General features: G+C 63.2%; 55 protein-coding genes and 2 pseudogenes (2 of these 57 running past the window's edge). 17 read left to right on the top strand and 40 right to left on the bottom strand.

Annotated elements, in window-relative coordinates; genetic code table 11:
* Positions 1 to 143: the start of a TetR/AcrR family transcriptional regulator C-terminal domain-containing protein gene (locus tag FJ951_RS13210; RefSeq protein ID WP_181172231.1), read on the bottom strand. The gene continues 535 nt to the left of window position 1, outside the view; the window shows 143 of its 678 coding nt (coding positions 1-143); the start codon lies at positions 141 to 143; its stop codon lies beyond the left edge, outside the window.
* A 466-nt stretch (positions 144 to 609) separates the two neighbouring features.
* Here FJ951_RS13210 and lexA point away from each other — a divergent pair, with 466 nt between their 5' ends.
* Positions 610 to 1353 carry a transcriptional repressor LexA gene (gene lexA, locus FJ951_RS13205; RefSeq protein WP_140515360.1) on the top strand — a complete coding sequence of 248 codons (744 nt, stop codon included), beginning with the start codon at positions 610 to 612 and terminating at the stop codon, positions 1351 to 1353.
* On the opposite strand, the gene FJ951_RS13200 is transcribed toward lexA, so the two are convergent.
* On the bottom strand, positions 1347 to 3797 hold the full coding sequence (locus FJ951_RS13200) for a ComEC/Rec2 family competence protein (protein ID WP_140515359.1): 2451 nt from the start codon (positions 3795 to 3797) through the stop codon (positions 1347 to 1349). The genes lexA and FJ951_RS13200 overlap by 7 nt on opposite strands.
* 103 nt (positions 3798 to 3900) lie before the next feature.
* Here FJ951_RS13200 and gltX point away from each other — a divergent pair, with 103 nt between their 5' ends.
* Positions 3901 to 5325, top strand: a complete 1425-nt coding sequence (gene gltX, locus FJ951_RS13195; RefSeq protein WP_140515358.1) for a glutamate--tRNA ligase — start codon at positions 3901 to 3903, stop codon at positions 5323 to 5325.
* A gap of 182 nt (positions 5326 to 5507) precedes the next feature.
* The gene (gene gltA / locus FJ951_RS13190) at positions 5508 to 6836 is read left to right on the top strand and encodes a citrate synthase (RefSeq protein WP_140498678.1); all 1329 of its coding nucleotides are present in this window, start codon (positions 5508 to 5510) and stop codon (positions 6834 to 6836) included.
* A gap of 77 nt (positions 6837 to 6913) precedes the next feature.
* Here the strand turns inward: gltA and lpxB are convergent, their stop codons facing one another.
* The 13 genes from lpxB to FJ951_RS13125 form a co-directional block, all read right to left on the bottom strand.
* Positions 6914 to 8092, bottom strand: a complete 1179-nt coding sequence (gene lpxB / locus FJ951_RS13185; RefSeq protein ID WP_140515357.1) for a lipid-A-disaccharide synthase — start codon at positions 8090 to 8092, stop codon at positions 6914 to 6916.
* The gene (locus tag FJ951_RS13180; RefSeq protein WP_140515356.1) at positions 8085 to 8999 is read right to left on the bottom strand and encodes an LpxI family protein; all 915 of its coding nucleotides are present in this window, start codon (positions 8997 to 8999) and stop codon (positions 8085 to 8087) included. The genes lpxB and FJ951_RS13180 overlap by 8 nt, the downstream gene beginning before the upstream one ends.
* Positions 8971 to 9804: an acyl-ACP--UDP-N-acetylglucosamine O-acyltransferase gene (gene lpxA / locus FJ951_RS13175; protein WP_140498684.1), complete on the bottom strand. Its 834-nt coding sequence runs from the start codon at positions 9802 to 9804 to the stop codon at positions 8971 to 8973. Before lpxA ends, FJ951_RS13180 begins: the two co-directional genes overlap by 29 nt.
* 13 nt (positions 9805 to 9817) lie before the next feature.
* Positions 9818 to 10282 (bottom strand): 3-hydroxyacyl-ACP dehydratase FabZ, encoded by a 465-nt coding sequence (fabZ, locus tag FJ951_RS13170; protein ID WP_140498686.1) that lies wholly within the window; start codon positions 10280 to 10282, stop codon positions 9818 to 9820.
* A complete protein-coding gene (gene lpxD / locus FJ951_RS13165) occupies positions 10275 to 11333 on the bottom strand; it encodes a UDP-3-O-(3-hydroxymyristoyl)glucosamine N-acyltransferase (protein WP_140498688.1) in 1059 nt (352 codons plus the stop codon). Before lpxD ends, fabZ begins: the two co-directional genes overlap by 8 nt.
* A gap of 76 nt (positions 11334 to 11409) precedes the next feature.
* A complete protein-coding gene (bamA, locus tag FJ951_RS13160) occupies positions 11410 to 13788 on the bottom strand; it encodes an outer membrane protein assembly factor BamA (RefSeq protein WP_140498690.1) in 2379 nt (792 codons plus the stop codon).
* 217 nt (positions 13789 to 14005) lie between these two features.
* Positions 14006 to 15148: an RIP metalloprotease RseP gene (rseP, locus tag FJ951_RS13155; RefSeq protein WP_140498692.1), complete on the bottom strand. Its 1143-nt coding sequence runs from the start codon at positions 15146 to 15148 to the stop codon at positions 14006 to 14008.
* 100 nt (positions 15149 to 15248) lie between these two features.
* The gene (locus tag FJ951_RS13150; RefSeq protein WP_140498694.1) at positions 15249 to 16064 is read right to left on the bottom strand and encodes a phosphatidate cytidylyltransferase; all 816 of its coding nucleotides are present in this window, start codon (positions 16062 to 16064) and stop codon (positions 15249 to 15251) included.
* Positions 16061 to 16795, bottom strand: a complete 735-nt coding sequence (locus tag FJ951_RS13145; protein ID WP_140515355.1) for an isoprenyl transferase — start codon at positions 16793 to 16795, stop codon at positions 16061 to 16063. The genes FJ951_RS13150 and FJ951_RS13145 overlap by 4 nt, the downstream gene beginning before the upstream one ends.
* A gap of 33 nt (positions 16796 to 16828) precedes the next feature.
* Positions 16829 to 17383 (bottom strand): ribosome recycling factor, encoded by a 555-nt coding sequence (frr, locus tag FJ951_RS13140; protein WP_140498698.1) that lies wholly within the window; start codon positions 17381 to 17383, stop codon positions 16829 to 16831.
* Positions 17384 to 17493: 110 nt separating this feature from the next.
* Positions 17494 to 18216 (bottom strand): UMP kinase, encoded by a 723-nt coding sequence (gene pyrH / locus FJ951_RS13135; protein WP_140498986.1) that lies wholly within the window; start codon positions 18214 to 18216, stop codon positions 17494 to 17496.
* A gap of 147 nt (positions 18217 to 18363) precedes the next feature.
* Positions 18364 to 19473 carry an aldo/keto reductase gene (locus FJ951_RS13130; protein WP_140498700.1) on the bottom strand — a complete coding sequence of 370 codons (1110 nt, stop codon included), beginning with the start codon at positions 19471 to 19473 and terminating at the stop codon, positions 18364 to 18366.
* 29 nt (positions 19474 to 19502) lie between these two features.
* Positions 19503 to 20030, bottom strand: coding sequence for a nuclear transport factor 2 family protein (locus FJ951_RS13125; RefSeq protein ID WP_140515354.1), 528 nt, complete (start codon positions 20028 to 20030; stop codon positions 19503 to 19505).
* Between the two features lie 111 nt (positions 20031 to 20141).
* On the opposite strand from FJ951_RS13125, the gene FJ951_RS13120 reads away from it, so the two are divergent.
* Positions 20142 to 21068, top strand: a complete 927-nt coding sequence (locus FJ951_RS13120) for a LysR family transcriptional regulator (RefSeq protein ID WP_140498704.1) — start codon at positions 20142 to 20144, stop codon at positions 21066 to 21068.
* Between the two features lie 27 nt (positions 21069 to 21095).
* On the opposite strand, the gene tsf is transcribed toward FJ951_RS13120, so the two are convergent.
* The 4 genes from tsf to FJ951_RS13100 all read right to left on the bottom strand — a co-directional run bounded on the left by tsf (position 21096) and on the right by FJ951_RS13100 (position 24381).
* Positions 21096 to 22016, bottom strand: a complete 921-nt coding sequence (tsf, locus tag FJ951_RS13115) for a translation elongation factor Ts (RefSeq protein WP_140498706.1) — start codon at positions 22014 to 22016, stop codon at positions 21096 to 21098.
* A 107-nt stretch (positions 22017 to 22123) separates the two neighbouring features.
* Positions 22124 to 22906, bottom strand: coding sequence for a 30S ribosomal protein S2 (gene rpsB / locus FJ951_RS13110; RefSeq protein WP_140498708.1), 783 nt, complete (start codon positions 22904 to 22906; stop codon positions 22124 to 22126).
* 202 nt (positions 22907 to 23108) lie between these two features.
* A complete protein-coding gene (locus tag FJ951_RS13105) occupies positions 23109 to 23387 on the bottom strand; it encodes a DUF4031 domain-containing protein (RefSeq protein ID WP_140498710.1) in 279 nt (92 codons plus the stop codon).
* A 166-nt stretch (positions 23388 to 23553) separates the two neighbouring features.
* Positions 23554 to 24381, bottom strand: a complete 828-nt coding sequence (locus tag FJ951_RS13100; protein ID WP_140515353.1) for a cell envelope integrity EipB family protein — start codon at positions 24379 to 24381, stop codon at positions 23554 to 23556.
* Between the two features lie 138 nt (positions 24382 to 24519).
* Between FJ951_RS13100 and FJ951_RS13095 the strand changes: the two genes are divergently transcribed.
* From FJ951_RS13095 to FJ951_RS13080, 4 genes are all read left to right on the top strand, one after another.
* A complete protein-coding gene (locus tag FJ951_RS13095) occupies positions 24520 to 24984 on the top strand; it encodes a RidA family protein (RefSeq protein WP_140515352.1) in 465 nt (154 codons plus the stop codon).
* An 11-nt stretch (positions 24985 to 24995) separates the two neighbouring features.
* Positions 24996 to 25724 carry a glycerophosphodiester phosphodiesterase gene (locus tag FJ951_RS13090; RefSeq protein ID WP_140515351.1) on the top strand — a complete coding sequence of 243 codons (729 nt, stop codon included), beginning with the start codon at positions 24996 to 24998 and terminating at the stop codon, positions 25722 to 25724.
* A gap of 55 nt (positions 25725 to 25779) precedes the next feature.
* Positions 25780 to 26994, top strand: coding sequence for a GNAT family N-acetyltransferase (locus FJ951_RS13085; protein ID WP_140515350.1), 1215 nt, complete (start codon positions 25780 to 25782; stop codon positions 26992 to 26994).
* Positions 26995 to 27152: 158 nt separating this feature from the next.
* Entirely contained in the window at positions 27153 to 27587 is a 435-nt protein-coding gene (locus FJ951_RS13080) for an HIT family protein (protein ID WP_140515349.1), read from the top strand.
* Positions 27588 to 27772: 185 nt separating this feature from the next.
* On the opposite strand, the gene FJ951_RS13075 is transcribed toward FJ951_RS13080, so the two are convergent.
* On the bottom strand, positions 27773 to 28414 hold the full coding sequence (locus FJ951_RS13075; RefSeq protein ID WP_140515348.1) for a chloramphenicol phosphotransferase: 642 nt from the start codon (positions 28412 to 28414) through the stop codon (positions 27773 to 27775).
* Positions 28415 to 28529: 115 nt separating this feature from the next.
* Between FJ951_RS13075 and FJ951_RS28435 the strand changes: the two are divergent.
* Together FJ951_RS28435 and FJ951_RS28780 are read left to right on the top strand one after the other, a co-directional pair.
* A pseudogene (locus FJ951_RS28435) lies at positions 28530 to 29160 on the top strand (response regulator transcription factor); the annotation flags it as partial.
* A 3-nt stretch (positions 29161 to 29163) separates the two neighbouring features.
* Positions 29164 to 29750 (top strand): annotated as a pseudogene (locus FJ951_RS28780) (DUF3313 family protein); the annotation flags it as partial.
* Here the strand turns inward: FJ951_RS28780 and clpA are convergent.
* The 3 genes from clpA to FJ951_RS13050 all read right to left on the bottom strand — a co-directional run bounded on the left by clpA (position 29662) and on the right by FJ951_RS13050 (position 33066).
* On the bottom strand, positions 29662 to 32130 hold the full coding sequence (gene clpA, locus FJ951_RS13060) for an ATP-dependent Clp protease ATP-binding subunit ClpA (protein WP_140515345.1): 2469 nt from the start codon (positions 32128 to 32130) through the stop codon (positions 29662 to 29664). The pseudogene FJ951_RS28780 and the gene clpA overlap by 89 nt on opposite strands.
* Positions 32131 to 32136: 6 nt before the next feature.
* The gene (gene clpS, locus FJ951_RS13055; protein WP_027051901.1) at positions 32137 to 32466 is read right to left on the bottom strand and encodes an ATP-dependent Clp protease adapter ClpS; all 330 of its coding nucleotides are present in this window, start codon (positions 32464 to 32466) and stop codon (positions 32137 to 32139) included.
* A 270-nt stretch (positions 32467 to 32736) separates the two neighbouring features.
* Positions 32737 to 33066, bottom strand: a complete 330-nt coding sequence (locus tag FJ951_RS13050; protein ID WP_140498728.1) for a phasin family protein — start codon at positions 33064 to 33066, stop codon at positions 32737 to 32739.
* 283 nt (positions 33067 to 33349) lie between these two features.
* Here FJ951_RS13050 and FJ951_RS13045 point away from each other — a divergent pair, with 283 nt between their 5' ends.
* Positions 33350 to 34783, top strand: a complete 1434-nt coding sequence (locus FJ951_RS13045; protein WP_140515344.1) for a D-alanyl-D-alanine carboxypeptidase family protein — start codon at positions 33350 to 33352, stop codon at positions 34781 to 34783.
* Between the two features lie 47 nt (positions 34784 to 34830).
* Here FJ951_RS13045 and FJ951_RS13040 read toward each other — a convergent pair whose 3' ends face one another.
* The 3 genes from FJ951_RS13040 to FJ951_RS13030 all read right to left on the bottom strand — a co-directional run bounded on the left by FJ951_RS13040 (position 34831) and on the right by FJ951_RS13030 (position 37815).
* Entirely contained in the window at positions 34831 to 35529 is a 699-nt protein-coding gene (locus tag FJ951_RS13040) for a DnaJ domain-containing protein (RefSeq protein ID WP_140515343.1), read from the bottom strand.
* A 375-nt stretch (positions 35530 to 35904) separates the two neighbouring features.
* A complete protein-coding gene (locus FJ951_RS13035) occupies positions 35905 to 36342 on the bottom strand; it encodes a DUF1489 family protein (protein ID WP_140498734.1) in 438 nt (145 codons plus the stop codon).
* A gap of 69 nt (positions 36343 to 36411) precedes the next feature.
* Positions 36412 to 37815, bottom strand: a complete 1404-nt coding sequence (locus tag FJ951_RS13030) for an L-serine ammonia-lyase (protein WP_140515342.1) — start codon at positions 37813 to 37815, stop codon at positions 36412 to 36414.
* A gap of 175 nt (positions 37816 to 37990) precedes the next feature.
* Between FJ951_RS13030 and FJ951_RS13025 the strand changes: the two genes are divergently transcribed.
* A complete protein-coding gene (locus FJ951_RS13025) occupies positions 37991 to 38734 on the top strand; it encodes a DUF599 domain-containing protein (RefSeq protein WP_140498738.1) in 744 nt (247 codons plus the stop codon).
* Here FJ951_RS13025 and FJ951_RS13020 read toward each other — a convergent pair.
* From FJ951_RS13020 to FJ951_RS12995, 6 genes are all read right to left on the bottom strand, one after another.
* Complete coding sequence (locus FJ951_RS13020; RefSeq protein WP_140498740.1) at positions 38683 to 39480, bottom strand: YdcF family protein; 798 nt, start codon at positions 39478 to 39480, stop codon at positions 38683 to 38685. The two genes, FJ951_RS13025 and FJ951_RS13020, sit on opposite strands and share 52 nt — an antisense overlap.
* Before the next feature lie 27 nt (positions 39481 to 39507).
* Complete coding sequence (locus FJ951_RS13015; RefSeq protein ID WP_140515341.1) at positions 39508 to 41073, bottom strand: amidase family protein; 1566 nt, start codon at positions 41071 to 41073, stop codon at positions 39508 to 39510.
* A complete protein-coding gene (locus tag FJ951_RS13010; protein ID WP_140515340.1) occupies positions 41073 to 41531 on the bottom strand; it encodes a GNAT family N-acetyltransferase in 459 nt (152 codons plus the stop codon). Before FJ951_RS13010 ends, FJ951_RS13015 begins: the two co-directional genes overlap by 1 nt.
* Before the next feature lie 7 nt (positions 41532 to 41538).
* Complete coding sequence (gene gatC / locus FJ951_RS13005; RefSeq protein ID WP_140498745.1) at positions 41539 to 41826, bottom strand: Asp-tRNA(Asn)/Glu-tRNA(Gln) amidotransferase subunit GatC; 288 nt, start codon at positions 41824 to 41826, stop codon at positions 41539 to 41541.
* 88 nt (positions 41827 to 41914) lie between these two features.
* Complete coding sequence (locus tag FJ951_RS13000; protein WP_140515339.1) at positions 41915 to 42331, bottom strand: hypothetical protein; 417 nt, start codon at positions 42329 to 42331, stop codon at positions 41915 to 41917.
* 20 nt (positions 42332 to 42351) lie between these two features.
* Complete coding sequence (locus FJ951_RS12995) at positions 42352 to 43047, bottom strand: metal-dependent hydrolase (protein WP_140515338.1); 696 nt, start codon at positions 43045 to 43047, stop codon at positions 42352 to 42354.
* Positions 43048 to 43170: 123 nt separating this feature from the next.
* Here FJ951_RS12995 and ruvX point away from each other — a divergent pair, with 123 nt between their 5' ends.
* Entirely contained in the window at positions 43171 to 43677 is a 507-nt protein-coding gene (ruvX, locus tag FJ951_RS12990) for a Holliday junction resolvase RuvX (RefSeq protein ID WP_140515337.1), read from the top strand.
* On the opposite strand, the gene FJ951_RS12985 is transcribed toward ruvX, so the two are convergent.
* From FJ951_RS12985 to FJ951_RS12975, 3 genes are all read right to left on the bottom strand, one after another.
* Positions 43595 to 43936, bottom strand: a complete 342-nt coding sequence (locus tag FJ951_RS12985; protein WP_140515336.1) for a DUF6105 family protein — start codon at positions 43934 to 43936, stop codon at positions 43595 to 43597. The genes ruvX and FJ951_RS12985 overlap by 83 nt on opposite strands.
* The gene (locus tag FJ951_RS12980; protein ID WP_140515335.1) at positions 43936 to 44484 is read right to left on the bottom strand and encodes a hypothetical protein; all 549 of its coding nucleotides are present in this window, start codon (positions 44482 to 44484) and stop codon (positions 43936 to 43938) included. The genes FJ951_RS12985 and FJ951_RS12980 overlap by 1 nt, the downstream gene beginning before the upstream one ends.
* Positions 44485 to 44602: 118 nt before the next feature.
* Positions 44603 to 46231, bottom strand: a complete 1629-nt coding sequence (locus tag FJ951_RS12975) for a DNA alkylation response protein (RefSeq protein ID WP_140515334.1) — start codon at positions 46229 to 46231, stop codon at positions 44603 to 44605.
* Positions 46232 to 46380: 149 nt separating this feature from the next.
* Here FJ951_RS12975 and FJ951_RS12970 point away from each other — a divergent pair, with 149 nt between their 5' ends.
* The 4 genes from FJ951_RS12970 to dprA are packed head-to-tail and all read left to right on the top strand — an operon-like array spanning position 46381 to position 50408.
* Positions 46381 to 47346, top strand: coding sequence for an aspartate carbamoyltransferase catalytic subunit (locus FJ951_RS12970; RefSeq protein ID WP_140515333.1), 966 nt, complete (start codon positions 46381 to 46383; stop codon positions 47344 to 47346).
* Positions 47343 to 48629 carry a dihydroorotase gene (locus tag FJ951_RS12965; RefSeq protein ID WP_140515332.1) on the top strand — a complete coding sequence of 429 codons (1287 nt, stop codon included), beginning with the start codon at positions 47343 to 47345 and terminating at the stop codon, positions 48627 to 48629. The genes FJ951_RS12970 and FJ951_RS12965 overlap by 4 nt, the downstream gene beginning before the upstream one ends.
* A gap of 58 nt (positions 48630 to 48687) precedes the next feature.
* Positions 48688 to 49275 (top strand): glycerol-3-phosphate 1-O-acyltransferase PlsY, encoded by a 588-nt coding sequence (plsY, locus tag FJ951_RS12960; protein ID WP_140515331.1) that lies wholly within the window; start codon positions 48688 to 48690, stop codon positions 49273 to 49275.
* Positions 49272 to 50408 carry a DNA-processing protein DprA gene (dprA, locus tag FJ951_RS12955; protein ID WP_140515330.1) on the top strand — a complete coding sequence of 379 codons (1137 nt, stop codon included), beginning with the start codon at positions 49272 to 49274 and terminating at the stop codon, positions 50406 to 50408. The genes plsY and dprA overlap by 4 nt, the downstream gene beginning before the upstream one ends.
* A 9-nt stretch (positions 50409 to 50417) precedes the next feature.
* Here dprA and FJ951_RS12950 read toward each other — a convergent pair whose 3' ends face one another.
* From FJ951_RS12950 to FJ951_RS12930, 5 genes are all read right to left on the bottom strand, one after another.
* Positions 50418 to 50630: a hypothetical protein gene (locus tag FJ951_RS12950; protein ID WP_140498769.1), complete on the bottom strand. Its 213-nt coding sequence runs from the start codon at positions 50628 to 50630 to the stop codon at positions 50418 to 50420.
* 52 nt (positions 50631 to 50682) lie between these two features.
* Positions 50683 to 51486 (bottom strand): trehalose-phosphatase, encoded by an 804-nt coding sequence (otsB, locus tag FJ951_RS12945; RefSeq protein WP_140515329.1) that lies wholly within the window; start codon positions 51484 to 51486, stop codon positions 50683 to 50685.
* A complete protein-coding gene (locus FJ951_RS12940; RefSeq protein WP_140515328.1) occupies positions 51486 to 53255 on the bottom strand; it encodes a trehalose-6-phosphate synthase in 1770 nt (589 codons plus the stop codon). Before FJ951_RS12940 ends, otsB begins: the two co-directional genes overlap by 1 nt.
* Positions 53256 to 53337: 82 nt before the next feature.
* Positions 53338 to 55500, bottom strand: coding sequence for an amylo-alpha-1,6-glucosidase (locus FJ951_RS12935; RefSeq protein ID WP_140515465.1), 2163 nt, complete (start codon positions 55498 to 55500; stop codon positions 53338 to 53340).
* Between the two features lie 45 nt (positions 55501 to 55545).
* Positions 55546 to 56111: the 3' portion of a glycosyltransferase family 4 protein gene (locus tag FJ951_RS12930; protein ID WP_140515327.1), read on the bottom strand. Its footprint extends 493 nt past the window's final position; only the last 566 of its 1059 coding nucleotides appear in the window; its start codon lies off the right edge, out of view; the stop codon is at positions 55546 to 55548.

Below are 56111 nucleotides of genomic sequence, written 5' to 3'. Positions count from 1 at the left end.
CAGTTGTAGAGGGTTTCGTTCGAGGCCGATGCCCGCTTGGCGATAGCAAGCAGGGAGGCGCTCTTGTAGCCGGTTTCCCGGAGCACCGCATAGGCGGCCTCCTCTATCCGTTCGCGTCGCGCGGCCTGCTTCGGCGTGATCATTGGTGTTCCTCTTCGAAAACCGTACATTATTATACGGTTTCGTCAAGCGAACGGGAAGCAAGGAGCGAGCGAACGCAGCCCATCGCGACCAGTGGTGGTGTCTGGCCGTTTTCCGGCGGAAGTTGGCATTTTGGTTTCGTTTCGTTCACGAGCCGCAGGGGTTTCTAATCCGCCCAAACGCACCCCGCACCTGCCGGTCACCCAGCTTGCAGGCTTGTGCCAAGAGTGGAGACCGGTCGGGCCACAGGCCATTAACCAAAATAGTTTCAAAGGGCCCGGGAGCGCATTGACGACGGACCGCGCTGGCAGGATGCTGGCTGCGGGAGGGCATTTCGTTTCCGTCGCCTTAAGAAATTCATTAAACTTTAAATGGTTGCGGAACACAACTGGAACAGATAGTGTTTGTTCTGGGTTTGTTTTCTGATTCTGGTTCCAGACCCTTCGTGCAATGCCTTTGGGGGCCGCCATGCTCACGCGCAAGCAACATGAACTCTTGATGTTCATCCATGAACGGCTGAAGGAAAGCGGCATTCCGCCGTCCTTCGACGAGATGAAGGAAGCGCTGGACCTCGCCTCCAAGTCGGGAATTCATCGGCTGATCACGGCGTTGGAGGAGCGCGGCTTCATTCGCCGCCTGCCCAACCGGGCGCGCGCGCTGGAGGTGCTGCGCCTGCCGGACTCGATCGCGCCGGGTCTTAACGCGGCAAAGAAGTTCTCCCCGAGCGTCATCCAGGGCAGCCTCGGACAGGGCAGCAGCCCTAGCCGGCAGATCAAGCCGGCGACGTCTTCGCGTCTGCCCGCTGTCGGCAATGACGACGATGCGGTTTCAGCGGTGTCGATCCCGGTCATGGGTCGCATCGCAGCGGGTGTGCCGATCGACGCCATCCAGCATCAGACGCATTCCATTTCAGTGCCGCCTGACATGATCATGGGCGGCGAACACTATGCGCTGGAGGTCAAGGGCGATTCGATGATCGAGGCCGGCATTTTCGACGGCGACACGGTCATCATCCGCAATGCCGACACCGCAAGTCCCGGCGAGATCATCGTGGCCCTGGTGGACGAGGAGGAAGCAACGCTTAAGCGCTTCCGCCGAAAGGGTGCTTCGATTGCGCTCGAGGCTGCCAATCCGGCCTATGAAACACGTATTTTCGGACCGGACAGGGTCAAGGTGCAGGGCAAGCTGGTCGGCCTGATCAGGCGCTACTGAGCGGGGTCGGCGGTGGGCTTTTCGGGTTTACGGTAAGGCGGCAGTCCCCTTGCCTCGCGTGAGAATTTTCGCTGTTCGTGCCAAGGCCGATATGGCCTGTCGACGGCAAAGCTGACCCGTGCCGGTGCCGTCGCCGATTGCCGGTCGAAGAAGACGGCGGCACTTCCCTTACGAGCGAGCTGCCGCTTGGTGATGACGAGAACCAGCGGATTGTGGCAGGGGTCGTAGCCCGCGGGGTCGTTGATGACGATCAGATCCGCATAGGAGCAGGCCCTCCAGGCGTCCTTGCGATCCTCCACCTGCGCGATGATCGCCCCCGAGGTATGCCGGGCCATGCACAGGCCCGTGAAGCAATAGAAAGGCGCTCCCGCCGGAAGTTGCGCGGGATCGAAGATGTCGAACTGTCGGTCTCCGCTGTCGAACAGTTCCGGCGCAACGATGGTTTCGGACTTCAGCGCGCGTTTCCAATTATCGACGGTGAATTCGTTCGGGCGCGCCCGGTTGATCGCGAGCTCGCCGCCGCCGATCGGCAACGCCACCAGGCGGGCATCCTCCGAAATCAGCACGTCCGGCGTGCGCGTGTCCGAGACGGTCAACAGGCCGGCGAGCGCGAAGGGAAGTGCCGCCAGCCGCAGCCATGTCGTGGCCATCGTCGCGATGACCAGGGCGATCGCCACCAGAAGGACGGATTGCTGCGAAATCAACCCGACCGCGTCGACCGGCGAGCGTTGCGAGATCCATCCTGATATGGCGATCATCGCGGCCAGTCCCTTGCCCATCAGATAAAGGGATGGTCCATCGAACCCGAACGGCATCAGCAGCGCGCTGGCAACCGCAAGGAACATCACGACAGAAACGATCGGCATGACGGCAAGATTGGCGAACAGGCTGAGCGGCGACACGCGCTGGAAATGCCAGATGGCGAAAAGCGCCGTGGCGCTTCCCGCGATAATCGAGGTCATCGCCAGCCCACCTGTCGCCAGCAGCAATTTTCGCGTCAGCAGGCCAGGCAAGGTCCGTTGCGGCGGCGGGGTCCGCGCTTTGTCGGCTTTGCGATCCGACCAGCCGGCATAGGCGCCGACCAGGGCCGCGGTGGCGGCGAACGACATCTGGAAGCTCGGCCCTACCACCTCGTGCGGCGACACCACGATGACGGCGATCGCCGAAATAGCCAGATTGCGCATGGTGAGTGCCGCCCGATCGAACAGAACGGCGATCAGCATCACCGCCAGCATGATGAAGCTGCGTTCGGCGGCGACAACGACGCCCGAAATGACGAGGTAGGCGGCGATCGAGAAAAGTGCCGCCGCGGCCGCGTATTTCTTGACCGGCCGACGGGAGGAAAAGTTCGGAAACAGCGCGAAGCCGCCACGCAGCAGACCCATGACGGTGCCGGCGACCAGCGCCATGTGCAGCCCGGAAATTGAGATGATGTGGTAGATGCCGGTGCGTCGCATCGCTTCATTGATCTCGTCGGGAATCCCGGCGCGAACACCCACGATCAGCGCCGCGGCGATCTCGCCCTCGGCGCCGCCGATGCTGCCCCTGATATGGTCGGCAATGCTTTCGCGAGCACTCTCGATGGCGGCTGAGAGGGCGGCCCACAACGGCCTGTCATCGGCTGAGACGATTTTGGGGTTGCCGAGAAAGAAGCCGCTGGCGCCTATGCCGGCGAAGTAGCTGTCGAAGGAAAAGTCGTAGCTGTCCGGCCGCACCGGCCCGGTCGGCGGCAACAGCCTGGCATAGCCGGTCACGAGGGAGCCGGCCGTCACTTCAGCCGGCACCTTGCGCGCCGAAAGGCGAACGCGCTCGGGCGCGTAGCGTAGTTTCGGCCGCGCGGTCGATGTCACATCGATGGTCAGCCGGATGCGCCCGGTCTCCATCTGGTCGACCGAAACGACGCGGCCGGTGATTTGCGTGGAGATTTCCGAGCCCAGCATCCGCGTTCCCGCTCGCCACGTCTCGACTTTGCCGGCGAGCATGCCGAGCGCGCACAACAGCGCCGCCATGAAGCACAGATGCGTTTTCGGCCATGAGCGTGAAACGAGCGCGCACAGCGACATCAGGATCGCGACCGCGACAGGCTTGGCAAAGCCCGGCTCCGCCGCCAGCGAAAAATACGCAATCGATCCGCACGCCAGGAACACCGGGACGAGCAGGAAGGCTATGCCCCGATCGAGTTCGAGCTCGGACGCTCTGGCCACGCCGTTGCGCAGACGAGGCCATGAAGCACGGCCGAACTCACGGCGCAGACGCACAGCCGCGCCGGCTGCGGGAATGCCGGGCGGCGTGGAAACATCCGCCGGCGGCGACTTGCCCGGCTGCTGTAGGGGCGGCAACGCCAGCGGCAATGAGGCGGGCGCGGGCATGGCAAAAAGGGAGCGTTCGCTGACGCCGGCAACGACGTCCTCGCCTTCCTCCGCGCCCCGGCCCGCTCCAGCCATCGGGTCTGCCCCTTGCGCCCTCGACACCCTATGCTACATGAACGCGCGACGCGCGAAAGTGCGTGTGATCCGCACCCCGCTCCAGACGTTTCCCGAGAGTTGTATGTCCGACAAGGTTGTCACCCGTTTTGCCCCCTCGCCCACCGGCTACCTGCACATCGGCGGCGCGCGTACGGCGCTCTTCAACTGGCTCTACGCCAAGCACACCGGCGGTACGATGCTGCTGCGCATCGAGGACACCGACCGCGAGCGCTCCACCGATGCGGCGACAGCAGCCATTCTCGAAGGACTGACTTGGCTCGGCCTCACCTGGGACGGCGACGCCGTCTCGCAGTTCGAGCGCGCGCCGCGCCATCGCGAGGTGGCCGAGGAGCTGGTGCGCATGGGCAAGGCTTACTACAGCTACGAGACCCCTGCCGAGCTTGAGGCAATGCGCGACGCGGCGCGGGCCAAGGGCTTGCCGCCGCGCTATGACGGAAGCTGGCGTGACCGCGACCCTTCGCAGGCGCCTCCTGGCGTCAAGGGCGCGATCCGCATCAAGGCGCCGACCAAAGGCGAGACGGTGGTGCATGACCGTGTCCAGGGCGACGTGCGCTTTCCCAACAAGGATCTGGACGACTTCATCATCCTGCGCTCGGACGGCAATCCGACCTACATGCATGCCGTCGTCGTTGACGACCACGACATGGGCGTCACCCACATCATCCGTGGCGACGACCACCTGACCAATGCCGCCCGCCAGACCGTGATCTACAACGCCATGGGCTGGGATGTGCCTTCAATGTCGCACATACCGCTGATCCACGGCGCCGACGGCGCCAAGCTGTCGAAGCGGCACGGCGCGCTGGGCGTGGAGGCCTACCGCGCCATGGGCTACCTGCCCGAAGCGCTGCTCAACTACCTGGCTCGGCTCGGCTGGAGCCACGGCGACGACGAGATCATGTCGATCCAGGACATGATCGCCTGGTTCGATATCGGCGATGTGAACAAGGGCGCCGCCCGCTTCGATTTCGCCAAGCTGGAGGCGCTGAACGGCGTCCACATGCGCCGCATGGGCGATGCCGAGCTGTTCGACATCTTCATCGCCACCTTGCCCTATCTCGAGGGCGGCCCGGCAATGGCCGCACGCCTCGACGACCGGAACAGGGCACAGTTGCTGGCAGCGTTGCCGGGGCTGAAGGAGCGCGCCAAGACGCTGGTCGAGCTTGTCGATGGCGCCGCCTTCCTGTTTGCCGCGCGGCCACTGCCGATCGACGAGAAGGCAGCCCTGCTGCTCAATGACGATGCGCGCAAGGTCCTGCGTGGCGCTCACGACGCCCTCGAGGCGGTTTCAGGCGACTGGACGGCGGCCTCGACTGAAGCCGCGATCCGGGACTATGCGACGGCCGGCGGCCACAAGCTCGGCGCCGTCGCCCAGCCCTTGCGCGCCGCCTTGACCGGCAAGAGCACCTCGCCCGGCGTGTTTGACGTTCTCGCCGTGCTTGGTCGCGAGGAGAGCCTGGCGCGCATCGCGGATCAAATCGATTAGGAGCAATCTGGCCCAAGAAGATTGGCATTGAAAGGCGCGTTTCGCAGTGCAACATTGAGCCTTGGCCCAATCTGGCACGCACTTCCTAAAATGCGGTCGCGAATACGCGCATTCGGTGACTTCGACGTGTCGCTTTGCAGAATTTGCCTTTGCCGGCATGAGGAAACAAGAAGGAGTTTGCAATGACCGAAGCTGCGACAAGACGGGAACTGGGCGGCAAGACCCAGGAAGCCACGGCAAAGCTGGAATTCGCCGGCAAGACGCACGAATTCAAGGTGCGAAGTGGTTCGGTCGGGCCTGACGTCATCGACATCGCCACGCTGTACAGCACCACCGGCGCCTTTACCTACGATCCCGGCTTCACTTCGACGGCAAGCTGCGAGTCCGAGATCACGTTCATCGATGGCGACGCCGGCATTCTCCTGCATCGCGGATATCCGATCGATCAGTTGGCCGAACATGGCGACTTCCTCGAAGTCTGCTATCTCCTGCTCTACGGCGAGCTGCCGACCAAGGCGCAGAAGGACGATTTCGACTACCGCGTGACGCGCCACACCATGGTGCATGAGCAGATGTCGCGCTTCTTCACCGGCTTCCGCCGCGACGCGCATCCGATGGCGGTGATGTGCGGCGTGGTCGGCGCGCTGTCGGCCTTCTATCACGACTCCACCGACATCTCGGATCCTTACCAGCGCATGGTGGCGTCGATGCGGCTGATCGCCAAGATGCCGACGATCGCGGCCATGGCCTACAAATACCATATCGGCCAGCCCTTCATTTACCCGAAGAACGAACTGAATTTCGCCGCCAACTTCCTGCACATGTGCTTTGCCGTGCCGTGCGAGGAATACAAGATCAACCCGGTCCTGGCGCGCGCCATGGAGCGCATCTTCATCCTGCACGCCGACCACGAGCAGAACGCTTCGACCTCTACCGTTCGGCTCGCCGGCTCGTCTGGCGCCAATCCGTTCGCCTGCATCGCCGCCGGCATCGCCTGCCTGTGGGGCCCGGCGCATGGCGGCGCCAACGAAGCGGCGCTGAACATGCTGGGCGAGATCGGCCATGTCGATCACATTCCGGAATTCATCGCCCGCGCCAAGGACAAGGACGATCCGTTCCGGCTGATGGGCTTTGGCCACCGCGTCTACAAGAACTACGATCCGCGCGCCAAGATCATGCAGAAGACCGCGCATGAGGTGCTGGGCGAACTCGGCATCAAGGACGATCCGCTGCTCGACATCGCCATGGAACTGGAGAAGATCGCACTCACCGATCCCTATTTCATCGAGAAGAAGCTCTACCCCAATGTCGACTTCTATTCCGGCATCACGCTGAAGGCGCTGGGCTTCCCCACCACCATGTTCACCGTGCTGTTCGCCGTCGCCCGCACCGTCGGCTGGATCGCGCAGTGGAAGGAGATGATCGAGGATCCGCGCCAGAAGATCGGCCGCCCCCGCCAGCTCTACACCGGCGCGCCGGAGCGAGACTATGTGCCGATCGCGAAGCGGTAAAAAGGAAGAAGTGAATAAGTGAGTAGTCAGTAGTCAGTAGGGAAAGAGCGGTAATCCTACTCACTACTCACTACTCACTACTCACTACTCACTCTCTTGATATACCCCATCACCACCTGCGCGGCGATGTCGCCTGACGACTTGGCGGTTGTCATGCGCCGGGCGATCTCGGCGAACCCGTCCTTCTGCCATCTGCGCATGCCTGTGTCGGCGAACAGCGCTTCGAGCTGGCGGGCCAGATTGTTCGGCTTGACATACTCGTTGTAGAATTCCGGGATCAGCGCCCGATCCGATATCAAATTGGGCAGCAGCGCCGACCAGACCGAAACGAGATATGGCGCCACGATGCGCGCAACCGGGTCCAGCCTGTAGCAGGAGATCATCGGCACGTCAGACAGCGCCAGTTCAAGCGAAACCGTGCCGGACGCGATCAGCGCCGCGTCAGCCTTGCCGAAGGCCTGCCACTTTCGCTCAGGGTCGAGGATGATCTCGGGCTTCTCGTCCCAGCGAGCGACCGCCGAGCGCACGACATCGGCGACATGCGGTACGGTCGGCAACATCAGCCGCAGGCGATGCCCGCGTGCCCGCAGCATCGACACGGTCTCCCCAAACGGCTCGAGCAGCCGCCGCACTTCGCTGCGTCGCGAGCCGGGCAGGACGAGCAGCGTCTTCAGGCGATCCGGCGAAAGATCCCGCGGTTGGGCCTGCGTCCTGGCTGCCGAGAGCACGCCCGCGTCATGGGTGAGGCGATGTCCGACATAGGTCCCTGGCGGTCCGCCGAGCCTGCCTAGCTCCTTCACCTCGAAGGGCAGGATGCAGAGGATGTGGTCGACATAGGGCTTCATCGCCACCGCCCTGCCCGGCCGCCATGCCCAGACGCTGGGACAGACATAGTGGATAATCGGGATGGACGGGTTGGCCGCGCGCACTTTCCTGGCCACGCGCAGCGAAAAGTCGGGGCTGTCGATGGTGATGAGGCAGTCGGGCTTCGCATCCGCGACCGTGCTGGCCAGCTGGCCGATCCGCCGCATCAGCCGCGGCAGGTCACGCAAGATGGCGCTGAAGCCCATGAGGGCGATCTCTCCGGCGTCGAACGGCGAAACCAGCCCGAGCGCCTGCAGATGGCGGCCGCCGAGACCGACGATCTGCACCTCGCGCCCCGTCGACTGCTTGATCGAGCGCACGATGTCGGCGCCAAGCAGGTCGCCGGATTCCTCGCCGGCCACGATTGCGATCTTCAGCGCCTTGTCAGCCATGCGCCGGCTCCGCCGCTGGCAGGCCGACGATGAACAGACCGAGCGCGTTCGCCCGCGACAGCGTTGCCGGCCCTTCCAGGATCAGCGAGCGCCCCGCTTCGACGGCAATGCCGGCAAGCCCCGCCGCATGGGCTGCTTCCACCGTCTGCGGCCCTATCGACGGCAGGTCGGCCCGCAACTCCTGGCCGGGTTTGGCGCATTTGACCAGCACTCCGCGGGTCTTTCCGGCAAGCCTGCCATGGCCGCGCAGCGCGCGCGCTCTTTCGAGCAGGCCGCTCGTGCCTTCGATGCCTTCCAGCGCGATGGCCCGGCCTCCGATCGCAATCGCCGCCTGCCCGATATCAAGCGCGCCGATGGCCTTGGCGGCCAGCCTGGCCGCCTCGATGTCGCGCCAGTCCGATTGCTTTGGTTTCGCCGCGGTCAGTGTGCCTTCGCCGGCGGCCAGTTCGGGAACGACCTCATGCGCGCCGACCACTTTGATGCCCCGCTTCTCCAGGCCGCGTGTCACCACCTTCAAAAGTCCATCATCGCCGCGCGCCAGCGCCATGATCACCGATGGTACGATCGCCAGCAAGCCAAGGCTCGGACGGATGTCGGCCAGCCGGGGCCTGCGTCTGATTTCGCCGGCAAGGACCACATGAGTGATGCCGTGGCGCTTCAGCGTCGCCACCAGTGAACCGATCTGCTCAAGGGCGAGACTGTCGTGTTCGTATCGGAGCAACTCCTGCCGGCGGTCGGCCTCGCCTTCCATCAAGAGGATGAAGGGCGGGTAGCCATGCGCGGCCAGGCCTTGCGCGACTTCCACCGGCAGGCTGCCACCGCCGGCGACGATGCCGACCCTGGCCCCCGGCGAGAGAACGAAATCCGCTGCCGCCGCCTCAGTCTTCGTCATCGCCGTCATCGCCATCGCTCCCCTTGAGCGATGGCACAGCATAGTGCCGCTTGCCGCGACTGGAGATGAAATCGATGATCTTCATGGCGGTCGGTGACGTGGCGAATTCCGCCTTGGCGAATTCGATGTTCTCGCCAACGGTGCGCGAGCGGTCGAATATTGTCTTATAGACCCTGCGCAGCAGATAGATCTCGGATCTTGGCAGACCGGAGCGCTTGAGCCCGATGATGTTGAGGCCGCGCAGGCTGGCCCGATTTCCCGCCGCCATGGCATAGGGAATGACATCACCCACAAAAGCCGAGCACCCGCCAAGAAAAGCGTTGTCGCCTACCCGCACGAATTGATGAACGGCGCTGAGACCGCCGATATAGACGTTGTCGCCGATTTCGCAGTGTCCGCCCAGCGTCGCGCCGTTGGCGAAGGTGGCGTTCTTGCCGACGACGCAGTCATGGGCGATGTGGGCGTAGGCGAGAAAATTGCCATTGTCGCCGACCGTCGTTTCGCCGCGGCTGGTATCGGTGCCAACATGCATGGTGACGCCTTCGCGGATCGTGCAGTTCTCGCCGATGACGAGCGTGGTGCGGCCGCCCTTGTGCTTGGTGTTCTGCGGCGGCCCGCCCAGTATCGCCATCGGATAGACCTTGGTCGACGCGCCGATCGTCGTTGCGCCTATCACCGAGACATGGCTGACCAGTTCGACGCCGTCGCCGATCACGGCATCCGCGCCGACATAGCAGAGCGGTCCTATGCGGACGCCTTGGCCGATTTGAGCGCCTTCCTCCACGACGGAGGAAGGATGGATGGATGTCTTGATTTTCATAAGCATTCGATTGTCAGTCGCCGGTGACCATCATGGCTGAGATCTCAGCCTCGGCGGCCTTGTTGCCGTCGACCAGGGCTTCACAGGCGAATTTGAGCAGGTTGCCGCGTTTCTTGATTTTCTTGACATGGATCTTCAACTGATCGCCGGGAACGACCGGTTTGCGGAACTTGGCGTTGTCGATGGTCAGGAAATAGACCAGCGACGGCTTTTCAGTGCGAAGACTGCGGATGCAGATGGCCCCGGCAGTCTGTGCCATCGCCTCGACGATGAGCACGCCCGGCATGACCGGCTGCTCGGGGAAGTGACCCTGAAAATGCGGCTCGTTTATGGTCACGTTCTTGATGCCGGTGGCGGATTCGTCGCCATCGATGTCGACGATGCGGTCGATCATCAGGAACGGATAGCGATGCGGCAGGAGCTTCATCAGCCCCAATATGTCGACTGCTTCCAGCGTCGTCCCGGTGATGTCAGCCATTGCTCCCCTCGCCCTGTTTGCGGGTCCTGGCGAGCTTGCGCAGCATGGCTATCTCGCGCATGGCTTCCGCCATCGGCTGTGCCGGATAGCCGCCCCAGATCTCGCCCGCGGGCACATTGCTCATGAATCCGCTTCTCGCGGCAAGCTTCGCTCCCGATCCTATAGTCAGGTGATCCGCGAGCCCGACGCCGCCGCCCATGGTGACATTGTCGCCCACGACGACGGAACCGGAGATACCCGAAAGTCCGGCCACGATGCAATTGCGGCCGATGCGGACGTTATGGGCGATCTGCACGAGATTGTCGATCTTGGTGCCTTGGCCGATGATCGTGTCGGACATGGCGCCGCGGTCGACGGTGGAATTGGAACCGATCTCGACGTCGTCCTGGATGATGACGCGGCCGATCTGCGGAACACGTTCCGGCCCCTTGGCGCCGGCAACGAAGCCAAAGCCGTCCTGGCCGATCCGGGCGCCGCCATGGATGATGACGCGGTTGCCGATCAAGGCATACTGGACGCTGGCGCCCGGGCCGATATAGCCGTCACGCCCGATCTGGCAGGAACGGCCGACAACGGCGTGAGGCGCGATGACGGTGCCGGCGCCTATGGACACCGCAGGACCGATCACCGCGCCGGCTTCGACGACGGCACCTTCCTCGACATGTGCGCTCGGATCGATATGGGCATGCGGCGAGATACCGGTTTCACCGGTCATCGGACCAGGTGTCGCGGCCGTCGGAAACAGCAGTCGTCCGACCAGCGCGAATGCCTGTTGCGGACGGGGATGTACAAGGACGGCGATGGCGGCAGGCGCCTTGCCGGCGAACTCCGCCGGACACAGCACCGCGGCCGCCCGCAGCGACGGCATCAGCACGGAATTGCGTTTGCCATCGACGAAAACGAGTGCATTCTCGCCGCCTTCGTTGGCAGGCGCCAGCGCGTCGATGAAAACGCCGGACTGGCCGGAATCGACAAGCACCGAGCCGGTCAGATTCGCGACTTCGCCCGCCGTATACCGGCGTGATGGCGCGAAGAACACCGGATCGGTCATTCCAGAAGCTATATCCAGCTAGATCGGAACATTTTCTCCCGGACCTCAACGACCCGGGAGCATCGTCATCCGCCGGTCAGAAGCGGGTCGATATGCCGAAGTTGAATTCCTGCACGTCGTCCCTCGCTTCTTTCTTGACCGGGATCGCATAGTCGATACGGATCGGGCCGAACGGCGAAGCCCACATCAAGCCGACACCGACCGAGGCGCGCCATTGCATGCCAGTGGACGATTGATCGACCAAGCTCTGGTCGTCGATCTTGCTGCCGTAGAGCGTGGCGGCATCCGCAAAGACCGCGCCGCGCAAGCCGAAGCTCTCCGGAACGACCGGCAGCGGAAACTGCGCTTCCGCCGAGGCGTTGAAATAGGTGGTACCGCCGAGATGATCGCCGCTGGTGCCGGAAGCAATCGGGCCGATGCCGCCATAGGCGAAACCGCGGATCATGCGGTCGGTGCTCTGGAAATGATCGAAAATGCGCAGATCGCCGTCGTTTCCGTAGCCTTCGACATGGCCGGCGCCGCCCGAAAGGAGGCCGACAAGATCGAACTGCTCGGACAGCGTCTGATAGACGCTGCCGCGTCCCGTCACCTTTACGAACTTTGCATCGCCACCGAGACCTGCCACTTCCACGGTTGTGGTGGCATAGATACCCTCATGCGGGTTCTTCATGTCGTCGATGGTGTTGTAGACTAGTCCCAGGCTGACCGACGACTTGATCCACGGGCTTTGATCGATGCCATCCAAGATAGCCTCGGAAACATCACAGCCTGAGTCGGGAACACCGTCCCCGTTGTCGTCGCAACTGTTATCCAGCTCATACTTCTCCCGGGAAATATTATACGCCAGCTGGGTCGAGATGCTGTCGGTGATCGGCAGGCCGAAGCGCACCGTCGCGCCCAACGTATCGCTGTCGTAGTCGTCGTATTCCCTGGTCCGCTTGTAGACATCGAAGCCGGCGGCGATACGGCGCCCGAGGAAATAGGGCTCGGTGAACGAAAGGCTGTAATCGCGCGAGTTCTTGCCGCCACCCGCCGACACCTTGATGAACTGGCCGCGGCCGAGGAAGTTGCGCTCTGTGATCGATCCTTCGACGGACGGACCGGCGGTGTCGCCACCGGTCGAATAGCCGGCGCCGACAGAGAATTCACCGGTCGACTTTTCGACCACGTCGACCACCAGCACGACCTGGTCCGGCGCCGACCCGGGGACCGTCGAAACCTCGACTTTGTCAAAGTAATTGAGATCTTCCAGCCGCTTCTTCGCGCGCTGGATCAGCACCTGGTTGAACGCGTCGCCTTCGCTGACGTCGAACTCGCGGCGGATGACATAGTCGCGCGTGCGGTCATTGCCGCGGATCTCGATGCGCTCGACATAGGCCTTGGTGCCCTGGTCGATGGTGTAGACCACCGAAATCGTATGATTCTCGAAATTGCGGTCGCCACGCGGCGTGACCTGCGCGAAGGCGTAGCCGGAGCCGGCCACCTTCTCGGTCAGGGCAATGATGGTGTCCTCGACGTTCTTGGCGTTGTAGACGTCGCCCTTGTGGGTCTCGACCACCGATTCCAGCGCCTTCGAGTCGACTTCCGGAATCGTGCTTTCGACGCTGATGTCGCCGAACGTATAACGCTCGCCTTCCTGCACGGTGATGGTGACCGTGTACTTGTTGGTCGCGTTGTCGAGCTCACCGACGGCGGACACGACCTGGAAGTCGGCATAGCCGTGATTGTAGTAGAAGCGCCGTAGCAGCTCCTGGTCGGCGCGCAGCTTGTCGTCGTCGTAGACGTCGTCGCGCAGGATGAACGAAACCCAGGACGAGCGCTTGGTCGTGATCACATCCGAGAGGCGGCGGCTCGAATAGGCGCTGTTGCCGACGAAATTGATCGCCGCGATCTGCGTGCGATCACCTTCATTGACATGGAAGACCACGTTCACGCGGTTGTCGCCGAGCTGCATGACCTCGGTGGTCACGGCGGCATCGTCACGGCCGATACGTCTGTAGGCGGCCTTGACCGACTCTACATCGGCGTCGAGCGCCGCCTGCGAGAACGTGCCGCGCGGCTTCAACTGCACGGCAGCCGCAAGCGCGTTGTCCTTGAGCTTCTTGTTGCCCTGGAACAGCACCTGGTTGACGACCTGGTACTCGGAAACCTTGACCACCAACGTCGAACCGACCTGATTGATCTGCACATCCGAGAACAACCCGGTTCCGAACAGCGCCTTGACCGCGCTGTCGATGTCGGAGCTGGAGAAGGATTTGCCCGGCTTGATGGTGATGTAATTGCGGATGGTATCGGCGTCGACACGTTGGTTGCCGCTCACCTCCACCCTGCTGACGACAGCGGCTTCGGCCGCCGATGTGGCAACGAACTGCACTGCGAGCGCACCTGGCACGACCAAAGCCGCGGACAGGGCTGCCGCGGAAGCGGCGCTCAAAAACTTGGATGCTGCCTTCATCGGGCTTAATAACCTTTTCTCGTAGTCCCCACGGCGAGAAAACCGGACGTGCGGTAATTTCTCGTACCGTATTAACCGGATTTTCCCTACACGCAAGGCTTCTGGTTAATTTGTATTTACTTAACCCTGGTGCGTGGCTTTCGCGTCACTCATATCCCCGTGCATGGTAAACGGCGTCTCAACATCGACCATGCCGAAGCCAAATTTCTTCATGATTTCAGCATCCAAACAGATCGTTCCAGAATACGAAACCCATGAAGCCCAAAACCAGAAGCAGACCGGCCCGATAGGCCATTTCCATCATCCGTTCCGACACCGGGCGGCGGATGACGGCCTCCACGCCGTAGAACAGGAGATGGCCGCCGTCGAGGGGGGGAATCGGCAAAAGATTGAGGATGCCGATGCCCACGGACAGCAGCGCAACGAGCTGCACGAGCCATTCGAAGCCGAGCTTCGCCGCCTTGCCGGCCATGTCCGCGATCTTCACCGGGCCGCCGAGCTGGCACTTGTCCTCGCGCCCGACGACGAAACGCTGCAGGAACTGGCCGGTGCGCTGGATGACGTGCCCGGTTTCCTCCACCGCCGCGGCCAACGCGCCGGCGGGGCTGTAGGTGATCAGCCTGGGCTGGCCGAGTTCCTGGTTGTTGACGACGCCGATCACGGCCACCTTGACCTTGTTGCCGAGCGCGTCCTGCTGCTCCATCAGCTGCGGCGTGGCGGTCACGGTCACTTCCTTGCCGTCGCGCAGCATGACGAAGGTGATGCTGTCGCCGGCCCGGCCCGAAACCAGGCGTTGGACGTCACCGAAGGTTTCGATCTTGCTGCCGTCGACGCTGACGAATCGGTCGCCGGGCAGGATGCCGGCTTTCGCCGCCGGGCTGCCGGCGGTCACCTCGGCCACCATGGGTTCCGCGACATAGCGGCCATAGGCTGAAAACAGCACCGAAAAGACGACGATCGTCAGCAGGAAATTGAACAGCGGCCCGGCCACCACCGTCGCCGCCCGCTTCCAGATCGGCTGGGTGTGAAAGGCGACCTTGCGTTCCTCGTCGGTCAGCGTTTCGATCTCTTCCGTCGACGGCTGGCTGGAGGTGGCGTTCATGTCGCCGACGAATTTGACATAGCCGCCAAGCGGTATGGCGCAGAGCTTCCAGCGCGTGCCGTGCCTGTCGTTGAAGCCGAAGAGTTCCGGGCCGAAACCGATCGAAAAGGCCCTGACGCCGATGCCGCACCAGCGGCCAACGAGATAGTGGCCCATCTCGTGGACGAACACGACCACGGTCAGCACGAACAGGAAGGGCACGAGCGTGCCGAGAAGGAAGCCTTCCATGCCGAAGATCGCGTGAAGAATCTCGTTCAACTCAAATCCTCAGTTCTTCCGCGACACCGTTGCGCCGCGACTGTGACATCAATCCAGGCGAATCCAAGGCGCGCCCGCATCGATCGTGGAACGATGCCGCTCAAATGGGAAACAGCCCCTGTGCCGGCTGATCGGCGCCCGCCGAAATCCAGCCGATGACGTATAGGGCGAAAGCCGCCGCGACAAGCCCGTCGACGCGGTCCATGACGCCGCCATGGCCCGGAATGAGCGCGCCCGAATCCTTGCGGCCGTGGCGGCGCTTGACCCAGGATTCCAGGAGGTCGCCAGCCTGGGAGACGATTGAAAGCGCGAGCGCGACGAGACCGAGCATTGGCAGGTTGCCCGCACCGGCGGCGACGGCCAGGATGAGCCCCGCAACGACCCCGCCCACGGCGCCGCCGAGCGCGCCACTTCGCGTCTTGCCGGGAGAGATGGACGGCGCCAGCCTCGGGCCACCGACGGCCCGGCCGACGAAATAGGCAAAGATGTCGGTCGCCCAGACCACCGCGAACAGGAACAGGATGGCGACGAGGCCGGAATGGTCGCCGTCACGCAGAAGCGCAAGGGAAAGACCCGAGACGGCTGCATAGGCAAGGCCGGAGGCATCCCACTGCCCGGCCCCGCGCAGTTGGGCGGCGATGGCCGTGACGGCGACCAGTGCAGCCACTAGAAGCAGCAGCCACAAGGCAGGCAGGCCGGTGATCAGGGCGCCGAGAAACACCAGCAGCAGCGCTTCCGGCAAAAAACCGAGCCCGGTCGTCCCGGAAGGGCGAGACATGCGCGTCCATTCGTAGAAGATCACTGCCGAAATCGCGGCTGAAAGCAGCCGGAACGGCAGGCCGCCGAACCAGGTCAGGCCAAGCGTCGCGATGGCAAGCACGACCGCCGAAAGAACGCGAAGCTGGAGATTGCTCATCCCGCGGCCGGCCGCGAAGCGACATCTTGCGGATCCAGCCCGCCAAAACGGCGTTCGCGCCCGGCGAACTCGCGCAAGGCCTCGGCTAGATGCTCTCGGCTGAAATCGGGCCAATAGCAGGGCAGGAACACAAGCTCGCTATAGGCAGCCTGCCACAGAAGAAAATTGGAAAGGCGAAGCTCACCGCTGGTGCGTATGACCAGTTCGGGATCGGGAATGCCTTGCGTGTCGAGGCAGCCGGCAAAGGATTCGGCGGTGATCGCCTCGCTGTCGAGCTCGCCGCGCGCGACGGCCGAGGCAAGCTTGCGCGCCGTGCGCACGATCTCGTCGCGTCCGCCGTAGTTGAAGGCGATGATCAGCGTCAGCGCCTCGTTGGCCGAGGTCAGCGCTTCGGCTTCTTCCAGCAGGAGCCTGATATCCGGCTGCAGCCCAGCCCTGTCACCGATGATCCTGACGCGCACGCCGCTGCGGTGCAGTTCGGCGAGATCGCGGCGGATGAACAGCTTCAACAGGCCCATCAGGTCGCTGACTTCGGATTTCGGCCGCGACCAGTTTTCCGAAGAGAAGGCATAGACAGTCAGGTAGGAAATGCCGAGATCGGGCGCGGCGCGCACCGTCTTGCGCAGTGCTTCTACGCCCGCGCGATGGCCGGCGAGCCGCGGCATGCCGCGCGCCTTGGCCCAGCGTCCGTTTCCATCCATGATGATCGCGACATGCGCGGGCGTTGCCATGATCTCGCTTTCGGGCCAGCCGCCGGCCAGACCCTAAACCTGCATGATTTCAGCTTCCTTGTCGGAAAGCAGGTGGTCGATGGTGCTGATCGTTTCGTCGGTAAGCTTCTGGACCTGGTCGGAGCGCTTGCGCTGATCGTCTTCGCTGATAACGCCGTCCTTCTCCGCCTTCTTCAGGAAGTCCATGCCGTCGCGGCGCACATGGCGCGCTGCGACACGGGCGTTCTCGGCGTAGCCATGCGAGATCTTGACGAGTTCCTTGCGGCGCTGCTCGTTGAGTTCCGGAAGCGGAATCCTGAGATTGGTGCCGTCCACGATGGGGTTGAACCCCAGATTGGATTCGCGGATGGCGCGATCGACCGCGCCCACCATCGACTTGTCCCAGACCGACACCGAAATCATGCGCGGCTCAGGCACCGTGACATTGGCCACCTGGTTGATCGGCATGCTGGTGCCATAGGCCTGCACCTGGATAGCGTCGAGCAGGTTGCTGGAAGCGCGACCGGTCCGCAGCGAAGCCAGGTCATGCTTGAACGCGGCGATTGCCCCATCCATGCGCCGCTTGAGATCGTCGTACTCACCACTCATCTTAGTCTCCTCGACCCGTCTGACGCGGGTTCACTGCTTTCGGGGCAAGGCCCCGTGTTCGAGCCTGATTTCGAAACCGGTTTTCGCCTTTTCCGCGATCAGGCCCCGGATCAATCGTCCGCGACGACCGTGCAGCGGCCGCCGCCCCTTAGAATATCGCCGAAACCACCTTTTTCGTGGATCGAATAGACGATTATCGGAATGTTGTTTTCGCGCGCAAGTGCAATCGCTGCCGTATCCATGATGGAAAGGCCGCGATTTATCACTTCGGCATGGCTGATGCGCTCGAAACGCGTCGCGTTCGGGTCCTTCTTCGGGTCGGCAGAATAGACGCCGTCGACCTGTGTGCCCTTGAACAGCGCGTCGGCGCCGATTTCAGCGGCGCGAAGTGCCGCGGCCGAATCAGTGGTGAAGAACGGATTGCCGGTGCCGCCGGCAAAGATCACCACCTTGCCCTGGTTCATGTAGGCGGTTGCCTGGCGCTGCGAAAAGCTCTCGCAAAGCTCAGGCATGGCGATCGCGGAAAGAACCACCGCATCGACGCCGATCTTGTTCAGCGAGGTGCGCAGCGCTAGCGAATTGATGACGGTGGCGAGCATACCCATATGGTCGCCGGTGACGCGGTCGCCACCCTTGGAGGCAACCGCCACACCGCGAAAGATATTGCCGCCGCCGATGACGACGCCAACCTCGATGCCGAGCGCGCGGGCTTCGGCGATGTCGCCGGCGATGCGGTCGACGACCGAGACGTCGATGCCGAAATGCTGTTCGCCCATCAACGCTTCACCAGACGCTTTCAGCAAGACACGTCGGTAGAGGGGCTTCACCGTCATCTGGTCCTCGAAAATCTCGGCGCGGCAAATCAGGAGGCGAAACTGCCCCGCTTCGCCTGGCGGCGCTGGCATGATGGTTCGACCCGATACACGAAGGGCGCGGCGATGTCACGCCGCGCCCTTGCGCAAAATCCCAGGCTTTTTCGATCAGTTGCTGCTGATGCTGACCGCCTCGCCTTCCACCAGAACCTGCGGCGAATAGCCGGAGGGCTTGTCGCCGGTCACGACACCGCCGGCCACCCTGACCTGGATCTCGGGCCCGAAATAGGAATGCGGGAACGGCGCCGGCATGCTGCTCACCGAATCCAGCCGCTTGCGGAGTTCGGGGGCAATCGAAAAATCCAGCGCCGCGAGGTTGTCCTGCAGTTGCGCGAGCTTGGTCGCGCCCAGGATGACGGTTGCGACGCCGGGCTGCGTCGCCACCCAGTTGAGTGCCACCTGGGCCATGCTGCGGCCGAGTTCGGCGGCCACCTTTTCGAGCTCGGCCACGATCGCCCAATTGCGGTCGCTGAATTTCCGGAAGCTCGGATGCGTGGTGTTGCGGAAACCGTCGAGCCGGCCGGCATTGCCGGCTTGCGTCGGGCGATATTTGCCGCTGAGCAAGCCGCTGGCCAGCGGGCTCCAAACCATGACGCCGGCGCCATGATGCGTGGCGAAAGGCACGAACTCATGCTCGATCGAGCGTTCGGCCAGCGAATATTCGAGCTGCAGGGCCGAGATCGGCTCATAGCAGCGCAATTCTGCGATCGCCTGCGCCCGCCCCGCATACCAGGCCGGCACATCGGAAAGGCCGACGTGGCGCACCTTGCCCGCGCGCACCAGGTCGTCCAGCGTGCGCAGCACCTCCTCGGCCGGCGTCAGCCTGTCCCACACATGCATGAGATAGAGGTCGATATAGTCGGTTCCGAGCCGCTTCAGAGAGGCGTCCACGGCGCGCATTATGTTCTTGCGGCCATTGCCGCCGGCGTTCGGATTGCCCGGTTCTGAATTGAAGGTGAATTTAGTGGCGATCACCGCCTTGTCGCGCAATCCGCGCTCGGCGACGAATTCGCCGAGCCAGGTCTCGGCGGTGCCGCCGGTATAGAGATCGGCCGTGTCGAAGAAATTGCCGCCCGCCTCGACATATTCGTCGAAGATTGCGCGGGCTGTATCCCTGTCAGTGCCCCAGCCCAATTCGGTGCCGAAGGTCATGGTGCCCAGCGCCAACCGGCTGACGCGCAAGCCGCTGTTGCCAAGCGTGTAGTAGTTCATGGTCATGATATTCTCCGATCGAGTTTGATGTTGGGTTATTGGCCGGGTGTCGTCTTGACCCAGGGATTGCCGCGCTCATGGGTCACGCGGAAGGTGAAGCCGTCGACCTTCCAACCCGCGCCGGAGCGGGTCAGGTGGTGCTCATATGTGCCCCAGACTTCCCAAAGCGGCTCGCCATTGCCTTCCATCCGGTTCCAGGCATAGCCGTTCGACAGGACGGTCGCCGTGTCCGCTTCGAGAACGACTTGGTGATTGGTGCGCAGATGCAGGCTGGTCTTGCCGCCCTTGAGGTTGCCGGCCCAGGCGCCGATCAGGTCGTCGGAGGCAATATTGGCCGCCGGCTGTCCGGACAGGCTGCTGAAATCAGCGGTAACCCGATCCGCGAAATAGCTGCGGACAAGCTTCCAGTCCTGCGCGTCGACGGCGCGGTCGATGGCATCGGCGATGCGGATGACCGCGCGCTCGTCGGCAAGCGCCTGCCACTCCGCCGGTTCGGCTCCCCCGGCATCGATCGGCGCCAGCGCCAGTCCCGCAGCGAAGGTCACATGTTTCAAAGCGTTCATGTCTCGTCTCCTGGAAATCAGCCCGCCCGCTGTATCGGGGACAATGTGGATCAATGCGCCGCCGTCGATAAGATTGCATTGTTCGCAAAGACTATGCGATATCATTCATGAATGGACCGGGACCTGCTTACCCACCTGCCCGTCATCGTTGCCGTGGCGCGACGCGGCGGCTTCGCGCTTGCCGCGGCCGAGCTCGGCATGAGCCCGTCGGCGGTCAGCCATGCTGTGCGGCTGGTGGAAGAGCGCATCGGCCAGCCGCTGTTTGCGCGCACGACACGTAGCGTCTCGCTGACCGAAGCCGGCAAGGCACTGGTGGAGACAACGGGCCCTGCCCTCCAGGACATCGCGGAGCGGATGGACCGCATCCGCGGCGTCAAGGGGCGGCCCTCTGGCCTGCTCAGGATCAATGCCTCCAACATCGCGATCCCTTTGGCGGTGACGCCTGTGATCGCAGCCATGGCCGATCGCTATCCGGATGTGACGGTCGAGGTTTTCGCCGATCAAGCCCTGGTCGATATTGTCGGGGAAGGTTTTGACGCCGGCATTAGGCTGGGCGAGATGATCGCGCAGGACATGACCGCCATACGGCTGACGCAGCCCTTCAAGGCCGTGCTCGTCGCCTCGCCGGACTATATCGGAAGGCACGGCCGTCCCTGCGACGTGGCCGACCTCGCGAACCATAATTGCATAGGCTACAGGCTTCTCCGCTCCGGCGCGTTCTATCGCTGGGATCTGAACGACAATGGCAAGGAGGTCGTCGTCGAGACGCGTGGCACGGCCGTCGTGACCGATTCGCTGGCGGCGATCGATCTTGCGCTTGCAGGGGTCGGGCTCGCCTATGTGTTCGAGCCGCTTGTACGCGCCGATCTTGCCGCCGGACGCCTCGTCCAGGTCCTGCCAAAGACGGCAATCGAGGAGCCCGGCCTTTTCCTTTACTTTCCGCGCCGGGCTTCGATGGCGCCGAAGCTGAGGGCCTTCATCGACGCCGCACAAGAAATCGGCCGGGCATCCATGCGGACACCCGGCCGAGTTGCCTGAGCCGTTTAGCCTTACTTGTTCTTCGGGCTATTTCTTGACCGCCGCCGCGACTTCCGCCGCGAAATCGGTCGCTTCCTTCTCGATGCCTTCGCCGAGCGCGAAACGCAGATAGGCCGAGATCTTGGCCGGAGCGCCGATCTCCTTCTCGGCATCCTTCAGCGCCTTCTCGACGGTAATGTCGGGATTGAGCACGAAGGCCTGCTTCAGAAGCACGACTTCCTCGTAGAACTTGCGCAGCCGACCCTCGACCATCTTCTCGATGATCGCCTCCGGCTTGCCGGACTGGCGTGCCTGGTCGGCGAAGATCGCCTTCTCGCGCTCGACTGCCGCGGGATCGAGTTCCTCGGTGGTCAGTGCCATCGGGTTGGTGGCGGCGACATGCATGGCGACCTGGCGGGCGAATGCATTGGCCGCGTGCTCGTTGCCCGTGGTCTCGATAGCGACCAGGACGCCCAGCTTGCCAAGGCCGTCGGCAACCGCGTTGTGAACATAGGTCGCGACGGCGCCGTGCGGAACGGTGAGCTTGGCCGAACGGCGGAAGCCCATGTTCTCGCCGATGGTACCGACGGCGTCCTTGATGGTGTCGGTGACCGACTTGTCCGAACCCGGGTACTTCGCGGCAGCCACGGCCTCGCTCGTGCCATAGGCCAGTGCCACCTTGGCGACGTTGGCGACGATCTCCTGGAAGGCGGCGTTGCGGGCGACGAAGTCGGTCTCGGAATTGACCTCGACGACCGCGGCCTCGCGCACGCCGGAATCGACGCCGATCAGGCCCTCGGCCGCGGTGCGGCCTGCCTTCTTGTCGGCCTTGGAGATACCCTTCTTGCGCAGCCAGTCCACGGCTTCTTCCATGTTGCCGTTGGTCTCGTTCAACGCCGCCTTGCAGTCCATCATGCCCGCGCCGGTCAAGTCGCGGAGTTCTTTGACCTGTGCAGCCGAAATGCTCATTGTCGCCTCTTTGTTCAAATGCGCCGACGCACCATCGAATCTCGACGGTGCGTCCGTTTAACGCGTCAAAATATTAGAAAGATGAAGGCCGTGACCGGCCTTCGCTATCACGCTTCCGGAGTTTCCGCCGCCGGAGTTTCGCCGAGCACCGGTTCGACCGGAGCTTCCACCGAAGCGCCGATGTCGACACCCAGCGCGCCCTGCTGGCGAGCGATGCCGTCGATGGCAGCCTTCGCGATGAGGTCGCAATAGAGCTGGATGGCGCGCGCGGCGTCGTCATTGCCGGGGATCGGGAAGTCGATCTTGTCCGGATCGCAGTTCGAATCGATGATGGCGACGACCGGAATGCCAAGGCGCTTGGCCTCGAGGATGGCGATCGCTTCCTTGTTGGTGTCGATCACGAACATCAGGTCGGGCGTCGAGCCCATGTCCTTGATGCCGCCGAGAGCCTTGTCGAGCTTCTCGCGCTCGCGGTCGAGGTTGAGACGCTCCTTCTTGGTCAACCCTTGCGCCTCGCCGGCCAGCATCTCGTCGAGCTTGCGCAGGCGCTGGATCGAGTTCGAGATCGTCTTCCAGTTGGTCAGCATGCCGCCCAGCCAACGCGAATTGACATAGTATTGGGCCGAACGCTGCGCGGCATCGGCGACGATGTCGGACGCCTGGCGCTTGGTGCCGACGAACAACACGCGGCCGCCCTTGGCGACGGTGTCGGAAACCTGCTTCAGCGCCTGGTGCAGCAACGGCACCGTTTGGCTGAGGTCGATGATGTGGATGTTGTTGCGGGCGCCGTAGATGTAGGGCGCCATCTTCGGGTTCCAGCGGTGGGTCTGGTGGCCGAAGTGAATGCCAGCTTCCAAAAGCTGGCGCATGCTGAAATCAGGCAGAGCCATTCTCATTTTCCTTTCCGGTTAGCCTCCACGGACACAGGCATTTTCGGACGAAGTCCTCGATGCCACCGGAGGTTTCAGCCGGATTTCTCCCGGGCAGACACCAAAGTCCGTGTGTGGAATGAGCGCGCATATAGAGGGGAAGTGCTCCAAACGCAAGCGCAACGACGCATTGCGGCGCGCCTGCGGCGATCCGCGCGTGCCCTCAACGCTTTATCTTACCCTTTGGCACCCTCACCCGCCGGAAGATCGCGACGATCTCCTCGCGGCTGCACTCGACGGCGCCGAGCCGCACCGCGCGGTCGCGCTCGAAACCGGTTATGTCATAATGCGGCGCCGATGTCTTCGGCGGCCCCTGGTAGGATGAGCGCTTGATGCCGAGTTGCGCGGCGAAACGATGCAGTTCATCGGTGTCGTCGGCCATCAGATGGCACCAGCGGTGACCAACCCATTTCCAGATCGCCGCGTCGACATAGACCGCCATGAGGCTCGCCGCATTCCTTCTTCCGCCGACCGGTACCGGCGACGAGCGATGATAGAAGGGATTCGCACAGAAGATGAAGCGGCCGGCGGCCTCGAGAAGATGAGAAGCCGCCGCGACGCTTTCAAGCCGTGGACCGCGACGGCGCTGCGTCGACGCAAATCGAAGTTTATTTCGTCGGGCAGGCCTTCGTCTGGTCGAAAAGCGACAGATTGACCAGCTTGCCGGTCATGGAGAAATCGCCATAGTCCATGGTTAGATCGCGGGTGATGCCGTTCTCGTGCAGCTTGAAGCTGATCCGGTATTCCGGCGTTTCTTCTCCGTTCCTGGCACTGTCGTCGAAATAGGCGATGTCGACCGGCCAGTATTTGTCGGTGGCAAGCTTGGCCAGCGCCGGTGCTTCCGGATCGGCCTTGTCGGCATCGGTCCTCTTGCCGACGACGACGGTGGTGGACATCACCTTGTTGGCGTCCTCGGAGCCGTCGAACAGATTGGTTTGATAGAAGTTTTCACCTTTCTCGGCCTTGTCTATCAATTCGACCAGATGCTGGGTCGGAAACTGGGTGGTGGCAAGTTCCAGGCTGCTCTTCTCGGGCTTGTCGATGTCGACCTTTAGCCCTTGCGTTTCCTTCGTGGCGACACCCTTGACCTCCTTGTCGAGGTTCTGGTCGACGAAGGATTTGGTCACGAACGAGAAGGTCTTGCCTTCGGCGTCTTCGAACGTCGTCGTCTGCTGGTCGGTCAGCTTGGTGTTGTCGCTGGTGGCAATCTGGGTGACAAAGCGGAATTTCACCGTATAGCCTTCGCAGGCCGAGCCGTTGAATTCATAGACCATGCGGCCGGTAATGCCGGTGATCCCGGAGCGGTCGTCCGCCTTCTTGAGCGTAAGGTCGTAAACGGCGCGATGCGCCTGCAGCGCCGGCACGGCGAAAGCGGGACCTATCGAAAAGACCGCCGACAACAGGACGGCATGGAATACAAGGCGCGTTGCGCGCATGAGAGGCTCCGATCATCGCGGCTGATGGCAGGCCGCAGGGAAAGATGGTCCAGCTTAAAAAAAGTCGTGGCGGAAGCGAGGCAAAAATAGCAATTTCGGCCCGGCCGGCGCGGCACCTTCCAGCAATAGGGAAAAGCAATGAGTGAAACAATCGAAAAGCGGCTAAGCGACCTCGGGGTCACCATTCCCGCGGCCGCGGCGCCTGCCGCCAACTACGTGCCCTATTGCAGGACCGGAAACCTGCTTTTCACCGCCGGACAATTGCCGCTCAAGGACGGCAAGCTGCAGGCGAGCGGACTGCTTGGCCTGGACGTCGACACAGCAACCGGCAAGGAAGCGGCAAAATACTGCGCGATCAACATTCTGGCGCAGGCCAAGGCGGCACTTGGCGATCTCGAGAAGATACGCCGGCTGGTCAAGATCACCGTCTTCGTCGCCTCGGCGCCGGATTTCCTCGAGCAGCATCTGGTCGCAAACGGCGCCTCCGATTTCCTGGTGGCGGCGCTCGGCGAGCGCGGCAAGCATGCCCGTTCCGCCGTCGGCACGGCTTCGCTGCCGCTTAATGCCGCGGTGGAAATCGAAGCGATCTTCGAAGTCGAGTGAGCGAGCCTGACATGACCGACCTTTCCTGGCTGATTGCCCGGCCTGTCGCCCATCGCGGCTTTCACGACATGAACAAGACGCGCTGGGAAAACACCCTCTCCGCCTTTGCCGCCGCGGCCGAACGCGGCTATGCCATCGAATGCGACGTGCACCTGTCGTCGGACGGAGTTCCCGTCATTATCCATGATGGCGACTTGCAGCGGCTGACTGGGCACGACGGTTTCGTCTGGCAGCGCACGGCGGCCGAACTGGCAGCGCTCAAGGTCGGCGGCACGTCTGATCATGTGCCGACGCTGCGCGAGGCGCTCGATCTGATCGACGGGCGGGTGCCGCTGGTGGTCGAACTAAAAGGCGTGGCTGGATACGACAATGGCCTTGTGGCGAGCGTCGGTAGGCTGCTCAAGCGCTACAAAGGCAAGGTGGCGATCATGTCGTTCGACCACTGGCTGATCCGCGATTTCGCCAGGGATGCGCCGGGCATCCCGGCTGGATTGACCGCCTATGGCAAGGACGACAGGCTGATCGAAGCGCATTTCGCCATGCTGGCGCATCAGATCGCCTTCACCTCCTACGCAGCGGGCGACCTGCCGAATCCATTCGTCAGCTTTGTCCGTGAACGGCTCAAAATGCCGGTCATCACCTGGACGGTGCATGACCAGCCGGCGGTCGATCTTACATTCAAATATGCGGACCAGATGACGTTCGAAGGGTTCGAGCCCGATCTGGTCAAGGTCGCTTGATATGGGTGCCTAGAACGTGACTTGTAGCGGTCCGGATGGAGCTTAAATAAGCCTCATGGATCAGGGCGACGACGGCGACGGGCAAACGGTTGATGCGGAGTATGCGATCCGCATTGCGGCGGGCATCGGCGCCTTCACCTGCGAAGAGTGGGACGGTTTCGCCGGGACCACGCGCAGTGATGCCGAAAACGGTTATAACCCCCTCGTTTCATATGCTTTCCTGAGCGCACTCGAGGATTCCGGCTGCGCCGTGCGGCGCACTGGCTGGCAAGGTCATCATCTCAGGCTGGAGAATGGTCAAGGCACGCTGCTCGGCGCGGTCCCTTGCTATCTCAAGTCACACAGCCAGGGCGAATATGTGTTCGATCACGGCTGGTCGGATGCCTTCGAGCGCGCCGGCGGCCGTTATTATCCCAAGCTGCAATGCTCGGTACCGTTCACGCCGGTCACCGGCCCTCGCCTGCTGGTGAGCAGGGGCCAGCATTCCGGCACCGTCAAGGCCGGGCTCGCCGCGGGATTGAAGGCAGTGGCGGAAAAGCTCGGCGTCTCTTCCGCGCATGTCACCTTCGCGCAGGAGAGCGACGTGGACGTGCTGGAGGCGGCGGGCTTCCTGCATCGCACCGACCAGCAGTTCCACTTCGTCAACGAGGGCTTCTCGACCTATGACGATTTCCTCGCCACGCTGGCCTCCCGCAAGCGCAAGGCCATGAAGAAGGAGCGCCGCGAGGCGCTTGCCGACGGCATCTCCATCGACTGGCTTACCGGCAAGGACCTTACAGAACGGGCCTGGGACGATTTCTTCGCCTTCTACATGGACACCGGCAGCCGCAAATGGGGCCGGCCCTATCTGAACCGGGAATTCTTCTCGCTGATCGGCGAGCGCATGGCCGAGGACATCCTGCTGGTGATGGCCAGGCGCAACGGCCGCTACATTGCCGGCGCTATCAACTTCATCGGCTCCGATGCGCTCTACGGCCGCAACTGGGGCTGCATCGAGGATCATCCGTTCCTGCATTTCGAGGTCTGCTATCACCAGGCCATCGACTTCGCCATCGAACGCAAGCTGAAGGTGGTCGAGGCGGGCGCACAGGGCGAACACAAGCTGGCGCGAGGCTACCGGCCGGTGATCATGCATTCCGCGCATTACATCGCCCATCCCGGCCTGCGCAACGCCGTCGCCGACTATCTCAGGCGCGAACGGCGCGAGGTGGAACGCATGAGCGAATATCTCGAAGAACACACGCCATTCCGCAAGGATCTGGAGGAGTAGGCCATCCCGCGGGGCAGGAGCATATGTCAGGTTCGGCATACCTTGGGTTGGCAGTGCACGCCTGTCGAGATCGGCTTCATCGATCTCGCCTGATCGTCTTGCCGCTCACGAAAGGCTTCGCTACACCAATCAGCGAGGCACAATCCGGAGCGTTCGCCATGGCCGAAACCGCTTATGACACCGACAACATCTTTGCCAAGATCCTGCGCGGTGAAATTCCCTCGCATCGCGTCTACGAGGATGAAGCGGTCGTTGCCTTCATGGATGTGATGCCGCAGGGGCCGGGCCATACGCTGGTGGTGCCGAAGGCGCCGTCGCGTAATCTGCTCGACGCCGATCCGGCAACGTTCGGCCCGCTTTTCACGGTCGTGCAGAAGGTGGCGGTCGCCGTCCGCAAGGCATTCAAGGCCGATGGCGTCACCGTGATGCAGTTCAACGAGCCGGCCTCCGGGCAGACCGTCTATCACCTTCACGTCCACGTCATTCCGCGCTTCGAAGGCATCGCGCTGAAGCCGCATACGGGCCAGATGGAGAAACCCGAGGTGCTGGCCGAGAATGCCGGCCGGATAAAGGCGGCCATGCCACTATCCTGACGCCTGGCTTTCAGTTGCCCCATTGCGGCCGTCTGGGGAAGTTGCGCATCGAAAACGATGAACCCGAGCCGCCAGCATATCAGCGTGATCGCCATTCCGCTGAACATCTACCAAATTGTGCCCGCCGTGGACGACGATCGCGCCGCGCGGCCGAGATTCCCCCATCGCCGGCTGAGAGCACGCGATCAGGATAGCTTGTCCCTGGAGAATGCCGACAGCCTCTCAAACGCCGTCGGAGGCTCCACATTTTGCCTGAGCCGCCCGCGGATCGCATCCGCACATTGTGCTGGCGTCAGCAGCGATGTGTCGACTTCCAGATCATACACGCCAGGCCGGTGTACCTCCTCCTGCCACAGGCGCACCGCCAACGGCATGGGGTCGTCGGGCGATCCCGTCACATATCCCCTCCCCGCCGGACTGTCGGCGCGCCTCTGCATGATGATTTCGATCGGGCAGCGGACACCGACAAACAGAACCGGCAGGCCTGCGAGGCGCCGGGCGCAATCGACAAGGCAATCAAGGGGTCGCGAATAGCTGTCGTGATGACCGAGATCGGCCACGACATTCAACCCCACTCGGCTGTGGGCGGCGATCGATTCGTAGAGCGCGGCGTAGAACCTCGGCACGAGACCCTCGATATCCGGGCGCTCGCCGCCGGGCCGCAAACCTATGCCCGGGCGACAGCGCAGCGGCGTGACCTGCTCATAGGTGTCGACCCCCAGGTTCATCCATGGGCCCTCGAAGCTCTCCTGAACTGCCTGGACGATGCTCGATTTCCCCGATCGCGGTGCGCCGTTGAGGATGATGATCTGGCCTGGTCCGGACATAAAATTCCCCATCCCATGGAAATGAACGCACGCAGCCATCTGGCGAACGGCTGTTGTTCGCAATGCTGCTGTAATCCTGACGGATGACAAGGCACCGGCGAGACGTGGACGTGCAATGCGGGTTCTGTTGATCGAGGACGAAAGAGAAATGGCTGACGCGCTCACCAGGGCGCTTGGCAAACAAGGCGTCGTCGTCGATCACACCATGCTGCTTGGCGATGCTATCGAACTGTCGTGCCAGCACGTCTATGAGGGCAATCCTGCTCGACCGAACATTGCCGGATGGAGAGGGACTGAGCTTCATTCCCAGGCTGCGGGCGGCAGGTGTCGATGCGCCGGTGATCGTCCTGACGGCCCGCAACGAGCCGAAAGAGCGCATTGAGGGGCTCGATGCCGGCGCCGACGACTATCTGGGCAAACCCTTCCTGATCGATGAACTGATGGCGCGGCTGCGGGCGGTGTTGCGCAGGAGCCGCGGATTACCGTTGGCATGGTCACCATCGACCCGCTGAATTTCAGCGTGACGGTCGGGCCCAGCCCCGTCGATACCGAGACGCGAACTGTCCGTCCTGCCCGCCCTGGCAAAGCGGCGCGGAAAGACTGTCATCCGCTCCACGCTGGAAGAAGCCGTCTACAAATACGAGGACGAGATCCAGTCCAACGCCATCGACGCCCATATTTCGCGTCTGCGCAAAAGGCTGACGGATGCCGGTGCCTGGATGGCCATCCACAACGTCAGGGGCGTCGCCGTGCTGCCGGTTCCATTCCGCGCCTTCCCCTGGGTTTTGGAGGGCTCGCGGTCGAGGCGGAGGCACTTGACCGGAACGGCATCCAACGCGCTGCCATGGTCTGGTCCCGTGGAGCGAACTCCTTCACCAACGAGGCCATGGTCTCAGAAATCGGAGATGCGTACAGTCTGGGCGCTACTTTCGGAAACGACTTTTCGCGCATGCTCGTCACCGGCAAGGCGCCGTCGGGATTGCATATCTCGATACCGTCAGGCCAACGCATAAAATCGTTCCTCGGCGGCAAGCCGAAATACGCGGCCTGCGAGGTCTTTGGCCGCGCGCCCGGCCTGTTCGGCATGGTCGGCGCCAACGTGGGAGCACCACCGTCCTGGACGGACAAATCAGCCAAAACCCGCCCAACGCCGCTGCTGTCCAGGGGCCGACAGCAGCGCTTCAGTGATCGTCGCTTTGTGCCAATGAAAAAGCCCCGTCTCCGGGGCTTTTTCGAGGGAGTGACTATCAGCTCTTGCGCGGCAGTTGCGGCACCAGGCTGCGCTTGCCGCCGTCCTTGCCCTTGGGCTCGGGCTTCTGCGCGACGGCCTTCTTGACCGCCGGCTTCTTGGCCACTGCCTTGCGCTGCTTGGGGGTGTCTTCCGGTTCTTCCTTCTTGGGCTTCACCGGTGCCTCGTCGGCGAGCGATTCGAGCTTCAGGCCGGTCTCGCCGGTTTCCTTCTTCTCGACGCTGACGCGCACCGTGCCGCCCTTCTTGAGCTTGCCGAACAGCACTTCGTCTGCCAGCGGCTTCTTGATGTGCTCCTGGATGACGCGGCCGAGCGGACGCGCACCCATGCGCTCGTCATAGCCCTTGTCGGCGAGCCAGGCGATCGCATCCGGCGACAGGTCGAAGGTGACGCCACGCTCGGAGAGCTGGGCCTCCAGCTGCATGACGAACTTCTGCACCACCTGATGGATAACCGGCACCGGCAGCGAGCCGAACGGGATGATCGCATCGAGACGGTTGCGGAACTCCGGCGTGAACAGCCGGTTGATCGCCTCGACATCGTCGCCTTCGCGCTTGGTCGACCCGAAACCGATCGCCGCGCGCTGCGCATCCGACGCGCCCGCATTGGTGGTCATGATCAGGATCACATTGCGGAAGTCGATCTGCTTGCCGTTGTGGTCGGTCAGCTTGCCATGGTCCATCACCTGCAACAGGATGTTGAACAGGTCCGGATGCGCCTTCTCGACTTCGTCCAGCAGCAGCACGCAATGCGGATGCTGGTCGACGCCGTCGGTCAAAAGGCCGCCCTGATCGAAACCGACATAGCCGGGAGGCGCGCCGATCAACCGAGAGACCGTGTGGCGTTCCATATATTCCGACATGTCGAAACGGATCAGCTCGACGCCGAGCGAAGCGGCCAATTGCTTGGCGACTTCGGTCTTGCCGACGCCGGTCGGACCCGAGAACAGATAGGAGCCGATCGGCTTCTCCGGTTCGCGCAGGCCGGCACGCGCCAGCTTGATCGCCGAGGTCAGCGCGGTGATCGCAGTGTCCTGGCCGTAGACGACGCGCTTCAGCTCGATGTCGAGACCCTGCAGCACCTTCTCGTCATCGGCCGAAACAGTCTTCGGCGGGATGCGCGCCATGGTGGCGATCGTCGCTTCGATCTCCTTGATGCCGATGGTCTTCTTGCGCTTGGCCTCCGGCACCAGCATCTGCGAGGCGCCGGTCTCGTCGATCACGTCGATCGCCTTATCCGGCAGCTTGCGGTCGTTGATGTAGCGCGCCGACAGCTCAACCGAAGCCTTGATGGCTTCCGTCGTGTAGCGGACCTTGTGGAACTCCTCGAAATAGGGCTTCAGGCCCTTCATGATCTCGATGGCGTCCTCGATGGTCGGCTCGTTGACGTCGATCTTCTGGAAGCGACGTACGAGCGCGCGGTCCTTCTCAAAGAACTGGCGGAACTCCTTATAGGTTGTCGAACCGATGCAGCGGATCGCACCCGAAGACAGTGCCGGCTTCAACAGGTTCGACGCATCCATGGCGCCGCCCGACGTCGCGCCGGCGCCAATGACGGTGTGGATCTCGTCGATGAACAGCACAGCGCCCGGATAATCCTCGAGCTCCTTGACGACCTGCTTCAGTCGCTCCTCGAAATCGCCGCGATAGCGCGTGCCGGCCAAAAGCGTGCCCATGTCGAGCGCGAAGATGGTGGCGTTGTGCAAGACTTCCGGAACATCACCCTCGACGATGCGCTTGGCGAGGCCCTCGGCGATCGCCGTCTTGCCGACGCCGGGATCGCCGACATAAAGCGGATTGTTCTTGGAACGGCGGCACAGCACCTGGATGGTGCGGTTGATCTCGGACTCGCGCCCGATCAGCGGATCGATCTTGCCGGCCTTGGCCTTGTTGTTGAGATTGACGCAATAAGCGGTCAGCGCGTCCTGCTGCTGCTTCTTCTTGCCGCCTTCCTCTTGCGGCTCGGCGCCGTTCGCGCCACCCTGCTCGTCATCGGCGCCGCGCGGCGAACGCGTCTCCGACGCGCCCGGACGTTTGGCGATGCCGTGCGAGATGTAGTTGACCGCGTCGTAACGGGTCATCTGCTGTTCCTGCAGGAAATAGGCGGCATGGCTCTCGCGCTCGGCGAAGATGGCGACGAGCACGTTGGCGCCGGAGACCTCTTCGCGGCCGGACGACTGCACATGGATCACCGCACGCTGAATGACGCGCTGGAAGCCGGCGGTCGGCTTGGAATCCTCGTCATAGCCGGTAACCAGATTGTCGAGCTCGGTGTCGATATAGGTGAGAACAGTGTGCTTCAACTCGTCGAGATCGACATTGCAGGCGCGCATGACGGCGGCCGCCTCGGTGTCGTCGATCAGGGCGAGCAGCAGATGTTCAAGGGTTGCATATTCATGGTGCCGCTCGTTGGCGAGCGTCAGCGCTTGGTGAAGCGCCTTTTCCAGGCCTTGGGAGAAAGCCGGCATGTTACCTCACTTCTTCTCCATCACGCATTGCAGCGGATGCTGATTCTGTCGGGCGAAATCCATGACCTGGGACACTTTGGTCTCGGCCACCTCGAATGTATAGACCCCGCACTCGCCCACTCCATGATTGTGAACATGAAGCATGATGCGTGTGGCGGCTTCGCGGTCCTTCTGGAAAAAACGTTCCAGCACGTGAACCACGAACTCCATCGGTGTGTAGTCGTCGTTCAGGATGAGGACCCGATAGAGGCTGGGTTTCTTGGTCTTGGTCTTTGTGCGCGTGATGACCGCCGTGCCGCGGCCGGCCTCATTGCCGTCGCCGCTGCCGTTCTGCATCCGTGCCCTTGTGGCAGTCAAACCGATCGTCACGTAATCCTGCCTCTTTCGAATCCTCATGCGAGTTCGACATGTAGGTGTTCGATGGACGATTTTAAGCCCTTCTGGTTAGCTGACAATATGGCTAGGTGCCCAACTTGGCCGATTTTCGCAATCGTGAAGGCGAGCCAGGCCCCTGATCGGAAATTGACATGAAAAAACCCGGCCACGCTGGCGCGGCCGGGCTCTGTCTTGGCCCAATGGGCCCAGTTCTCGTACTGCCGAACGGAATTACTTCGCCTTGGCAACGATCGATTCGAACGGCTTGTAGGCTTCCTTGGCGAGTTCGGCATAGAGGTCGCCGATCTTGGTGGCCTCGGCGACGAACGCCTCATAGGACTGCTTGGCATAGTCGGACTGGACCTCGATCGCCTTGTCGAGCGACTTGGCCGAGACAATCTTCTCGAAAGCGGCGCTGCCGGCTTCGAAGCTCTTCTTGGTGTATTCGCCGGCCTCGGCCGCAATTGCCTGCGCGCCCTTGGACAAAGAGGCGAAGCTCTTCAAGCCGGTGTCGGCGAACTCTTTGCCGTATTTGCTGAAGTCCTCATAGGTCTGCGTCATTTCAATTCTCCCTGGACGGTTGATGCGCCCTGCCCCGAGCGCCTTGTGCAATGCACTCGAATATATTGTGCGACGCACAAAAGTCAAGAAATCGCCAGCTTCCGTCCTAGCCGGTGTGGGCAATGGCTAAAATTCGAATAAACAGAGGCTCAAACCACCAGAAAATGGTGAACGCGGCGGTTACCATAAACGGATTGGTAACGCTGCCCCGATAGCTTGCCCGGAAGTGAGGCAGGATCCCTTTGCCGCCTCCAGCGCAACAAGAAATTCAAAGGAACTATCAGTGCGTCAGGCGTTGTCGGGCATCGTTTCCAAATCCGCGTCCCCTTTCAAAACGGTCATGATCATCGCCGTGGCGATGATCATCGTCGTTGCAAGTGCGGCCTCGTCGCTCGCCGCGAAGTCCGCGGCCATCGTGGTCGACGCCAAGACCGGCAAGGTGCTCTACTCCTCGGATGCCAACGCCCGGCGTTATCCCGCCTCGCTCACCAAGATGATGACGCTTTATTTGACTTTCGAGGCTCTGGCCAAGGGCAAGATCAGCCGGAACTCGCCGGTCGTCTTCTCGGCTCATGCCGCGGCAGAGCCGCCGACGAAGCTCGGCGTGAAGCCGGGCGGATCGGTGGCGGTCGAGACCGCCATCCTGTCGATGGTGACCAAATCGGCCAATGATTCGGCCACCGCGCTCGGAGAAATGCTCGGCGGCAACGAGACCAACTTCGCCCGCATGATGACTGCCAAGGCGCGGCAGCTCGGTATGAACGGCACCGTGTTCCGCAACGCCAACGGCTTGCCCGATCCCGGCCAGTTCACCACTGCGCGCGACATGGCAACGCTCGGCATCGCGCTGCGCGAACATTTCCCGCAATATTACGGCTATTTCTCGCAGCGCTCCTTCCTCTATGGCCGCCAGCGCATCAACGGCCACAACCGCCTGCTTGGACGCATCAAGGGCGTCGACGGCATCAAGACCGGCTACACCCGCGCTTCGGGCTTCAACCTGGTTTCATCGGTTTCCGACGGCAACCGTCGCATTGTCGGCGTGGTCATGGGCGGCACCTCGGGCAGCAGCCGCGACAATCAGATGGCGGCCTTGATCAACACCTATCTGCCGCGGGCATCGACCCGGGGCGGCGGCGATCTGGTCGCAAAGGCCGATAGCGGCAACCCGGTGACGGCATTGGCCAGGGTGCTGTTGCCCAAGCACGACGCACCGACTCCGGACGAGAAGCCGGTGGCGGTGGCAAGCGCCGATGACGCGGACGAGGCCGTTGCCGACGACGCGACGGTTGCCCAGGGCGACAGCGATGTCGCCGACGATACCGCAGCCGAAGAACCCAAACTGGTTGTTCCGGCAAAGAAGGTGAAGACGGTTATCGTCTCCGCCCCCAAGGTCGCCACGGCACAGGTGGTGTCCGCTTATGCCGAGCCCGCGCCGGCCGTCGACCCGGTCAACACCGCGTCGGTGCCGTCGGGTTGGGCCATTCAGGTCGCCTCGTCGCCGAAACAGTCCGAAGCCCAGGCCTTCCTCGACAAGGCCACCAAGCAGGCGCCGAAGGTGCTGGCAGATGCCTCCGGCTTCACCGTCGCCTTCGACAAGGACGGCGTCACGTACTACCGCGCCCGCTTCGGCGGCTTCGGTTCCAAGACCGCGGCCTGGAAGGCCTGCACCGCCCTCAAGAAGAAGAAAATCGAGTGCTACGCCGTCCAGCAGTAGGGACGGCGTGGAAGATATCTCCCGGAAAATTTCTGCGTCGAAGGAGACTAGTTGTGATTGGAGAGCAAGACCTCCTTGGCTTCATTGATCCGCGCCGCCAGGAAAGACGTGCCGCCGATATCGGGGTGCAGGCGTTGCATCAGGCGGCGGTGCGCCTTGCGGACATCCGCCGCGGCGGCCCCCGCTTCAAGACCAAGGACCTTGTAGGCCTCCTCCTTAGTCATGGCGCCCGGACCTGGCGCAATACCCAGCCCTTCGCCACTGTGCGCCTCAGCGTTTTTGCGCCAGACGGGAAATCTGCCGTCAAGATACGTCTCTAGCAGTTGCCGGCTCTCCGGGTCACCGGAGAGTTCGCGAAACAGCTGCAGCAATTCGGCTTTGCCCATCGCACCAAGCATCTTGCCTTCATGGCGGCCTGCCAGGACAAGGCCTTCAAGGCCTCCTGTATCGTGATCGAGGTCCATTTCCAGCGCCGCCGTGCGTACGGTCGAGCGTCTCCGCGCCGGCATCACGGCTCGCCGGTTCAGCCGCATCGAGCCGTACCAGGCGATCGCTGCGAGCAGGATGATGCCGCCGAGACCGCCGCGCCCGACCAGCAGCACGGCGCCCCCGACCAACGCCAGCAAAACCGGCCCAACCTTCCTCATGTCGCCTGCAAGCCTGCTCGGGTCGGCCCGCACGAAAGCCGTTGCCAGGCCCATCAGCACCAGCAGCAATGCGACGACAGCGATGATCGCGCCTACCATATTCCACTGCCCCGTGAATGCCTGGCGATCGGCCGGTTTTCCAGACTATTCCTGAACACGAGCATGCCGCCACCGGGTGTTATTTCTGCGCCGCAATCATGACCTTGCGCGACACATGGTCCGCATCCCACCACGCCGCGGCGCGATGTGGTCGGTGCGAGTGCGTCAGATATCGAAACCGGATGGTTCCTATCGCTCATGATTTTCAAGATGTGGCGTTGTCGCGACGCTTGCAAGTCCAACGGACAGCAACATTGAGGGCCAGCAACCGCAGTCCGCCTATACGGGCCGACCATGCCGCCAGATTGCCCCGGAGCAAGCCAACTGGCTGCTCGGAGCAAGCCAATGGGCTGCTCGGAACAAGCCGATAGTGATTTAGAGCAGGCCGAGATCGGCGAGCTCGCGCCGGAGTTTCGGCGGCATTTCGACCTGCCCCGGCTTGCCCTTGCCGAGATCGGCGGGTGCATCCGATGGCTTTAGATAGCGCCAGCCCTGAAAGGCGCGGCGCGGCTGCCAGTCGGTGCGCACCACTTGCGGATCCAGCATCAGATGGCAGCGGCCTATGCCCTCGTCATCGGTGAATGGCCGAATCTCGGTGATCAACTGGCGGCACTGGACGCTTCCCTTGATCACCCAATAGAGCGAGCCGCCGTCGGTAACCTCATCGGCGCGCGTCGGCACCATGCGGGTGGTGTGCCAATGCTCGGCCGGTTCGCCGGCACGGCGCCGCTCGTCGAGGCGGAACGCGATCCATTCTTCGAGATCCTCGACGCTGTCGCAGCCGACGCAGAGCTTTAGGAGGTTGAGAGCCATTGCCCAAGATTTAATCCGTCGCACGGATGCGTCAACGGCCTGAGCAAGTTCTCCACAGTGCCAGCGGGCTCAACACTCCACCACATTGACCGCCAGCCCGCCGAGGCTGGTCTCCTTGTACTTCTCGTTCATGTCAAGGCCGGTCTGGCGCATGGTTTCGATCGCGGCGTCCAGCGGCACGAAATGGGTGCCGTCGCCCTTGATGGCAAGCGAGGCGGCCGTCACCGCCTTGACCGCGCCCAGCGCATTGCGCTCGATGCAGGGCACCTGCACCAGCCCGCCGACCGGATCGCAGGTCATGCCCAGATGGTGCTCCAGCGCGATCTCGGCGGCGTTCTCGACCTGTTCGGGCGTGCCGCCCATGACGGCGCACAGGCCGGCCGCCGCCATGGCCGAAGCCGAGCCGACTTCGCCCTGGCAGCCGACCTCGGCGCCGGAGATGGACGCATTGGACTTGATGATGCCGCCGACGGCGGCTGCCGTGAGCAGGAAATCGCGAATGCTGGGCTGGTCGGCCTCGGGATGGAAATGCAGCCAGTAGCGCAGTACTGCCGGCAGCGTGCCGGCCGCGCCGTTGGTCGGCGCGGTGACCACGCGCCCGCCGGCCGCATTCTCCTCGTTGACGGCCATGGCATAGATCGACAGCCAGTCATTGGCGAGCAGCGGATTGGGCCGGTTCTGCTGCCACTGCTCCTGCAGCTTGTCGTGCAATTGCCTGGCCCGGCGGCGCACCTTCAGCCCGCCCGGCATGATGCCGTCCTGCGACAGGCCGCGCTCGATGCAACTCTTCATGGCACCCCAGATGGCGTCGAGGCCGGCGTCGAGCTCATCGCGCGACATTTGTGTTTCCTCGTTGACCCGCTTCATCTCGGCAATGGAAAGGCCGCTCTTGCCAGCCATCTTCAGCATCTCGAGGGCGTTCTTGAAGGGATAAGGGACTTTTTTGCCTTCGGTCGTCACCGAACCCTTGGCTTTCATGCGCTGCAGCTCTTCTTCCGAAACCACGAAGCCGCCGCCGATCGAATAATAGATGCGCTTGAGCAGCAGGCGGTCGCCGGCATCATACGCATAAAACGCCATGCCGTTGGCGTGGCCGGTGAGCGGCGTCTTGCGGTCGAGCACCAGGTCGCCGGCCGGATCGAAACGGTAGGAGGGGTGGCCGGGCGGTGAAATCAGCTTGTCGGCGGTGATGCGAGCGACAATGCCGTCCGCCTGGTCAGGGTCGACCGTCTGCGGCGTCTGCCCGGCAAGGCCGAGAATGACGGCACGGTCACTGCCATGGCCGATGCCGGTATAGGCGAGCGAGCCGTGCAGGCTGGCGCCGATGCGAGCAACCTTGGCGCCGGCCGGACGCGGCCAGTCGTCTCCGGCGATCTCGTCGAGGAAACGGCGGGCGGCCGTCATCGGTCCCATCGTGTGCGAACTCGATGGTCCGATGCCGATCTTGAACAGGTCGAAAACCGAAAGGAACACGCGCCACAATCTCCCGAAGCCGCTCTGGGACTACATATAGGAACTCCCGCGATGTTTCCGCTGTTTTGAACGGCGCGGCGCAGCGCCCGCCGACCTTGTTTGCTCCGGCAGCGACATGACCGTCGCTGCCGGCGGACGATCGAAGCAATCGCACTGGATGTGATAGGTTCCGCCAATGGGCGATTCCCTCGATCTTTCGACAGCCGATCTCGCGGCGTTGGCGTTCTTCCTCATTGCGTGGGTTCTGCATACGCTCGCCTCGGACGGCGTGCTGGTCAGCCGCATGTCGCTGACAACGGCGATGAATGCGCAGCGTCAAGCCTGGATGCACCGGATGGCCGAGCGTGAGATCCGCATCGTCGACACAGCCATCATGGGTGGCCTGCAGCAAGGCACCGCCTTCTTCGCCTCCAGCTCCCTGATCGCGCTTGGCGGCTGCTTTGCCTTGCTCGGTGCCTCCGACCGCGTCCTCGAGGTGTTGAGCACCCTGCCTCTGGGCGGCGCCCCGTCGCGCCCGGCTTTTCAGATCAAGGTGCTGGGACTGGTGCTGATCCTGGCGTTTTCGTTCTTCAAGTTCGGCTGGGCCTACCGTCTGTTCAACTATTGCTCGATCCTGATCGGTGCTGTGCCGATCCCGCATGGCGAAGCCTCGCGCAACCCGGTCACCGAAACGGCGGTGTGGAGGGCGGCGCAGATGAACATGCTGGCAGGCAAGCATTTTAATTCCGGCCTGCGCGGCGTGTTCTTTTCGATCGGCTATCTCGGCTGGTTCGTCGATCCGGTGGTGTTCGTGCTGTCGACGCTTCTGCTCCTGGCCGTTCTGGTGCGGCGCCAGTTCTTCTCGGCGGCGCGCCGCGCCGTGATCGGTCAGCCGCCAGGTGCGGGAAAAGGCCGATCGATGCGGCCGGACAGCCAATAGGCGAACAGCCCTATCCATTCGCGGATCGCCATTGTGGCCGCCTGCAGCGCATCGGCCGGATTGTCGCGGAACAGGCCGATGCCTTCGTCTCCCGACGTTCGATAGTCGACCGGCCACGGGACGGTCGCGAAGCCGACCTTGTCGAACAGCGCCTTGGCGCGCGGCATATGGTAGGCCGAGGTGACCAGCAGCCAGGTTTCGCCCGGCTTCGGCGCTATCAAGGCCTTGGTGAAGACGGCATTTTCATAGGTGTTGCGCGATTTGCCCTCGAGAATCAGTCGCTCCGGCGTCACGCCAAGCGCTCCAAGCAGGCGCGGCGCGGTGGCGGCGTCGCCCTCGCCGTCGAGGAACAATTCGCCATTGCCGCCGGAGACGACCACCTTGGCGTTGGGAAAGCGCCGCGCCAGCACGGCCGTCTCGACCATCCGGTCGCCGCCGCTGTTCAGCTCATAACCGCCGCGCACCAGATTGATGCCGCCCTCGAAGCCGCCGCCGAGCACGACGATGCCATCGACTTTTTGCGGCAGCGGCGGGCGCGGAAAGCGTTCCTCCAGCGGGTTGAGCAGCAATGCGCCGAGTGAGGTCCAGGCCGAAAGCGCCAGAACCAAAAACGCCAGCACGCCGCCGGTGGCTGCCAGCCGCCGGCGGCCGAAAAATGCCGCGACCAGCCCCGCCAGCAGCAGGAAGATCGTCAGGTTGAGCGGCTGGATAAAGAACCAGAAGATTTTCGAAAGATAAAAGAACATCCCTCACCCCTTAGATGAGAGACGATCCTACCACCACTTCTCCGGCTGGAACGTTCCGGCCGCCTGCTCGATGACGGCAGCGGTCTGGAACAGCGTCTCTTCTTCGAACGGCCTGCCGATCAGTTGCAGGCCGAGCGGCAAGCCCTTGGGGTCTAGGCCGGCGGGCACCGCAATGCCCGGCAGGCCCGCCATGTTCACGGTGACGGTGAAGATGTCGTTCAGGTACATCTTCACCGGATCGGAAGCCATGTCCTCGTCTGCAATGCCGAAGGCGGCAGATGGCGTCGCCGGTGTCAGGATGACATCAACGCCGGCGGCAAAGACGTTCTCGAAGTCCCGCTTGATCAGATTGCGCACCTTCTGCGCCTGCAGATAGTAGGCGTCGTAATAGCCCGCCGACAGCACATAGGTGCCGATCATGATCCGGCGCTTGACCTCGCGGCCAAAGCCGGCGGCGCGGGTCTTCTCATACATCTCGACGATATCCTTGCCCGGGACGCGAAGGCCGTAGCGGACGCCGTCATAGCGCGCAAGGTTGGACGAGGCTTCGGCGGGCGCCACGATGTAGTAGGCCGGTAGCGCGTATTTGGTGTGCGGCAAGGAGATGTCGACGATCTCGGCGCCGGCATCCCTGAGCCAGGCAATGCCCTTCTGCCACAGCGCCTCGATCTCCTCCGGCATGCCGTCGACGCGGTATTCCCGGGGAATGCCGACCTTCATGCCCTTGATCGGCTTGCCGATCGCCGCCTCATAATCCGGCACAGGCCGGTCGACAGAGGTCGTGTCCTTCGGATCGACGGAGGCCATCGATTTGAGCAGGATCGCGGCATCGCGCACGTCGCGGGCGATCGGCCCGGCCTGGTCGAGCGACGAGGCGAAGGCGACGATGCCCCAGCGCGAACAGCGGCCATAGGTCGGCTTGATGCCGACCGTGCCGGTGAACGCGGCCGGCTGGCGGATCGAGCCGCCAGTGTCGGTGGCCGTGGCGCCCGCGCACAGGAAAGCCGAGACGGCGGAGGCCGAGCCGCCCGACGAGCCACCCGGCACCAGCTGCGCATTGTCCAGGGTGCGCGCGGTCCTGGTGCCGCCGGCCGAAACCAAGCCGCCATCGCCCTGATGCGTGGTCGGCATCACCATCGTATCGACGCGCGAACGCCGCCACGGGTTGACCACCGGCCCGTAATAGGACGTCTCGTTGGACGAGCCCATGGCGAACTCGTCCATGTTGAGCTTGCCCAGCATGACCGCCCCGTCAGCCCACAGATTGGAGGTGACGGTCGATTCGTAATGCGGCCTGAAGCCGTCGAGCACGTGGCTGCAGGCCTGGGTGTGCACGCCCTCGGTGCCGAACAGGTCCTTAATGCCGAGCGGAATGCCTTCCAGCGCACCGCCCTCGCCTTTGACCAGCCTGGCGTCGGAGGCCTTGGCCATGTCGCGCGCCTTGTCGCCGGTCACCACGACGTAGGCGTTGAGCGCCGGATTGGCGCGCTCGATCGCAGCAAGATAGGCGTCGGCGATCTCGGTCGCGGTGATTTCCTTGGCGCGCAGCTTGGCGCGGGCCTGCGAAATCGTCAGTCGGGTCAGGTCGCTCATCAGGTAAGGCTCTTTTCGTAAAACACCGACCACTCGGAATCGGGATAATCCAGCACCGGACCGCAACGCGAGAAGCCGGAACGTTCATAGACAGCCCAGGCGGCAGGATGGCGATCGCCCGTCTCCAGAACCAGACGCTTCAATCCTTCCTCGCGCGCCAGCGCTTCGACACGCTCCACGATCCTGGCGCCGATTTTCTGGCCGCGATGCGTGGGCCGCGTGTACATGCGCTTGACCTCGCCTATGGCACCGTCATGGCGCTTCAGCGCCCCGCAACCGATTGCAAGACCGTCGTCGCGGGCGACGAAGACCGTGGTGTCCGGGCCGGCCATCTGCTCGACGGTCAGGTGATAGCAGTGTTCCGGCGGCGTCAGTTCGAGCAGCGTCTCGTTGAGCTCCGCGACCAAGCCGCGCACATCGTCCTGCAGCGGCGTCTCGATGGCGATTTCGATGGCCATCGGCCTGTTACTCCACGACCTTCGGCACGAGGAAGAAGTTCTCTTCCGTGGCAGGCGCGTTGGCGACGATGTCGGCAGCCTTGTTGCCGTCGGTGACGACGTCCTGGCGCTTCTTCATCCCCATCGGAGTTACCGAAGTCATCGGCTCGACCCCGGAAACATCGACCTCGTTCAGCTGTTCGACGAAGCCCAGTATGGCATTCAGCTCGCCGGTCATGCGTTCGGCATCTTCCTCGCTCACCGCAATGCGGGCGAGACGCGCGACGCGCTTCACTGTCTTGACGTCAACGGACATGTTTGTGCCTCGGGAAAACCAGCCCCGGCCTATAGCGGCGCCGCGCGCGGCGCGCAACATGTGCATGCCCACAATCGGGCAAATGACCTCACGGCGGGGCCATGCCCTCGCACAGATAGTAGCTGCCGCTGTTGCCGCTCGCCTCGCTCTCGTCTTCGATGGGCCGGACGGAGACGAGATCGATCTGAGTCGGGCTCATCTGCGTCACCGAGAGCACGTCGGGAAAAACGTAGCCCGGCTCCTGGCAAATGGCCGTCACCGCCCAGCTCGGCGAGCGTGTCGCCTTGCTGATCTGCAAGAACTCGCAATTGTATTCGACCCCTTGCAGGCCATGGGCCGACAGCACGATGTTGCCGGCATCGATCAGCGTCTGCAGGGTGTCTTTCCTGGCCTGTGCGCAGAGCTCCTCGGACTTGAGGTATACCCCTTCAATGAAATCGTCCGCGGCAAGCGCCGGCGACGCCGCAAACAGCATCGAAACGCAAAGAGAGTTCCTCAAGCCCATGGTTTAATTCCGTTTTCAATTTATAGTGTGACCGCCTCGCCGATCCCAGGCACGACGACATTCACGCCCGAACTCTCCATTCCGGCGACGAATTTGTCGGGCGTCTGGTCGAGCAGGCCGAAAGTCGCATAGTGGCATGGCACGGCGACATCGAACTTGAAATAGCGGCGGCAGGCGAGAGCCGCGACAGCACCTCCCATGGTAAAGCGGTCGCCGACCGGCACCAGGCCGATCTTCGGCTCATGCAGCTCGTTGACCAGCGCCATGTCCGAGAAGATGTCGGTATCGCCCATGTGATAGAGCGTCTTGTCGTCCTGGAAATGCAGGACCAGCCCGCAGGGATTGCCCATATAGATGCCGTCCCCATAGGACGAGGAATGCAATGCCTGGACAAAAGTCGTCGTGAACGGGCCGCAGTCCACCGTGCCACCGGTGTTGCCCTGGTTGATATTGTTCTGGTCGACGCCCTGGCCGCCGAGATAGCCGCAGACCTCGGGGTTGGCTACCAGCATCGCTCCGGTCTTCTTGAGGATCTCGAGCGCATCGCCGACATGGTCTCCGTGACCATGCGTCAAAAGCACATGGGTGACACCTTCGGCCGGGCCTTCCCAGCTTTTCTTCCAAAGCGGATTGCCGCTCAGGAACGGGTCCATCAGGATGCTTGCGCCCGCCACCTCGATCTTGAAGGCGGATTGTCCGTACCAAGTGAGTTTCATCAGCGAGTTCCTCGATTTTTGCTCCGCCGGAGGATAGAACGGCGTCAGCTCAAGAGCAAAGTGTTACGGCGTCCTCGCGTGTTCAAAACGCCGCGACGGCGCTGTCGGGTCAAAGGAAAACCGTTGGCTATCATTACCATCGAGGAATTGCCGGCACGGCTGGCCGGCGGTAGGACGCTTGCCGGGCTCGATCTCGGCGACAAGACCATCGGCGTCGCCGTTTCGGACCGTGGCTTTTCCTTCGCGCATCCGCGCCCGGTCATCATGCGACGAAAATTCTCGCTCGACGCGGCCGTGCTGCTGGATCTGCTGCAAAAGGAGAATGCCGGCGCGGTGGTGATTGGACTGCCGGTCAACATGGACGGCTCGGAAGGTCCGCGCGCGCAGAAATCGCGCGCCTTCGTACGCAACATGGCCGCCTTGAGCGACCTTCCCTTCCTGCTATGGGACGAGAGGCTGTCGACGGTAGCCGCTGAACGGACGCTGATCGAGATGGATTTTTCGCGCGCCAAGCGCGCCGGCAAGATCGATTCGGCCGCAGCCGCCTTTATTCTGCAGGGAGTTTTGGACCGGCTTCGCTCGCTCGGTGCAGCCGCTCGAACTGCACCGGAATCGCCGCCCGCCTCCTGATCCAACCGATGATTTCACGACGGCGGCGAAACGCCCAGATCGCCAGCAGCAGCAGGCCGTCGAATATACAGGCTCTTCCCACCATACCGGGAATGATTGCCGGGTCGATACCAAGCATCTGGCCGTAGAGTTGGAAGACGAAATCATGCAACTGCCGGCTCAGCATGACGTAGCCGAAATTCATGTCGTTGAGCGACAGGTAGAACCAGCCCCAGAAAAGCGCCATCGGAGCCGCCCACAATGCGAAGATGTAACGCATCAGCGGCCTCCCTTCCGGGTCGGCTCGGGCCGGCCCGATATCAGCGAAAGCAGAGAATTGTGGGCTGCGGCCCTGGCCATGCTGTGCGCCGTGGCGTGGATTTCGACATCATCCGAGGCGGCCAGGGTGCGGCGCTCGGCAAGCATGGCGACATAGGAGGCCAGAAGTGCGGCCAATTGCACGGCGACGACCAGGAACAGCCCGTTGATGCCTTGCGCCGCGCCACCGACCAGGATGAGCGAAAGCACGCCGGAAGCGCAGATGAAGGCGACACGGGCAACGCTGTCGGCGCCCGGATTGCTGGCATTGTTGATCAGCGCCTCGACAAAAGCCCAGAAGAACAGCACCGCCACGACAAGCAGGGCCGTTGCCAGAGGCGCAACCACGACGACATTTTCGAGATCGACGAAGCGGGCGCTCTCGATTGTCACGCCCAGCACCCCAAGCGCCCCGGCCACGCCGCGGTTTCCATCGATGCAGATGATCGCCAGCAGGGCGAAAACGATCGTCCAGTGCAAGGCGAGAAAAGAGGTCAATACCTGTCGCATCGTGATTCCTGCTTCGACAGGAATGACAGTGGGCTTTGCCGCCAGCCCTCGCAACGGAAACCATTTGTTAAGGTTAACGGCGCGGGGGAATGACCAAGGCGTGGTCCATGGCTGCTGCTCAGGTGGTTGGCGGATAGAGCGTGTCGATGATCATGCGCGCATCATGGCGCGAATCGAGCATGCCGTAGGTGTTGCGCCACTGGCCCGCCAGCCGCGTCTCGACGAAGGCATCGGCGATCCGCCCTGCCCCCAACCGGCGCAATTCCGCCGCCGCCGCCGACAGCGCCAGTTGCTCCGTCAGCAGGCGGGCCGAGCCTTCGTCGGTCGCGGCGACTTGCATCGCCGCCTTCAGCACACCGATGGTGCCGCGTCCGCCCGCGCCCAGGTCGCGATCGATGCCGGCAAGCACCTCCTCGAATAGGCCCGGCGCGCGGCCAAGCACGCGCAGCACATCCAGCGCCATGACATTGCCCGATCCTTCCCAGATAGCGTTGACCGGAGCTTCGCGATAGTAGCGAGCGAGCGGCGCCTCCTCGACATAGCCGTTGCCGCCGAGGCATTCCATCGCCTCGTAGAGCAGCGGCGGCGCAATTTTGCAGACCCAATATTTGACGACCGGCGTCATGGCACGGGCAAAGGCCGCCTCGCCGCGATCGCTCGCCGCCTCGTCGAAGGAACGCGCCAGACGGAACGACAGCGCCGTGGCAGCGGCGACGTCGAGCGCCATGTCCGCCAGCACGCGCTGCATCAGCGGCTGCTCGATCAGGTTGGTGCCGAACACCTGGCGATGGCGGGCGTGATGAACGGCTTCGGCCAGACCCGCCCGCATGATCGCCGAAGACGCCACGGCGCAGTCGAGCCGGGTCAAGGTCACCATGTCCATGATCGTCTTCACGCCGGCGCCCGGCTCGCCGACCATCTCACCGATCGCGTTGACGAACTCCACCTCGGAAGACGCATTCGACCGGTTGCCGAGCTTGTCCTTCAGGCGCTGGAAACGGAAGCCGTTGCCCGAGCCGTCGCCAAGGACGCGCGGCACGAGGAAGCACGACAATCCCTCCGGCGCCTGCGCCAGTACCAGGAATGCATCCGACATCGGCGCCGACATGAACCATTTATGGCCGGTCAGGCGATAGAAGCCGCTGCCGACGCGCTCGGCCCTCGTTACATTGGCGCGCACGTCCGTGCCGCCCTGTTTCTCTGTCATGCCCATGCCAAGCGTAAGCCCGGTCTTCTCGACCGGCGGCTTTTGGCTCTGATCGTATTTGCGCGTCGTCACGCGCGGCGCCCACTCGCGGAACAGTTTCGGGCTCGCCATCAGCGCTGCCAGCGAAGCGCTGGTCATGGTGATGGGACACAGATGTCCGGTCTCGAGTTCGGCCGTCAGGTAGAACCGGGCCGCGCGCACCTGATGGCGGCGGCCGATCTCGGCATCGCCGTTCTCCCAGACCGAGGAGTGCAGCCCGTTGGCGACGGAACGGCGCATCAAAGCGTGATAGGCGGGGTGAAACTCGACCAGATCGATGCGCCGGCCCTGGCGATCATACGTCCTGAGCCTCGGCGTTTCGACATTGGCGAGGCGGGCCAGTTCCTGGGCCTCCTGCGTCAGCACGAAGCGGCCGAGCCCGTCGAGATCCTTGCGCACCGGATCGGAAAAGCGCTCGGCAAGCTGGATCAGCAACGGATCGCCCCGCCAGGCGTTGCCGCCTGTCAGCGGCGGCGGCTGGTTCGTCACGTCGTCGGTCACGCTTCATCCTTACTGCCAGGCGGCTACGAATCCGGAGCCATCGGCTAGATATAGCCCAAGGCGCGCGACGAAAATACCGGGGAGAACAGCCGCAATCCAAAGCTGGCGCTTGCAGCCATGGAACGTCCACCCTATAGCAGCCCCTTGAGATGACCGACGCTTCGTCCCTGCCACTCTATCCCCACCGCCATCTTCTGGGCATCCGCGATCTTTCCCCCGCCGACATCGAGCTTCTGCTCGACAGGGCGGACCGGGCTGTCGCGATCTCGCGGCAATCCGAGAAGAAAACCTCGACACTGCGCGGCCGCACCCAGATCAACCTTTTCTACGAAGCCTCGACGCGGACGCAGTCGTCGTTCGAACTGGCCGGAAAGCGTCTCGGCGCCGACGTCATGAACATGTCGGTGGCGAGTTCCTCGGTGAAGAAGGGCGAGACGCTCATCGACACGGCCATGACGCTGAACGCCATGCGGCCCGACATATTGATCATCCGCCACCAGTCGGCGGGAGCGGCCGCCCTTCTGGCGCAGAAGGTCGGCTGCTCCGTGGTCAATGCGGGGGACGGCGCGCACGAGCATCCCACACAGGCGCTGCTCGACGCGCTGACCATCCGTCGCGCCAAGGGTCCGCTGTCGAAACTCATCGTGGCGATCTGCGGCGACATCCTGCATTCGCGTGTCGCCCGCTCCAATATCATGCTGCTCAACGCGCTCGGCGCGCAGGTCCGCGTCGTCGCGCCCTCGACATTGCTTCCCTCGGGAATCGACAGGATGGGCGTGATCGTCACCGGCTCAATGGCCGAGGGCCTGAAAGATGCCGACGTGGTGATGATGCTGCGCCTGCAGCGCGAGCGGATGGAAGGGGCCTTCGTGCCTTCGGTGCGCGAATATTTCCGCTATTTCGGCCTCGACGCCGAGAAGCTGAAGGCCGCGAAAGACGATGCGCTGGTGATGCATCCGGGCCCGATGAACCGTGGCGTCGAGATCGCTTCGGAAATCGCCGACGGCCCGCAGAGCGTCATCCAGGAACAGGTCGAGATGGGTGTCGCCGTGCGCATGGCGGTGATGGAAGCGCTGCTCGATCCGCGCCGCAACCACGAGGGCCGTGGCGCATGACCATCACGGTGTTCGAGCGCGCCCGCATCATCGACCCCTCGCGCGGCGTAGACGAGACCGGGACGGTCATCGTCGACGGGAAGAAGATAGCCGCCGCCGGCAAGGCTGCGCTGAACCAGGGGGCGCCCGAGGGCGCCACCATCGTCGACTGCGCCGGCAAGGCGGTGATTCCCGGCCTGATCGACGGCCGCGTCTTCATCGGCGAACCGGGCGGCGAACATCGCGAAACGATCGCGTCGGCAAGTGTCGCCGCGGCTGCCGGCGGCGTCACCTCGATCGTCATGATGCCCGATACCGATCCGGTCATCGACAATGTGGCCCTGGTGGAATTCGTGCTGCGCACCGCCAAGGACACGGCCATCGTGAATATTTTCCCGGCCGCCGCCATCACCAAGGGCCTCGACGGCCGCGAGATGACCGAATTCGGCCTGCTGCGCGAGGCCGGCGCCGCCGCCTTCACCGACGGCCGCCACACCATATCAAGCGCGCTGGTGATGCGCCGCGCCCTGACTTATGCCCGCGATTTCGGCGCAACCATCGTGCACGAAACCCAGGATGCCGATCTCGCATCGTCGGGTGTGATGAACGAGGGACTTTACGCAAGCTGGCTGGGGCTTTCCGGCATTCCGCGTGAAGCCGAAACCATCCCGCTGGAGCGCGACCTTGCCCTGGCGCGCCTGACGCGAGGTTCCTACCACGCGGCAAAGATATCGACGGCGATGGCGGCGGCATCGGTGGGGCGCGCGAAGGCCGACGGCGCGACCGTCACATCGGGCGTATCGATCCACAATCTGTCACTCAACGAAAACGATGTCGGGGAATACCGGACCTTCTTCCGCCTGACGCCGCCGCTGCGTGCCGAGGAAGACCGCCTGGCCATGATCGAAGCGATCAGGGACGGCACGATCGACATCATCGTCTCCTCGCACGATCCGCAGGACGTCGATACCAAGCGCCTGCCCTTCGCCGACGCCGCAGCCGGCGCCATCGGGCTGGAAACGTTGCTGGGCGCCGCCTTGCGGCTCTACCACAATGGCGACGTGTCGCTGCCGCGGCTGATCGAGACCTTGTCCACGGCGCCGGCACGGCTGTTCGGCCTGCCTGGCGGCACGCTCAAGCCCGGCGCTCTCGCGGACCTTGCGCTTGTTGATCTGGATGAACCCTGGATCGTCAGCGAAAGCGGCATCCGCTCGCGCTCGAAGAACACCTGTTTCGAAGGCGCGCGCCTGCAAGGCAAGGTCTTGCAAACGCTGGTGGCGGGCCGCACAGTGTTCTCGGTCTGAGCGGGCGGCGGCGCATCGCGCCGGATTCAGCCCGTCAGGGGGAAATGCGGGGGGAACAATGACTTACAACCTGATCCCGGCGCTGGTGCTCGGCTATTTCTTGGGCTCGATTCCGTTCGGGCTTCTGCTGACCCGTGCGGCAGGGCTTGGCGACGTGCGCCAGATCGGCTCCGGCAACATCGGCGCGACAAATGTGCTACGCACCGGCAACAAGGGCCTTGCCGCGGCCACGCTGCTGCTCGACGCGCTGAAGGGCACGGCCGCGGTGCTGATCGCGGGCCATTTCGCGCCCGAACTCGGCGCTTGGGCCGGCCTTGGCGCCTTCCTCGGCCATCTCTTCCCGATCTGGCTCGGATTCAAGGGAGGCAAGGGCGTGGCCACCTATCTCGGCGTGCTGATCGGCCTTGCCTGGCAGGTGGCGCTGATCTTCGCCATCGTCTGGCTGGCCATGGCATTCCTGTTCCGCTACTCCTCGCTTGCAGCGCTGACGGCCGCGGTCGCCGTGCCGATCGCCCTCTATTTCCTGAGCACACCGCAGATTGCCGCATTGTTCGTCGTGATGAGCCTGATCGTCTTCATCAAGCACCGGGCCAACATTTCACGCCTGCTTGCCGGCACCGAGGGCAAAATCGGGGCGAAGGAGTGAGCAAGCCGCTCGCCGGACCGCGCCTCAGCGACCGGCAGCGGTTGAGCTGGCTGCGGCTGATCCGCAGCCAGAATGTAGGTCCCGCCTCCTTTCGCGACCTGATCAACCGGTTCGGTTCGGCCGAGGTCGCGCTGGAAATGCTGCCGGAGCTGATGATTTCGGGCGGCGCCAGCAGGATCGCCCGCATTCCCTCGATCGCCGAGGCTGAAGCGGAACTGGAGGCCGCAAGGCGGGCAGGCGCCCGTTTTGTCGGTATCGGCGAGCCGGACTATCCCGCCCTGTTGAAAAACATGGACCATCCGCCGCCGCTGCTGGCGGTGAAAGGCGAAGGCGCGGTGTTCCGGCTGCCCGCGGTAGCTATCGTCGGCGCCCGCAACGCCTCGCTCGCCGGCATCAAGATGGCGCGCATGCTGGCGACCGACCTTGGCCGCGACGGTTACGCCATCATCTCCGGCCTCGCGCGTGGCATCGACACTTCAGCACATCAGGGCAGCCTCTCGACCGGCACGATCGGCGTGCTGGCCGGAGGCCTCGATCTGCCCTACCCGCCTGAGAATGCCGGCCTATGCGACGAGATCGTCGAGCGCGGCGGCGCCATCATTTCGGAGATGCCGTTCGGCTGGCAGCCGCGTGCCCAGGATTTTCCGCGCCGCAACCGCCTCGTCGCGGGCGCGGCAGTCGGTCTGGTGGTGGTCGAGGCGGCGCAGCGTTCCGGGTCCCTGATCAGCGCCAGGCTCGCAGGCGAAATGGGCCGGCTGGTCTTCGCCGTACCCGGCTCGCCGCTTGATCCACGCGCCGCCGGCACCAATGGCCTGCTCAAGGACGGTGCCACCTTGGTCACCGAAGCCGCCGACATTCACAGGGCAATCGCGCCGCTGACCGGTTTGCGGGCCCCCGAACTGCCGCCCTTTGAAGATCCCCCCGATTTCTCGGCCACGCCGCCACCCGGCGAAAACGACCGCGCCAGGGTGACCGAAGCGCTCGGCCCGACGCCGGTGGCGATCGACGAGATCATCCGCCACACCGGCCTGCATCCGGCCCAGGTGTTCATGGTGCTCCTGGAGCTCGACCTCGCCGGCCGGCTCGAACGGCATGCCGGCGGCAATGTCTCGCTGGTCTTCGCGGAAGGCTGACAGCCTCCGTCAGTGGTGATCGCGCTTCTTCTGTTCGGTCTCGGTATAGTCGGGCGTGTTTGCGCCGAACAGGTCCCTCTCGACGGCCTTTCGCCAGACGGCATCGGCGTCTTCAGGACGCGATGGATCGAAAGTTGTCTCCGTGTCCTGCATGCGCCGGCGCGAACGCCGCCGGAGCCACGCGGGCATGATCTCGTGGATGAGGCTGGTGAATTGGATCATTGATCAACTCCTGAAAACCGTTCTTCAAAGGCGCAAAACGCGTTTTGCGGCCTCAACTCTGCCGGACAGTGGGCTGGACCGCCTCCTCAAACCGGCCAGTGCCCGATTGGTCCTGACATAGGGATTCAAGCCAGGCCAGGGTCTCGCCCACATCGGCCAGCGCGTGGCGCGCCACGGTTTTCCCTTGCGGTTTGATGCGGACCGAAATGCCATCCATTTCATTGACGGCTTCGAAGCCGTTCTCATCCGACGTGTCGTCTCCGAGGAATACGGGAATCCGCCCCCGGAAAGCCGGCAACTCGCAGAAACGCCTGATTGCCGCTCCCTTGGCCGCCTCGAGCGGCATCAGTTCCACCCCGGCATTGCCGGCAAGAACCCGATATCCTCGCGGAAGCCGCTCCAGGGCCTGTTCGACCAGTTGCGTCGCCCGTTGCAGCAACTGCGGCGCCGCACGCGTATGAATGGCCAGGATCGGGCCCTTGCGCTCGATATAGACGTCCACATTGTGCAGTTCCGCCTCGATTTCCTCGGCAAGCGCGGCAATGTCGGCGGGCTCGTCGGCCGCCTTGACAGGGCCGTCACGCACAAGCCGGTGCTCCAGGCCGTATAGACCCGCAGCCGGCAGGCGCAGCGGCTGGAAGAGCCGGTCGACGGCGGAAACGGATCTTCCTGTAATGAAAGCCAGAGCGCCAGCCAGACGCCCGTCCAGCCTTGTCAGCATGCTTCGCAACGCATCGCCGACGACCACCGCGTCGGGATGCGCGGCATGTTCCAGAAGCGTACCGTCAATGTCCAGGAAGAGTGCCCATCGGCCTTGCGGGACGGTCGGCACGGACAGATTTGCCGATCCCGACATCACAGCGCCGCGACCCGTTTGCGATCAAGCAGCGATATCACATTGGCCGCGGCAACGGAGCCCGGCCCGGCGGGGTCGATCGCGATTCGCTTGCGCAAGCGGGCGGCGTCGAGAAGCATGCTGCCCGCCCAGCGATAGACATTGTTGTCGCGGACGATCTCGCGCATGCGCTGCATGCGCTGGCGCTGCTCGGCGGGCACCATGGTCAATGCCTGCAGCAACGCCTCGGCCATCATCGTCGCGTCGTAGGGATTGACGATCAGTGCCTCGAGAAGCTCCTTGGAAGCGCCGGCAAACATGCTGAGCATCAGCACGCCCTGCTCGTCGTCGCGCGCGGCGACAAATTCCTTGGCGACCAGGTTCATTCCGTCGTGCAGGCTGGTCACCATGCAGACATCGGCGGCCCGGTAGATTTCGTAGACCTGCTCCTGGGAATGGTGTTCAGCCACCATCAAGACAGGCGTGTAGCCGTCCCGGCCATAACGCTCGTTGAGCTCCGCCGCGCAACGCAGGCATTCCTCGTGCAGTTGCTGGTAGGCCGGCAAGGTTCCACGGCTTGGCGCCGCGATCTGCAGGAAGGCCACCTTGCCGATCCACTCCGGGTGTTGCTTGAACAGTTCGTCCAATGCGTGAAACCGGTCGAGAATGCCTTTCGTATAATCGAGGCGCTCGACGCCGACACAGAGGCTGACATTGTCCGCCAGCCCGAATTTTTCGCGAATTCGCGCGCGGCACTGCGCGATGGCGGGCAATTTCCCGAGTTGAGCCGGCGGCCACTCTATCGAGATCGGATAGGCGTGGACCAGGCTCGTCTGGCCGCCATAGGAGATGGCCGAATCCTCGCGCTCGATCCTGCTTTCCAGGAAGCGGTCGACGCTCTCGATGAAGTTGTTGCAGTGGAACTGCGTATGAAAACCGATGATCGAGCTCCCCAGCAGGCCGTCCAGGATCTTTTCCCGCCAGGGGCAGATGCTGAAGACTTCCGAATTCGGCCACGGAATGTGCCAGAATGTGATGACGATCGCATCGGGCAGGCGTTCCCGGATCATTCGCGGCAGCAGAGCGAAATGATAATCCTGGACGAGGACGATCGGGCGTTCGTTCCGGGCTTCGGCAACGACGGTGTCGGCGAATTTGCGATTGACGGCTTCGTATGTTTCCCAGTCGGACGTGCGGAAGACGGGCCGTGTAAAGGCTATGTGGCACAGCGGCCAGAGACCCTCATTGGCAAAACCCAGATAATAGCCTTGCTGTTCCTCTTCGGTCAGCCAGACACGGCGCAACGTGTAGGATGGGTTCTCAGGTGGGACCTCGATGCGGTCGTTCTGGTCGACGACGAGATGATCCGCCGAGCCGCCGCCATAGGCTATCCAGGTTCCCGCGCAGGCACGGGTGATCGGCTCCAGCGCCGAGACAAGTCCACTGGCCGGCACAACCAGGTCGACATTGTCATCCCTGAGATTGTGAATGTAGGGCTCGCGGTTGGAGACGACGATCACTTGCGCATCCGGCAGTTCCTTCGCCAGGATTTCGCGCAGTGTCGAGGGCGACCAGTTGACGAGTGCCGCGTCGGCGGAATGGCCATTCTTTTCGAACTCCCGCAATACGACACGAGCCGGTGGAGGCTCGACATTCGCCGGTTCCGGCGGGGTCCGGCGGGATCGCAGCGCGGAAATCACCAAGGCAACAAGGGAAACGCAGAGGCTGGCAAGAATGACGAACCATAGAGCGGAGGCAGAGTGGAGGAAGTCAAAATTGTTGTCTGGCATCGATGTGAATTGCTCCGGCCTAGGTCGCGCCTCTCCGCGGGGGAGATGGTGCAACGCACGTCGCCGGTGATGGTTCCGGTTTTTAGCTGCGCACGATCAAAGGCGCCAACCCTTCATGGCGGTCGGCCAGAAAGGCGCCCACACGATCCCCTACCCGCTGGAACGTCAGGTCGACTGCCGTGCCCGCCACCGCGAGATGGCGGATCACCAGGCTATCGATGCCGATTGGCAGGCGTGGCCTTGTGACGTGGATTTCGCCGGCCCAGCCGTCGATATGGAGGCCCAGACAGGCCTGCATCAGCATGAAGGCGGAACCTGCCGACCAGGCCTGCGGCAGGCAAGCGACTGGATACGCGATCGGCGCCTCGCCCGGTGCGCGGGTGAAGCCGCAGAAGAGTTCGGGCAGGCGCATGTTGAAATGAACGGCGGATTCGAACGTCCCGCTCATCAGCCGCACCACATTGTCGCGAATGCCGTATCGCGCAAGGCCTGCCGCGCATATCGCCGTGTCGTGCGGCCAGATGGAGCCATTGTGATACGACATTGGATTGAAGAATATCGCGTCGTCGGCGAGCGTCCTCAATCCCCAGCCGGAGTGGAAAGAAGCCGACAGCAACTGATCGGCGACGGTCCGCGCCCGATCAGGATTCGGAAGTCCGACATAGAGCAGATGTCCGGCATTGGATGTGCGCACCTCGCATGGCCGGCCGTCGCCATCGAGCGCCAGCGCGTAATAACCCAGCTCTTCGATCCAGAAATGGCTTTCAACCCGCTGGCGGATCTCTTCGGCCCGCCTTTCCCAGGCTTCCGCCTTTTCTGTCTCGCCTCGCCGGCGAGCCAGTTTCGCCAGCCCCTGGAACGCCGCGAAGACGTAGCCCTGCACCTCGACCAGCGCGATGGGGCCCTTCGGGATACGACCGTCCGCATGAAAGACCGAATCAAAGCTGTCCTTCCATCCCTGGTTGGCGAGGCCTGACTCCGCCGCACGCCGGTAGGTGACGAATCCGGTCGAAGCGCTTGCCGCCTCGATCCATTCGGCGGCTGCACATAGCGACTGCCATAGGCCGTCGATAAAGACCATGTCGCCGGTGCGGTCCGCGTAAGCGCAGGCGAGATGAACGTAGAGCGGGGTGGTATCGACACCGCCATAGTAGCGGCCGAACGGCAACTCGCTCAGCGCCGTCATTTCACCCTTGCGCGTTTCATGCATGATCTTGCCGGGCTGAGAGTCGCTGAAGGGCGAGGTTTCGGTCGCCTGATGTTGCGCAAGAAAGGCAAGCACGCCGCGCGCCAGGCCGGGATTGAGCCAGAGCATCTGCAACGCCGAGATCACGCCGTCTCTGCCGAAGGCCGTCGAGAACCAAGGAATGCCGGCATAGGGATAAGGGCCGGTCGCGAGTTCGGTGGTGAGCAGCGCCACGTCGGCCCGGGCGCGCTCCATCCAGTCGTTGAACACCCTGCCCGAACTGTGCAGCGTCGCGCCGTGGCGGCGCTTGGCGCGCATGCCGAAACGCGCACGCGCCGCTGCGGCGCGAAACCGGTCGCGGTCGGGAACATCGGCCATCTCGCTGCCGACCTCGACATACAGTGTCTTGCGGCTGCGTTTGGTGACTGCAATGAAGAAATCCGCCCGGTCGGAGGTCAATTCGTCGGGTTTCTGCGAAAACGATATCGTCGACGTACGCACCACCTTGTCCAGGCCTTCATAGCGAAGCAGAACCGAGTTCTGGTCCATCTCGGCCGTATGGGCGGTGCCTCGTTTGGCGCGCGTCGAGCCACGAACTTCGAACATGTCGCGGAAGTCGGCGGCGAAGCGCAGCGAAAGCAGGACGGTCGAATGTTCCTGACTGTAGTTGGAAAGGGTCAGGCGCTCATACAGCCGGTCCTCCCACAGCAGCCTGACACGCTCGATGTGGATCGCTCCTTGCGGGATGGGACGGCCGCCGGCGCTCTCGATCGGCAGATTGGTCAGGTTGGAGGTGAACAGGACATTGTCCTGGCTCAGCGATGCGCCCAGCAGCGACGTCGAACGACCGCCCACCGCGAGGCGGAATTCGGAAAGCACGCGCGTGTCGTCGCGGAAAAAGCCGTCGCCCACACCGCGTATGTCGCCATAGGAATCGGCGACGGCGAAGCAGTCGCCATGTTTGAGTGCGAAGAGCCGGTGCGGTTCCCTCGGCGCGGTTTCGTCCAGGGAGGCCAGGGCTATTGCGGGATCAAGCTTGCGCTCGTCAAGTTGGGTGATGGTCAAGAAGACTGTCCCGTGCTTGTTTCTGAACGGGGCACTGTACTAGGAAGCCCTGATTTGTTGAGTGTCGATCGCCTGTGAATAGGTGGCGACATAGTCGCGCGCCATGCGGTCGGCCGAGAACCGTCCTTCGAAAACGCCCCTTATCCGGCGCCTGTCGAGCTGGAGCAGGGCCGGCATGGTGGCGACGGCGTCCTCGATGGTTTCGACGACGAAGCCGGTCACACCGTGATCGATGATCTCGGGCATGGCGCCGCAGCTCCAAGCCATGACAGGAGTTCCGCAGGCCATGGCCTCGATTACCGCCAGGCCAAAAGGCTCGGGCCAGTCGATGGGAAACAGCAAGGCAGCGGCGTTGCCGAGAAACCTGCTCTTCTGGTCCTCGCTGATCTCGCCGACATATTCGACGCGATCGCCATCGATCAGCGGCTGGACGACCTCCTCGAAATAGGCCCGGTCGCCGTCGCCCACCTTGGCCGCGAGCTTGAGCCTCAGGCCCGTGCGCCTGGCAATCTCGATCGCCCGGTCCGGCCGCTTGTCGCGCGACATCCTGCCGAGGAACGCCAGATATGTGCCGTCGGAGCCGGCTTCAAAATCCGGCCCATAGA

Source organism: Mesorhizobium sp. B2-2-3 (assembly GCF_006442405.1).
Taxonomy (GTDB): domain Bacteria; phylum Pseudomonadota; class Alphaproteobacteria; order Rhizobiales; family Rhizobiaceae; genus Mesorhizobium.
Note: the sequence above shows the minus strand (reverse complement) of the source record. Positions and strands in the feature narration are given on the sequence as shown.

Coding starts and splice junctions, on each gene's coding strand:
- lexA (WP_140515360.1), top strand. CDS start 610: ATGCTCACGCGCAAGCAACATGAACTCTTGATGTTCATCCATGAACGG.
- FJ951_RS13200 (WP_140515359.1), bottom strand. CDS start 3,797: ATGGCTGGAGCGGGCCGGGGCGCGGAGGAAGGCGAGGACGTCGTTGCC.
- gltX (WP_140515358.1), top strand. CDS start 3,901: ATGTCCGACAAGGTTGTCACCCGTTTTGCCCCCTCGCCCACCGGCTAC.
- gltA (WP_140498678.1), top strand. CDS start 5,508: ATGACCGAAGCTGCGACAAGACGGGAACTGGGCGGCAAGACCCAGGAA.
- lpxB (WP_140515357.1), bottom strand. CDS start 8,092: ATGGCTGACAAGGCGCTGAAGATCGCAATCGTGGCCGGCGAGGAATCC.
- FJ951_RS13180 (WP_140515356.1), bottom strand. CDS start 8,999: ATGGCGATGACGGCGATGACGAAGACTGAGGCGGCGGCAGCGGATTTC.
- lpxA (WP_140498684.1), bottom strand. CDS start 9,804: ATGAAAATCAAGACATCCATCCATCCTTCCTCCGTCGTGGAGGAAGGC.
- fabZ (WP_140498686.1), bottom strand. CDS start 10,282: ATGGCTGACATCACCGGGACGACGCTGGAAGCAGTCGACATATTGGGG.
- lpxD (WP_140498688.1), bottom strand. CDS start 11,333: ATGACCGATCCGGTGTTCTTCGCGCCATCACGCCGGTATACGGCGGGC.
- bamA (WP_140498690.1), bottom strand. CDS start 13,788: ATGAAGGCAGCATCCAAGTTTTTGAGCGCCGCTTCCGCGGCAGCCCTG.
- FJ951_RS13150 (WP_140498694.1), bottom strand. CDS start 16,064: ATGAGCAATCTCCAGCTTCGCGTTCTTTCGGCGGTCGTGCTTGCCATC.
- FJ951_RS13145 (WP_140515355.1), bottom strand. CDS start 16,795: ATGGCAACGCCCGCGCATGTCGCGATCATCATGGATGGAAACGGACGC.
- frr (WP_140498698.1), bottom strand. CDS start 17,383: ATGAGTGGTGAGTACGACGATCTCAAGCGGCGCATGGATGGGGCAATC.
- pyrH (WP_140498986.1), bottom strand. CDS start 18,216: ATGACGGTGAAGCCCCTCTACCGACGTGTCTTGCTGAAAGCGTCTGGT.
- FJ951_RS13130 (WP_140498700.1), bottom strand. CDS start 19,473: ATGACCATGAACTACTACACGCTTGGCAACAGCGGCTTGCGCGTCAGC.
- FJ951_RS13125 (WP_140515354.1), bottom strand. CDS start 20,030: ATGAACGCTTTGAAACATGTGACCTTCGCTGCGGGACTGGCGCTGGCG.
- FJ951_RS13120 (WP_140498704.1), top strand. CDS start 20,142: ATGGACCGGGACCTGCTTACCCACCTGCCCGTCATCGTTGCCGTGGCG.
- tsf (WP_140498706.1), bottom strand. CDS start 22,016: ATGAGCATTTCGGCTGCACAGGTCAAAGAACTCCGCGACTTGACCGGC.
- rpsB (WP_140498708.1), bottom strand. CDS start 22,906: ATGGCTCTGCCTGATTTCAGCATGCGCCAGCTTTTGGAAGCTGGCATT.
- FJ951_RS13105 (WP_140498710.1), bottom strand. CDS start 23,387: ATGGCGGTCTATGTCGACGCGGCGATCTGGAAATGGGTTGGTCACCGC.
- FJ951_RS13100 (WP_140515353.1), bottom strand. CDS start 24,381: ATGCGCGCAACGCGCCTTGTATTCCATGCCGTCCTGTTGTCGGCGGTC.
- FJ951_RS13095 (WP_140515352.1), top strand. CDS start 24,520: ATGAGTGAAACAATCGAAAAGCGGCTAAGCGACCTCGGGGTCACCATT.
- FJ951_RS13090 (WP_140515351.1), top strand. CDS start 24,996: ATGACCGACCTTTCCTGGCTGATTGCCCGGCCTGTCGCCCATCGCGGC.
- FJ951_RS13085 (WP_140515350.1), top strand. CDS start 25,780: ATGGATCAGGGCGACGACGGCGACGGGCAAACGGTTGATGCGGAGTAT.
- FJ951_RS13080 (WP_140515349.1), top strand. CDS start 27,153: ATGGCCGAAACCGCTTATGACACCGACAACATCTTTGCCAAGATCCTG.
- FJ951_RS13075 (WP_140515348.1), bottom strand. CDS start 28,414: ATGTCCGGACCAGGCCAGATCATCATCCTCAACGGCGCACCGCGATCG.
- clpA (WP_140515345.1), bottom strand. CDS start 32,130: ATGCCGGCTTTCTCCCAAGGCCTGGAAAAGGCGCTTCACCAAGCGCTG.
- clpS (WP_027051901.1), bottom strand. CDS start 32,466: ATGCAGAACGGCAGCGGCGACGGCAATGAGGCCGGCCGCGGCACGGCG.
- FJ951_RS13050 (WP_140498728.1), bottom strand. CDS start 33,066: ATGACGCAGACCTATGAGGACTTCAGCAAATACGGCAAAGAGTTCGCC.
- FJ951_RS13040 (WP_140515343.1), bottom strand. CDS start 35,529: ATGGTAGGCGCGATCATCGCTGTCGTCGCATTGCTGCTGGTGCTGATG.
- FJ951_RS13035 (WP_140498734.1), bottom strand. CDS start 36,342: ATGGCTCTCAACCTCCTAAAGCTCTGCGTCGGCTGCGACAGCGTCGAG.
- FJ951_RS13025 (WP_140498738.1), top strand. CDS start 37,991: ATGGGCGATTCCCTCGATCTTTCGACAGCCGATCTCGCGGCGTTGGCG.
- FJ951_RS13020 (WP_140498740.1), bottom strand. CDS start 39,480: ATGTTCTTTTATCTTTCGAAAATCTTCTGGTTCTTTATCCAGCCGCTC.
- FJ951_RS13015 (WP_140515341.1), bottom strand. CDS start 41,073: ATGAGCGACCTGACCCGACTGACGATTTCGCAGGCCCGCGCCAAGCTG.
- FJ951_RS13010 (WP_140515340.1), bottom strand. CDS start 41,531: ATGGCCATCGAAATCGCCATCGAGACGCCGCTGCAGGACGATGTGCGC.
- gatC (WP_140498745.1), bottom strand. CDS start 41,826: ATGTCCGTTGACGTCAAGACAGTGAAGCGCGTCGCGCGTCTCGCCCGC.
- FJ951_RS13000 (WP_140515339.1), bottom strand. CDS start 42,331: ATGGGCTTGAGGAACTCTCTTTGCGTTTCGATGCTGTTTGCGGCGTCG.
- FJ951_RS12995 (WP_140515338.1), bottom strand. CDS start 43,047: ATGAAACTCACTTGGTACGGACAATCCGCCTTCAAGATCGAGGTGGCG.
- FJ951_RS12985 (WP_140515336.1), bottom strand. CDS start 43,936: ATGCGTTACATCTTCGCATTGTGGGCGGCTCCGATGGCGCTTTTCTGG.
- FJ951_RS12980 (WP_140515335.1), bottom strand. CDS start 44,484: ATGCGACAGGTATTGACCTCTTTTCTCGCCTTGCACTGGACGATCGTT.
- FJ951_RS12970 (WP_140515333.1), top strand. CDS start 46,381: ATGACCGACGCTTCGTCCCTGCCACTCTATCCCCACCGCCATCTTCTG.
- FJ951_RS12965 (WP_140515332.1), top strand. CDS start 47,343: ATGACCATCACGGTGTTCGAGCGCGCCCGCATCATCGACCCCTCGCGC.
- plsY (WP_140515331.1), top strand. CDS start 48,688: ATGACTTACAACCTGATCCCGGCGCTGGTGCTCGGCTATTTCTTGGGC.
- FJ951_RS12950 (WP_140498769.1), bottom strand. CDS start 50,630: ATGATCCAATTCACCAGCCTCATCCACGAGATCATGCCCGCGTGGCTC.
- otsB (WP_140515329.1), bottom strand. CDS start 51,486: ATGTCGGGATCGGCAAATCTGTCCGTGCCGACCGTCCCGCAAGGCCGA.
- FJ951_RS12940 (WP_140515328.1), bottom strand. CDS start 53,255: ATGCCAGACAACAATTTTGACTTCCTCCACTCTGCCTCCGCTCTATGG.